The following is a 57,671-nucleotide window of genomic DNA, read 5'->3' as shown; positions in this document are numbered from 1 at the left end:
CCTTCCAATTCGCCAATGACCAACAAGCCCCTGCCACAGCTAACCCCAGTCTCTGGCGCCAGCTTCAGTTAATCTCCCAGGGCGGTCTCTATGAAGTGATACCGCGAATTTACCAGGTGCGCAGTGCGGATCTCTCCAATATCACTTTTATTGAGGGGGATACTGGGGTCATTGTTATGGACCCCTTAATCTCTACGGAAACCGCAAAAGCCGGGTTGGATTTATATCGTGAGCACCGAGGGCATAAACCGATAGTGGCAGTGATTTATACTCACAGCCATGTCGATCATTACGGCGGTGTGCGTGGGGTTGTTAATGAAGAGGAAGTAAAATCTGGCAGGGTGAAAGTGATCGCGCCCAAAGATTTTTTAATTGAGGCGGTCAGTGAAAATGTGTTTGCCGGTAATCATATGGCGCGCCGTGCCAGTTTTATGTATGGCAACCTTATACCCAAAGGCCCAATGGGTACTCTGGGGTCGGGCTTGGGGCTGGAAACGTCCACAGGTACGGTCACTCTGATTGAGCCTACCGATACGATCAGTAAAACTGGTGAAACAAGAAAAATTGATGGCCTCACGTTTGAGTTTTTGATGGCACCGGGCTCCGAGGCCCCAGCAGAAATGCACTTTTATATTCCCGAATTAAAGGCGCTTACTGCTGCGGAGAATGCCACTCACACACTGCACAACCTTTACACCCTGCGCGGCGCCAAGGTGCGCAATGCCCGAGCCTGGTCTCGCTATCTCAATGAGACACTTCAGCGTTGGGGGGGGCAGGCGGAGGTGCTCTTTGCTCCACACCACTGGCCCACCTGGGGGCCGGAGAAGGTCGTCAACCATTTGAAAAAGCAGCGCGACCTGTATAAGTACCTCAATGACCAGACCCTGCGATTGGCCAATCATGGCTATAACATGGTCCAGACTGCCGAGTTAATGCAGCTACCCCCAGAGCTTTCCCAATACTGGGCCAATCGTGGATATTATGGCAGTGTCAATCACGATACCCGAGCGGTCTGGAATTATTACCTTGGGTTCTTCGATGGAAATCCAGCGCGGCTCTATCCAATGCCACCCACGGCGGCGGGAAAAAAATACGTTCAATATATGGGGGGTGCGGCCAATCTCATAAAGCAAGCCATGAAAGATTATGAGGCTGGAGAATACCGCTGGGTGGCGGAGGTGCTGGACAAGCTGGTTTCCGCTGAACCCAACAACCGTGCTGCCCGTGACCTGCTGGCGAATGCGCTGGAACAGATGGGTTACCAACAAGAGAATGGTACATGGAGGAACTTTTTCTTAAGTGGCGCCAGGGAGTTGCGTGATGGCATAGAGCGATTGCCAGTGCCATTAACTGCCAGTGCCGATACCATTCGCAGTATGCCTACGGTGCTTATTTTTGATTATCTGGGAATTCGATTAAATGGGCCCAAGGCCACCGGGAAGCAGATTGCTATTAATATTAGTTTGCCGGACATACAGGAAGCATACTCTCTTGTGCTTGAGAATGCTGTGCTCAACTACGGCCCCCCAATAGAAAAGCCCCAAAGCTTCGTTACTATTAATCGCAATGATCTCAACGATATTATCCTGGGGGTATCCTCTATACAGGAAAAACTGAATGAAGGTGCGGTGAAAATTGATGGGGATGTGGGGCAATTAAAGGTATTGCTTTCCCTTATGGATAAGTTTGATTTTTGGTGGAATCTGGTTACTCCAGAACCTATGAATATAAATACTCCAGCGGAACAACCGTAAACTATTTTTCTCTGGCTGATATTAGAAATTATGGGGTTTCATTTTCGTTGGTAACTATAAGTCGGAATGCTTATGAAAAAGGGCACTTTGGCGGAAATGCTTAAAGGATTTGGCTCTATAGAGGAGGTTGCTGGTGGGTTTGAAATAACAAGTCTGCAATCCCTGCGGGTATGGGCGATGGTGGCACTGGTAATGCTTCATAAAGTATTTGTTCTGCCGTGGCAGGGGAAAAAGAAAAAACGATTGCTTGATGATCTGGATTCGCTTAAAAACCTGACCGTAACTATTTCTCGAGATAAGCTGGATAGGCCAAAGGAGGGGGGCTGTTTTCTCAATAAAAAAGATTTAGATTTTTTGAGAAAAATGGTTGTCTGCCTCCGTTTCAGGTTATTTCTAAAAGTGAGGCAGAGCAACTTAGGGGTGAGCTACTGGACGAGTTTTCATGTGATTTTCATGGGAAAAATTACATGAGCGAAAAAGTTAAAGACATTGCTGAAAGGCATGATCAGTGGTCGATAGAGGTGGCCGGGCTTTATCAGGCATTGAGAATAAAGTCACTAAGAGCACTATTTCGCAGGCCGCAAATAACAGAGCGCCTAGCTAGCTTGTTGGGTGATGAAGTTATGTGTTGGCGGAGCCAAATGTTTCATAAGTTCCCTGGTGCAAGGGGGACGATATGGCATCAAAATGCTACTTTCCGAGAGACAGGGAAGTATGCCAAGTTACAGCCAAGCCAGAAGATGGACCCAGCTGTTATCCAGTTGAACGCCTGGGTGGCGCTTACAGACTGCACGGAGAAAAATGGTTGTTTGCGTATATTGCCGGGGTCAATGGGCGACGCTCGGATGGATTATCTCTATGGTTATGTTCAGGGCAATCAAATCTTTTACTTGTCATTGTTGCCATTTTCTATTTCGCATTTATATGCGTTGCTCAAAATAGCGCTCTATGGAACTATTTTTGTAAAGAGTACACTACTTTTTCGTACAGCAGTTGAGCTGTTAGGTGAGGACTACTTTGATAAGTTTAAAGTTGTTGACCTCCATATGAAGGCTGGTGAATGCCTGATTTTTTCCTCCTTGAATATGCACGCTTCATACCCAAACACCAGTAATGATGATTCACGGTTTTCTGTTGTGGCTCGCTGTACACCAAATCATGTTAGGGTGGCTCCATCAGGAGTTGATGTGTATTCAACGGCAGAAGGGTTAGTTGAATACAAGCTTCCAGACGTACCCAATTTTCAAGTATATGGGACAGATAGTTATGGCTACAATAAAGTAATGGACGACTAAGTTTTCATTCTTGAATTTTGTATAAACCTTCGTTTATTAGCTTCGCTAAGCACCTTGCTACTCCACATAAAACTGGGGCATCGCTTAACGATCCTCTCTTGTTTAATGGGTGGCCATATCTTCTGTTATGACAGTGTTAGCTGTTTCTTTTTCTAAGTTTGCGGAAGCCTTTTTTGATTGAAAGGTAAGATAAGAATCCTTAATAGGCTCCTGTAGTAAAATTTTGCAATCTTGTTCGTAATTATTCAGAAGACGCCACGGGTATTTATTACCCTGGCGGGGAAGTGCATGATTTCCTCTTCTGACATAACCGGAACTCAGGCTACTCATCACAGAGTTGTTTTCAGCGCAGGCCTCGTTATCTTCCGCCAAACAAATCTCATACTGATGTTCATCCATATAATTGATTAAACGGCAGATGTAGCGGGCAGAGATATCTGCTTTTAGGGTCCAGGGGGCATTGGTATACCCAAACACCCAAGACATATTGGGGACACCTTCCAAGAGCACAGCTTTGTAAGTGAGCTTCTCACTGATGGGTACTTTCTTGCCATCAATACTCAGCTGCATACCTCCGAGCACTTGGATATTTAATCCGGTAGCTGTGATAATGATATCCGCATCGATCTGTTGCCCTGATTCCAACTCGATACCCTGTTTGTCAATGGCTTTTATCTCCCCGGTTTCTACTGAGGCTTTGCCTGATTTTATTGCTGCAAAGAAATCATCATCGGGCACTGCGCAAATACGTTGATCCCAGGGGCTGTAGCTCGGTGTGAAGTGACGCATATCAAAGTCGTTGGGTAGGCTTTTGCGAACACCCCGCAGGAACAGTTTGCGCATAAAATGTGGCCAGCGTTTAGAAGCCTTAAAGAGCCAGCGTTGTATTTTTATATTTCGCCAGCGCGCAAAATTAAACACCCAGGATTTTGGTAGGAACTTTAGTAACAGTGCCGAGAGTTTATCAAACGCGGGTACGGAAATAACATAACTTGGAGAGCGCTGTAACATGGTGACATGCTCGGCTTGATCAGCCAGGGCGGGTACCAGGGTAATAGCGGTGGCACCACTGCCAATCACAACAATTTTTTTGTTTTGGTAATCCAGTTTTTCCGGCCAGTGCTGGGGGTGGATGTAGTCACCCTGAAACTGTTCGGCACCAGGAATTTTTGGGAGATATCCCTGGGAATGATCGTAATACCCGGTACATGAGATTAAAAACTTGCAGCTGTAGTAACAGGGCTTGCCGCTCTGAGTATTGCTTCCCTGCAGAATCCATAGTTCTTTTTGGCTATCCCAGTTGGCGCTGTGGAGGTCGACATTAAAGTGAATATCTCTACTAACTGCATACTCGTTTGCAGTATCAATGAGATATTGGCGGATAGAGGGTCCATCAGCCAGTACTTTCAGTCCCGGCCATGGGCGGAAATCGAAGCCAAAAGTGAACATATCTGAATCCGAACGAATACCTGGGTAGCGGAATAAATCCCAGGTGCCTCCGATTTGAGAGCGACGCTCTAGGATGGCAATTTTCTTGGAGGGGCATTCGCGGCGCAGGTGGCAGGCGGCTCCGATACCGGAAAGCCCGGCTCCAATAATTAGCACATCAAAGTGAAGTGGTTGCAAAATCATCATCCTTTTTGTGTCTTTAGACGCAATAGACTGCGTAGATGTGAAGCTTTTTTATTGCTACATTGCGACAAAAAATTATCTTGAGGCGTCAGCTGGCGCCCTGGAGGAGCAATGGGTAGTTTGATACGAGCCAGTGTGCTTACGGGGTATAGCGAACTGGCATCGGAGCTTGGAGGAGATGCCCGTACATTTCTTACGGAATTTAGTCTTCCTGAGGATATTGTCATATCGGATAGCCGCTTGCTGTCACACTTGGATGTAGCGCGCTTGCTGGAGCTAACCGCCGAGCGGTTACAGTGCGCTGACTTTGCCCTTCGTCTGGCAGTAAGACAGGGTGTCGATCGATTGGGGGGGATTGCGGTGATAGCCTGCAACTCCACGTCGGCCAGAGAGGCGATTCTGGCGGTGGCTAGGTTTATGTCATTGCACAGCCCCGCTATTCACTTGCGGATTGAATCGGTCCCTGGTGGTACTTTAGAGCGCCTGGTATTCGATCAACTCGATCCGGCTTTATCGTGCTTTCACCAGGTCCATGAGCAAACCTTGGGGAATGCGCTGGTGATGTTGCAAATGCTGATGGGCGCGAATGTGGCACCGCAGCGAGTCCTGTTGCCACATGCCGCTCTGACCGATCCCGCCGATTACTTTGAATACTTTTCCTGCCCGGTGGAATTCCTTTCCGGTTACTGCGCCATGGAGTACCCGGCACAGCAGCTGGATACTCCGCTCGCTTGTGCCGATCCGGTTACCAAACGGTTGGCCATCAATTATTTAGAGCAGCAGTCTGTTTCTTCTGATGCCTCTCTGAGTACACAGGTTAGGGACTTGATGCGGCAATTGCTGCCTACTGGCCAGTATCAGGTGGGGGTGGTCGCGGCCCACTTAAGCCTGCACCCACGTACTCTGCAGAGACGTCTGGCAGGTGAGGGTTTGCGCTTTGATGCCTTGTTGGACCTGGTACGCAGGGAGATGGCTGCGGAGTACTTGGCAAATACCGGGCTGGCTCTGGGACAGATTACCGGGCTGCTGGGATATGCGGAGCAGAGCACTTTTCAGCGCGCTTGTCGGCGGTGGTTTTCGGATACGCCGCGTAACTACCGTCGCCGGCTGGCCCCTGCCGATCAATAGTCTGTGGGCTCAACCTCTCCTGGGCGCCAGGTCTTCTCCAGCCAGGGCCCTAGGGGGCCATAGAGTCGCAATATCACAAAAAAACCCTTACCCGGTACTGTCTCCAGCCAGTTGTGTTCGAAGCCCTTGGGGGCTTGGGGACCAAAGTAGATATCGTAAGAGCCGTCGGAATTTTGTTTGATCCCTTTGCTCTGACTGCTTACCGAGGGGAATTTCTGGCTTGTCTTGAGCTGTGAGCGGGTCTGGCTGTCGTAGATATTAACGGCCCAGAAAGCGTTGACAGGCACCTCCGGCGGTAAGTGCAGTTTGTACTTCTTGGCACCATCGAAGGGCTCCTTATTTTCATCGACAAAGGCGATGGCGTAATCAGAGCCCTTGCCGGGCTCAAGGGCAATCATTGCCGGACTTACCCCAGTGTAGGGGTAGAAATAGCTGACCCGTGCATCGCTATTGATGGTTTTGCCATCGGGGCCATTAAAGAAAATATTCTTGCCGGGAAATGCCATTACCCAGGCGCTGTCGGTGCCGGGGTAGATCTTGATATCGGCAAGGGATTTGTCGGTGCGGGGATACCAGACGATAGAGCGGGCGATGCCATTGCCGATGGCAACGGCATCGGTAAGGATCTTGGTCATGCGTTCATCGGGGCTAAACGCTTTGCCTTTTTCGATACCAATAGAGGCAAACAGGCCGCGGGTTTCCGGGTTCAGCATGCCAATCCATTCGTACTGAATGACTTCATTGAGGTGTTTATAAAATTTGTAGTTGTTGGGATGAATGGTATTGAAGGCCTTGCCCGAAGCGCTAATGAACACCATCGGCGGGGGGGTTCCCTTTCTGGAGAGGGGGTAAATCCTGAGGTGGTCTTTGACACTTTGGGCGGCGGCTTCCAATGGCTGTTCCCCTGGTGAGCGCATAAATACCCATACTCGAAAAGAGCGAGGGTAGACGGGAAAATACCCAAAGGGCAGATTGCCTTTGTAGTCTGGCGGAAGAACCAGATATTTACCGCCGCGCCCTTTATCTGGCCCGGAGCGACCAATGTCCTCCACATAGCGGAACCAGGCATCATTAAATGCTCCCGAAACCCCTGGTGGTGAATGCAGCACAGTGGGGCCATCGCGCTTGAGATCCAGAAAGGCGAGGGTGTAAATCGTCGATGTGTTTCCGGTTAGAAATAGAGATTCAGAATTCATCAGCCGATCAAAGATTAAAACCTCATTGGCGGCTTTAGCTCCCAGCTCACGAGCGCCTTTCATTAATCCGTGCACCGAGGCCCCTTGAATGCCTTTTAAGAAGCTATCTACTGCACGCATATGATCCAGGTAGTCGTAGAGTTTCTCTGCCGTATCGGGATAAGGGGCGCCATCGCGAAACTTGAGCAGCCCAATGCTGCTTTCTACTTTATCTGGTGTACTGATGGATTCTACAGACTCCCTACTCACATCAGCGCTTAGGTTAGGATGCAATAGCGCAATGAGGATTAATGGAGTGAGAAAAATCATCCGCGAGGTTATGTTGGATTTTTGCGGCTGGTGGGTGAGCGGCAATGGCCAACTGTTCAATCTCAATTCCTCTTTGATTTTCTATGACAGCTCATAAGACTGATGCAGTAAAAACTCGGGCTGCAAATCACATAAATCATCTTTATCGTTTACAACTTCTGTAGCGAGATGCATTGACCGGAATGCGGTTCAAAAAACTATCGACGCAAGCACATCCTGGGAAATATTTAGTGACTGATGGTTCAGGTTTTTGCGGCGGCTGGAAGCCAATAAATCGGCTTCTGCTTTGCCTATATTGTTTCCAGTGAAACTATTTGTGCCGCATGAAATTAAAAGCCAAGTGAATCCCGCAAGACTCTTCATGATCAAAACCAAGCTTTGGTCTGATTATATTAGCCGCTACTTCTAAAAGCCTTTTTTGGCTTAATTTTCCACCAATTCTTGTTAAGGATTTGGCCATTAGCCTGACGGAAGTGTCGCCAATAACTCCCCAAAGAGCGCACTGGAATGGCTGTGTTGGTTCTGAGCTCGTGGTGCCTGATGCATTTAATGCCGAGAAGCACAGTAAATAATTTTATTGTTAGATGTTTAATGTAACAAAAGGTCAACAACTTAAAGATATAATGTCAATTTTAAAGATTTAGGTTGTTCATGTGGCTATTGGGAGTGGTGAGATACTTTAGAGATAAGCCTCATTAATAATGGAAATAATTTGCACATTAATAACTGATTTGCGGAATTCAAGGTGTCACTAAAAAATAGTTTCCCTTTGCTGCCCACCAATAAAATTATTTTTCTGCTGAATGTCCTGTTCAATAATAATCAAAAGTCAACATAAAAAAAATTTAGGAAATTATGACTTTCCTGAACTGCATGAGCCGGAATGAAAACTTCATCACAGGATTTCAAGATAATGCTTGTCATTATGGAGAGCTCACTTTATAAAATGATCGTGCCATCTAGGTAGCTCCAGTTTCTTTTTTGGGGGGAAGTCGGGAGCTATAGAATAATTTTTAAAAAAAATATTTGGACTAATGATGTTCTCGCTTGCCGACCTGTTCGATAGGGTTATTAGTGGCTTCTGGAGTGGAAGCCTTGAAAATCTGACTGGGGAAAACTTATCAAATCAATGCTGTGAGAGGGCTCTGTCTCTTTTGCAGTTGGCCGATACTCCGTTGGTCCATGGAGACAGGCTGGTAATCAGAGCGCAAAACGATATTCCTACAGTGGCAACAATGTTGGCGGCCTGGCACCTCGGTTTGGTGGTGGTTCCCGTCAAGGGTGATGCCTCACAATCCGCAGTGAGTGCAATAGCAAGCGACTGCAATGCCAAGGCCATTGTGGAAGGTGAAAATGTTATTTCGCTGGCTACTTATCGACCGCAGCAGCGATTATTTGAACTCAGCACACCTGTCAGGGTGACAGGTGTTGACCTGGCCCTCATTATCTATACCTCGGGAAGTACCGGTAAGCCAAAGGGCATAATGCTCACCCACCAGAATGTGCTTACTTCTCTGGATTCACTCTCGCAGTATCTTCGCTTGGCTGAGACGGATCGCATACTCTGCCTTTCACCATTGTCATTTGATTACGGTTTATACCAGGTGTTGTTTGCCCTCAAAACGGGGTGCTCAACAATTCTTTACGATAAAACGTTCAACCCTCTTCATGCTTTGAAAGTAATATCTGATCAGAAAATTTCAGTGTTACCCATTGTTCCGGCGATGGGGGCTGCCTTGGCGAAACTTTTGACACTGGTAAAACCTGATCTTTCTGTACTTCGCGCTTTAACCAATACTGGTGGGCACCTACCTGAGTATGTCATTCGCACTTGGAAAGAATATTGTCCGGCGCTCGATGTTTTCTCAATGTATGGTCTCACTGAGTGTAAAAGGGCCCTTTATCTGGAACCGGAACTTTGGGAGCAGAAGATGGGGTCTGTGGGTAAGCCTATTCCCGGCCTAGATGCTCGAATTTTTCTGATGAATGCCGGTACCAACGCCTATAGAGAGGCCGAGGCCAATGAAATTGGTGAGCTTTTCGTGCGTGGCTCCGGAGTTATGCAGGCATATTACGATCCCTGTGCTCAAGGGGGGGCACAAATCTTTAATGGTCTGTACCGGGATGATAACTGGCTTGCTACTGGCGATTTATTTAGTCGGGACCAGGAGGGTTTCTATTACTTCAGGGGGCGCTCCAAGGATCTGATCAAGCAAGCAGGTTTTTGCCTTTTCCCCAAAGATTTGGAAGCCGTAATTGATACATGCCCGTTGGTACACCTCAGTGTAGTGCTCGGTTCTTTAGATAAGTTTCAAAATGAGGTTGCGGTTTGTGTAGTTGAACTGCAGGAAAACACGCCTGAAAATCAACAGCAGCTCAAAGTGTGGTTGAAAGAGAATCTGGATGCTGATTACACTCCGAGGGAAGTGCGATTTGTTGAATCAATCGACCTAACAGCAAACGGCAAAATTGATAAGAAAAAACTTGAACAAGAGCTTCAAGCATGAGTTTTCTCAGTTGGAAATACTGAGACTATTTGGTCGGCGGGCAGCGTACTAGCTTATTAATAAATAATATTTTAGACCGGTAAGTCGTAAATACGGCTGAAATATTTGTGCCCTATATAAGAATGAATTTAAATTTATCCTGGTGATATCATGAAAGCTTCATTGGAAAAGCTCGTTGCCCAGCTGAGCCAGCAAAGGCAACACTTTTCAACACCGTGCTATGTCTACTCCCTAAAAGATATTGCCGATAACTACCAAAAACTGAAAGGCCGCCTGGGAACATCTCTCATATATTCCCTAAAGGCGAATAGCTGCCTTGATCTTGTCGTACGTAGTGGTCATGTTTTTGAAGATGGAGTTGAAATTGCCTCTGTGGGGGAGTTGAATCTTCTCCCTCGAGGTGAAAGCCCTCGCTATATCAATAACCCTTCCGCAGATAAAAGTTTCCTCAGAGCGGCAATTGCAAGTAAGTGCACACTGGTGATCGATAATCTATCCCAGTTAGAAATCGTTAAGGAGTTTCAGGGGAAGCGTCCGATTAATCCGCTGATACTTCGTTTGAACCCCAGTACCTTGGATCAATTTGAGAAGGCTCCGGTAACCACGAGAAGAGACCACTTTGGCTTTGGTTGGAGTGATGTTGAAACGGCCTTGGCATTCTGTAAAAAACATGAGTTGAAAGTTGCTGGATTCCATGTGTTCCGAGGATCCTATAATTTCGCAAAGCTCGCTTTTAATACTGCGCAAGCAGCTTTGCAAATAGTTGAGAAATTTGAGAGGGAGCTAGGCTATGCCATTGATTTAGTTAACCTTGGCGGTGGCTTTGATCTGAATTGGGAAAGTATTGATTTTAATTTTGAACAATATAGGGAATTACTTGGTGAATTTCCCTCTCACATAAAAATCGCCCACGAAAGTGGGCGTGCTCTGGTTGCCAGTGCGGGATATTTTGTAACTCAGATTCGCTACGTGAAATCGATAGAAGGGCAGCAGTACGGAATCTGTGATGGCGGCATGGCGCAGAACTTTCTTTTAGCGAAAACGGAAAGTACTTTTAAACGCTTCAGTCAGCCACTGATATTGCGTGGCGATGAAATATTGGAATTTGAGAGCAGTACAGAGAGCTGTTTGCTGGTAGGTACTTCCTGTAACAAGGAAGATGTGATCGGTGAAATAAAAGGCGGGCCTGTACAGCCTGGCGACCTGGCTGTTTTCAGCAATTGCGGAGCCTATAACGCGAGCTATACCGTTGCTCCATTCCTGAGTTTACCTTCTGCTAAATCCTACCTCATGGAGTAACTTATGGAACTGCAATCTATTGCCGGCAGCTTTGTAATCAATCAGCTTTCTTCCGTTTCTCCAGTGCCAGCTTCACTGCAAGGGCTTCTTGAGGAGGCCTGTGTGCGTCTGTTCGATGCTTCAATGATCATTGAAGACCCTCTGACAGAGCCTGCCCCTCTTCGAGAGCCATCGGTCAAGCAGCCACTAGAACAATTTGAACAAACTTTTGTTATTGATCAAATTATTGACAAGGTGCGCGATGAGGGGTTGGCCCACCATTTCCATGAAATGATAGGACTGTTTGGTTCCATCATGATGAGTCTGACGGCGACTGAAGATCAGCTGGCTCAAGTGAATAACTGGGTGGAGCAGGGGATTTTTGGTCACTTCTTGATGACAGACCCCGGTGGCCCAAGCCTGCAGAGCTGGAAGACTGAGATACAGGATGATGATGGTGTTTTGCAGCTTAATATCAATAAAATTCATGGTATAGAGGCACAAAAGCTAGGGTTTGCCATGGTTGTTGCCAAACAGGCAGCAAGGCCATTCCCAGTTACATTGATGCTGCCTCCTGAACTCTGTGCTGAATTGAAGCAGTCATCTGTTGGTGAGCCCTTCCTGGATGGCAAGCTGCAACTGGGGAACTGCCGTGGTCGTGTCTCAGTTACTAAAGAGATGCTGCTTAGCAAAGGTGGTCTAGGGAGTGTTAATCGCTTCCTGACACTTGTGCGTCCCCGTTTTGTGAAGTCTCTGATGCACTTTGTGCTTTGGTTACGAGATCAAGGGGAGGTTGAGTTGTCTGTTGCGGATCAGGAGATTGTCGAGTATCTGATTTATCTCTGTAATGAGCAAACCTCGGCCACCATCTTCTCAATGCATAGTGTGAATAGAGTGCTGGCAACAAAATTTGCCAGTAACGAATTACTTTTGCACTTGGTATCTTCGGGTAAGGTACAAAGCAAAACTCGCCAGCGGGATTTGCTGGCGTTCACCAAGATGGAAGGAAGTTCCTACCGCTGCTTTTTCGAGATTTATAGTAAGGCGAAAGGGCATCGGCTATGAGCTTATACCTGAAGTCAGCGGCATTTACCCCCATAGAAAATATTACTTTTGCAGAGAGTGGAGGCTTGCAAGAAGCCTTCGCACAAATCGGTGAAATTATATCAGAACAGAGTGCTCGTGTAACAGAGGTTATTCCAGAGGAGGTAAGGGCTGAGATTAACCGACACTTTCTTTGTTCAACCATGATTGAGCTACCTTTTACGACTGGGGCCGTTAATACGGACGATTTAAACTCTCTGAAAAATCGACCAAGTATTCCTGTGACCAGTTTTGTGAACACTTATGAGTGTGCATCCTGGGGTTACAGCCTGCGCTATTACTTGCGACAAAATCCAGCTGTACGTTATGTACTAGTCAGTATTCTGGATGCCAATGTGCTGGATTTAAGCTTTTGGCAGAGTAATGAAAATTGGGGCAAGAGCGGCTTTGGTTTATGCACATTGCTCTTGGAAGTCGACTCATTCAGAGTGGAAGATATTACAGCCGGTTGTGCGGTTACCTATAACACAACACCAGAGTTTGCAACAATTATCAGAAAGATGGCCAGTGCTGGGAAGGATCTAACTTTATCTTTGCCATTTTTCCCAGAAAACATACGACAAATATTTACCCGTTTACTCAGTAGTTTCCAGCAGCTTCCCGATCTTCATGAAAGGTGGGGGCACTGTTTTGGTAGTGATCCCTGGTTAAACATTATTAGCCACGGAGTTGAGGGTAGATTCCAAGAGGAAGAGAAGCTATTGGTATGTTCTATTGCTCTCAATGGCTATTACTGTACGGCTGAAGTTAGGGTTGACCAGGGTAGCACTTTTTACTTGGCGGAGGCGGTATGAGTAAAGTGATAGAGCTTTCCAGTAGGTTACTGCGCAATCCCTATCCGCAAACCCCTAAACTCTGCGCAGCCCAGACATTGCCCTTGAAAGGTGAATCCGATTTTCTAGCAATTTCTCAGTTACCGGTGGGTACAACTCCAGTACTTTTAAGCTTTGCTGAGCACTATCAACTCTTGGTTGAGCTATTGGAGTGCTTGGATCAATCTGGGGTTCTGATCGAAACAATCTTGATGAGAATGCAGATGCCTGCTGGTGGAAGAATGCCAAAAGTATTTCTACATGAGCGCGTCTTAATGTTGCAGGATATTCAGGCTGAGGAATATATCTTACAAAGGGAGGGCAAACCGTGTCTGGTTATTGAGGATAACTTGGTACGACACCCTCTGGAAGCAGGCAATAATAGTATTCACATCAGGATATCTGCTACAGAGAACTGTGAGAAATTAGTTTCTTTATACTCTGAAAAATTATTGGAATTAGGTTTTGGTGCCATTGAAAAAATGGCCAGGGAAGGAACCGCATAAAATGTATATAAGAAGCCTCTGGGTTGATCATAAAGGGGAAACAGAGCAACTGTTGAACTCCCTAAACCATTACCTTTCGGGATTGGATTATATCCCAGAGCTTGTATATATCGTTTCAGCCGGCGAGGCTAATGTGTTATTGGAGCGGCCGGTTGTTGAGTTTCTAGTTCAGCTGGAAGAGGCTGGGCATAACATTCAATTTGTAGGTAGTGCATGTACCAGTTTTCATGCTGCGCTTTTAAGTTATTCCAAACGTCATGAAGAAGACGCCCTAGTTATAAATTTAGAGCTGGGTAAAGAGCGGCAGCAGGAATGCCTGGATGCCCTGGGTATAGGAATAAAGCCTGGGCAGGACGGTTTGGATGTGATTACAGGAGTGGCAGTTTCCTGGTTATGTAGGCATTACCAAGAACGGAGTTTATGCCAAATTTCCAGTTGTGATATTTTATCGCAAGCGCCATCACTCAATGGGGCGCCTGAGCTGGTGCAAAACCTCAAGAAATTAATGGCGACTGATCTGGACAATTCCTGCCGTGTAGTGTCCTTTGATATTCAATCTCGCTGGGCGAAAGGATTGCTGAAAGGCTTTTCTCATGAGGATAAAACTCATTGGCTGCCTAGTGTTGAGCTTGATGGGCTTCACTATCTTAGTATTAAGCCTCTTGCGGAGATTGATAAATATTGTTTGAGAGACGAAATTGAAGGTCTCTGGATAATCACTCTTGGTGGCGGTGGTAGGGCTGGTTGCCTCCGGGTACACAGAACCCCACAAGCAAATGGACAGCTGCTTTCCCGTCTGGTGAACACAGAGACCGTTTCTCTTGAAGAGGCTTATCAGGGTTTTAATGCAGCACAAAGTCTCGAAGATGCATACGGCCAGGATCACCTTCCTCATGTTCGCGGCGCCATGATTTATCCCCAGAAAAAATACCGGGGAAGACATAATCAAATATTTCACTGGGTGCTGGGTTCCGGCAGCTGGCGGTCACTCTTGGAAAATCAAGGAGCCAAACATGGGTAGAAATATCTATAAGTCTGATTTGCGGGAATTTAAATTTCTTATTGAAGACCAGTTTCATCAGGCCAAAACACTATTTGAGCACCCACGCTATAGTGATTGCTCTGCTGAAATCGTAGATGATGTTCTGCAGCGTGCGAAAAAATTTGCTACTGAGGTATTGGGACCAGGTTATCAAGAGGCTGATGAACAAAGTTGCCACTTGGTTGATGGCAAGGTACAGCTGCCTTCCTCTTTTCCGGAGATGTGGAGTCGTTTTAAAGAGGAATGGGGAGACTTATCTTCTAGCAGTGGCGGTCAGGTAAGCGATCTTCCGCCCTTTATAATGCAAATGCTGTTAGAAATGTTTATGGGGGCCAACCCCAGCTTTATGACCTATGGTGGTTTTTGTTTGCCATCTTCTACCCTGGTAGAAAAATATGGTTCAGAAATTCAAAAAGCACTATTTAAGGACAAATTGGCTACTTCTGAGTGGACTTCTTGCCTTTGTTTGACTGAGCCACAGGCTGGCAGTGATGTTTCCCTGGTCGATACCAAGGCCGCGCGGCAAGCAGACGGTACCTATTTACTCACCGGTGAAAAGTACCTAATCAGTGCTGGTATGCACGACCTAACAGATAATACCTTGTACTTTGTGATGGGTAGAGGGGAGAAGAGTGGCTCGGGAACCTATGGCTTGTCTTGCTTTATCGTACCCAAATACTGGGTTGAAGAAGATGGCAGCCTAGGAGAGTTTAATCATGTTGAATGTATCTCCCTTGCTGACAAAATGGGTTTTAAAGGTTGTGCCAATACTCACCTTACCTTCGGCAAGAATGGCCAATGCCGTGCATATTTACTAGGTGATCGGGAAAATGTTGGATTATTGCAGTTCTTGACCCTGATGAATCAGGCAAGAATTAGCACAGGGGTTTATGCCCTGGGAATGGCTTCTTCGGCTTACTACAACGCTCTAGCCTATGCCAGTAAACGCATTCAGGGCAAACGTTTTCATGAAAGCTTCAGCGCTAAGGCAAGCAGGGTCAATATTGTTGAGCATGTAGATGTGCAGCGCATGTTACTGGAAATGAAATCCAAGGTTGAGGGCTGCAGGGCCTTGATCGCCAAGCTGACCCTATCTGAAAGCTTACTTAAGACATTCGAGGGGGATGAGGCTAAGAAAACTGAGGTTGCCTATCATCAGGGGCTGGTAAACCTACTGACTCCCGTGGTGAAAGCCTATATCAGTGATCAGGCATGGCGCATTTGTGAACTGGCCATTCAGACCTGTGGTGGCCAGGGTTACCTGAAAGAATTGGGTATTGAGCAGTATGCTCGGGATATCAAGGTACTCGCCATTTGGGAAGGAACTAATTATATCCAGAGCCAGGATCTTATCCGAGATAAGTTAGGGCTGGGCAACTCCAGCAAGCTGTTTCAAATTTATAAGAGTGAGTTTGAATCATTTATTAATAGAGCGGGTGATTTCCCCAATTTCAAAACCGAATTTAGTCGCCTTCAAGAATCCTTCGAGCACTTGGAGACTGTCCTGAAAACCGTACATGTGTGGGTCAGGACCAAAGAGATGTTCAAAATTCCGGCTTACAGTACTCGTATTCTGCACATGATGGGGGACATTACTCTTGCCTGGTTGTTGCTAGAAGCTGCCTGTAGTGCATCCAGTCGCCTGAGTAAAGGAGAGGAGGATAAAGCTTTCTACGAGTCGAAGGTCACTAGCGCTAAATTCTTTATCAGGAATGAATTACCCAGAACCAAGATGGTGATGGACATTATTCAGGATCATGATTCATTTTGTCAGGTTGACTCTCCCGTATGGGATTCTCTTCTCACTGGGGTGGAATCGCTGTGATGAATGCTTTCGATCAAATACAAAAAGAATATGACGTTGTCATCATTGGCGGAGGCTGGGCCGGGTTGACTCTGGCTCGGCAAATTAGACGCGGTGGCCAGGATGTTTCAATTTTGGTTGTAGAAGCCAGTGATAGTTTCCGTGCAAAAGTGGGGGAAGCTACTGTTGAGATGACCGGCCATTACTTTATGAAGCAGTTGGGCTTGGTTAATTATCTTTATAGGAACCACCTTCCGAAAAACGGTTTGCGCTTTTTCTTTGATAAACCTGATCACAGCTTGTCTCTAACCGAAATGAGTGAGCACGGAACTACTAGTATTCCGCCTCATCCAGCTTTCCAGCTGGACAGAGCTCGCTTGGAGGCGGACCTGGTTGAAATGAACCGGGAAGATGGTATTCAAGTTCTGATGGGTGTGAAAGCCAAGGGCCTCAGTATTGAGTCTGAGGATAACCGTCATTCCGTTCAGCTGTCTGTGGCTGATTGCAACACTGAGATTGCAGCCCGCTGGTTAGTGGATTGTAGTGGGCGCAATCGCTTTGCAAAGAAACATAAAAAGTTAACACGCCAAGAGAATGTACCCGAGCACTTCTCTTCCTGGGGACGCTTCAAGAATATCCGGGATATTGACTCCATGGGAGATGAATCTTGGAGAAAACGGGCTTTTGGCCGTTTCTTATCTACCAATCATTTTTCCGGAGATGGCTATTGGGTGTGGTTTATTCCACTGAGTGGTGGCTACACCAGTGTCGGAATTGTCGGTGAAAAGGATAAGTTTGAAAAACCACCCACCAAGCGTGAAAGCTTCCTGGAATTCCTGATGAATTATCAGGCAATTTCAGAATTGTTAGATGGCGCTGAGCTGGTGGATTTTGAAGCTTGGGGGCAGCTTGCCTATCGTGCGGATGAATTTATTTTCCCCGATCGTTGGGCTACCTCTGGTTTTGCCTCTATGTTTCTCGATCCGCTGTTCAGTGGTGGTGGCGATATGATCGCTTTGTTTAATGATCATATCTGTAAATATATCCTGATGGATCTCGCTGAACCTGATAGAGGTAAAGCCCAGAATTTACTGAATCAGGAGCTAGCCATTGCGAATCAGACCGTAAAAGAGTTTTATCAAGGCCTCTATGCTCATGTGGCCAATGTATACCCGGTTATTGATTCTGCTGAGCTCTGCTCACCTCTGTTGGCATATAACACTGCTGCTTATTTTCTGGAAATCGCCTGGGACTATATGTCAGGCAGCTACCTGGATCAGGAGTACTGGCAGCGTAAAAGTTACCTGCGCCGAGGTTATATGGCATTGGAGCTTATATTGCAGAGGCAGTTGATAGATACCGCGAAAGTTCTTAAATCGGAAGGTCGTTATTACCGTAGGAATGATGAAGGATTTTTTGAGTCTGGAGCGGATCATTACAAGTATTTTGTCTACCTGATGGGTACTGCTGGTCGGGATGGTTGGCGCATTGATTTAAGGGTAAAGCTGTGGGTTGAGATATTTCTCAAGGTGATTGAGGCCAAATTGGATTTCCCTGGGCTAGCTAACAAAATGGTAGTTCAGCAAAGTATATTGTTGCCAGATTTATTGGGGAGGCCCAATTTAAGCACTGCCGACAAGGGGTGGTTGCTGGGGAAAATTTCTGAAAAATTCTCAGAAATACTGTCAGATGAAGCGGAGCGCCCTGTTCAAGTTAGAGTCACGGAAGGTTCTTTTCATACGGAAGCACTGGAAATTAAGGATTCTTCGGGAGAGCTAACTATAGATGAACTTGACAAGCTCGCTAAAAAAGCCAAATCGCTCTGGTCTCAAAATCAGGAATACATTGCGATGCCAGGTATGGTACCGGTTTTCTTGGCATTTGCACGTAGCCAACCCGACAGCATTATGGATTCTGTAATTGATCAGAGAAAAGCTATGGGAATGGATCAACAAGCCTCAGAAAGTTCTGTAGTGGAGGCGTTGTGATTCAAGAGTTTTTCAAAGCGCGTGATAGTAAAAATCTGGCATTTCGCTGGCTGCCAGCAGAAGATACAGAGACCGCGCTTATATGTATGCACGGCAGCACTTTTAGCAGTCAGTGGTATTTAATGTTTGGGCGAATGCTACACAAACAAGGAATGACCATCTGCTTACCGGATTGGCGAGGGCATGGGAAAAGTGAGGGGCGTCCTGGAGATCTGGATTATCCGAACCAATTACAAGATGACCTGCAGGATCTGATAGCGCACCTCAAGGAGAGAGGAGTTCGCCGTTTTGTACTCGGTGGGCATAGCGCCGGCTCTCTTGCCTCTCTGAGATACCTCGGAATATATGGTACCAAGGACATCGTGGGTTTTTTTGCTATAGCACCACCGCTAACCCAGGCAGAAGAAACTCGAAAGTATGATATTGCCACTTCAGGACTTGAGTACTTTATCCGCTATTTTCGTAAACGGCGACACAGCAGACCAATGGCGGGCCCAGAGCAGCAAAATTTGCCCAAAATAAATCTTTGGAAATATTGGCTGGCGATGCTTATTCCTGCATTCAGGCGGATGCCTGTTTTAAGCTTCCCTCCAGTAGGTTCAGCTGCTGGTAATCAGGGTAGGGTACTTGATTGTAGCTTCAACTTACTTAGTGCTTACACTATTAAGAGATATACCGATCTATTCGCCAGTATTGATATCCCGTGTCATATCACCGTGGGCCAGTACGATGAAGTAGTCGATGCACATACCTTATATACGGTAATGAATTGGTATATCTCACCTAAAGTAGAATCCTATTTAACTGAGATTCCCAATGCTACCCATATGTCAGCTATCTCAGCTTCGGCTAAACCGATCTCCAGCTGGCTCGATAAGGTGGTAGAGAGGCGATTGGAGGCTGCTTTGTGAAACAAATGGTTTATGAAATTTCTGGGGTAAAGCCTGTAACACTAGCAGTGGGTGCGGAGTTCTCTGTGTTGGACTTATACCCCGATAAATATAAAAAATTATTGAGCACATCAGAGGTTAAGCATAAGGGTGTTATCCAGAGAAGTGATCGTAATTGCTTTCACATTAAAGTTGCAGATTTGTTCAATTTGCCCCTGTATTACTTTACCCTGAATGAGCAACTGTTCATCAGTGCGAAATTGTCCTCATTTTTGGCCGTAGGTGCAGATAAAGTCGATCTGAACTATTTGGTTGAGCTTGAATATTTCGGTTTTCCTACTGAAAGAAAAAGCCTGCTGGAAAATGTCAGAATGATTTTTCCGGGTGATGAGGTGACGATCACAGCTGAGTCATTAATCTGGCTGGATGATACTCTTGCTACAGAACCTAATTTGAAGGCTGCTTTGGTAAAGCCTCAAAGCAGAGGGGAGGCCTTATACAATCTTCTCCCCATGGTGGCTTCACAATTATTTACACCTTTCGATCATGTGTTCTTTGCTCAAGTGTTTGAGCAAGTAGAAGCTTGTGAAGAGCTTTTGTGCGAAATTAGTAAAAATAGCCTGCCGCGAAAATTTGGGTTTAATCGTCAAAGGTCAGATATCTTTAAAGCGGCGCACAAGTCCAGAAAGGTTGAAGGTATTGATCTGAAAAACTATGTTAGAGAGATTAATGATCAGCTTGAATCGAGCTGGGAAGCTTCTGGTAAGGAACAGGATAGGGATGTCTACCTGGCAGAGTATTTGTATCATCCTTTTATTCTTTTTCATCTGAATATTCTGGCTGCAGAGTTAGGTAAGGAGGTCAGGCTTGTCGACGAGAGTAATTTGAAAGAAAAGGGTGGTCTGAATCAAATTTTCTCTTTGGATGATAATCCTATAGTTAATGTTTATGAGTCTTTTCAGAGGGTGTTTTTTTACGGAAACCGATGGCTTTCACGCATCTGGTTTTTTATACCCCCTATGATTAGCGCCAAGATTATTAAGCGGCAACAGAAATACTCTGAAGGTGAGCAGCATGTATGTATATATGCTTTGACCCTAGATTATTTGTTGCGATTCTATCCCTTGAAAGTTGGTAATGTAACTGGAGATTAGGTATGTCTACAGCAGTCGTAGAGAGCAAAGTACAGGAACTCTGTGAGCAGATCGCTCTTATGCTGAATGTTGATTCTGTTGATGCGGATACCCCTATTGCTGAGTTGGGTGTGGATTCACTCAATATTGTTGAAGTGATATTGATTTGTGAACAGCTTTATCCTGGTGTGATGAGCCCAGAAAATCTGGTTTTTGATGAGCACACTACCCTAAAGGAAATGGATACACAGTTGCTCGAAAATTCAGCTGAGATTTAAATCTTTTTTAGGGGGTAGCCCATGTTTAAGAAAATGCTAACAATATTAATAAGTAGTCTTCTGATTGGTAACATTATTGCCTGGTTTTCAGGGGCTGCTCCCATTGACTTCAAAAAGATAGACTATAGCAAAACTGAATTTGAACAATTGGAGTTTCTGACAGCTGAGCTGGATCAGAATCAATCTGACCCTGAATTAATGTTGCAACTTGGGCAGCTGTACAGCTACCACAATGAAATAGATAGAGCGGATAATTTACTGGCAACCGCCTACCAACAAGATCCTGAAAATATGCTGATTAAAGCAGCCTATTTTTCCAATGAAGGTAAGTTGGCTGGTGCCATGTTCGATCCGGCCATGGGGTTGTATAAACTTTATCGTCTGCGTCAAGCGATGAATCAAGTGGATGAAGCGGCGCTACAAGCTAGCTCTGACTTTAATGTGCGACTGGTTCGGCTGCTCACTTTTTCTTTTGTTGGTGAAGTTAGCGGTCACTTTGAAAGAGTGTTTGAAGATGAAGAATGGTTCATAGCTCTGATAGAAAAAGATAATGATGCTTTACCTGGGGAAGTCAAACAACTTGTGTATCTGGCTCTCGCTAATGCCTACAGGATTAAAGGGTTGGATAATAGTAATGAACTTAATATAGCTCTGGATTATTACCAGAAAGCAGAAAGTTTGGCTGAATGTCCTTCTACCATGCTGGATGCCTGTGAGCAGTTGAGTCAAATGGTTATTACTTTGGGCGAAGCCTAATGTTGGTTGAATTGCGCAATGTATCCAAACGCTATGCTATGGGTGATATCTGGGTAGACGCCCTAAAAGATATCACTCTTTCCTTGGGAAAAGGCGAATTTCTCGCTGTGAAGGGGCCTAGCGGTAGTGGTAAGAGTACTTTGCTTAATATTTTGTCGGCTCTTGATCAGTGCGATTCCGGCACTGTTCAGGTTGGCGGTGTCAATATCGGTAAATTGGGAGAGCACAAGCGTTCAAAATTCCGAAACCGGCACATTGGCATTGTATTTCAGTCCTTTAATTTGATACCAGTGCTTACTGCCCTGGAAAATGTGATGTATCCACTGACTCTCAGGGGAGTGAAGGATGCCAAAGCAAGGGCTCTGCAGGCACTGAAAGATGTAGGCCTTGAAAAGCAGGCTGGGCAAAGACCAACCCAGTTATCGGGGGGGCAGATGCAGCGGGTAGCTATAGCCAGGGCGATTGTCACACGGCCTGATATTGTATTAGCAGATGAGCCTACGGCAAATCTGGACTCGAAAACCTCAGAAACGATCATGGCGCTGATACAGAAGTTGAATAGAGAGCAGGGCATAACCTTTGTTATTTCAACACATGACGATTATGTAACTAGCCTGGCATCCAGAGTGATTACTATTTTAGATGGAGAGTTAGTGAGTGATCGCCTTAGTGGTGACGTTCTGGCCAATGGGTATGATAAATCCAGTATTACAAGTTCGGGGGTTGAGGTATGAAAATACTTAGCACACAGGATTTTCTGAAGGTACTTACAGCTTTCTTTTTTCTGTTTGTCAGCCTTCCAAAGGTGATTGCTGAGGAGTACATACCCCCTTCAGAGATCCCCTCTTCTAACCTCGAGAGAGTTCGCCTGGTTGAAGATTTAAATGAAGAATCCACACCAGAACAAAAGAAAATTGCGTATTTGGCCGAATTGGCATTGCTGACTTCCTCAGGGGATACACGAGTTGAACAAGTGGAATCCCTGGAACAAAAAATGACCAAATTGAAGAGCACGCTGAACAATGATCCAGAGTTGAGTGCCGCTCTAGGATCGGCAATTTCCTTTCGATCTAGTTTCTATCTCGATCAATTAGCAAAGCTATCCTTATTTTCAAGGCGGGGAAATCGCATGATGGATAGGGCAGTAAAGCAGGCCCCTTTCAATCTTGGGGCAAGATTGCAGAGGGGCATCAGCTGCGCAAATATGCCGGCCTTCTTGAAACGGGCCCGCTATGCAGTAGAAGACCTGGAGTTAGTTCAACAAAAAATTGGTGGTAAGCACGGTGATGAGTTCCAGGCATTTGTCGACTACTACCTTGCACAGGCCTATGAACGTAATGATCAGGCAGATAAAGCCAGAGAACTCTGGACAAGGTTGACAGCTTCAGAAACCGAGTGGGCGAAAAAATCTCGCCTGGCCCTGGAGAAACTTTAGTTATGACTCTGGGTTGGAAGGTAGCGCTGTTAAATATTCTTAGAAACGGTCGACGCAGTATAATCACCCTTGCGGCGGTTATTTTTGGCTGTACCAGCTTGATTGTGTTCGGTGGTTTTGTTCAGTCCATGTACGATGGCATGCGTGAAAGCATGATTCGCTCGCAGCTAGGGCATATCCAGATTTATGCCGATGGCTACAACCAATATGGTAAAGCCGAGCCAGAAAAGTACCTGATATCCTCTGCCAGCTTAGAGCAGATTACCCAGCTAATTGAAGAGAAGAGCCAGGCTTTGGTTGTTGCACCGCGACTGAATTTTAATGGTCTTCTGAGTGATGGGAAGCAGTCAATTGCAATATCGGGTATTGGTATCGATGCTGAAAAAGAGGTACTACTTTCCTCTGCAATCCATATTGTAGAAGGTGAAGATCTATTTCCTGAGGATGTTGCTGCTGCGCATTTGGGAGAGGGGTTGTTCAACTCCCTGGACGCTCAGGTAGGGGACTACCTAACATTGCTTGCAAGCACCCAGGATGGAGCAATAAATGCGGTAGACATTCAGATAGCCGGTGTGGTGACCACTGGCGTGAAGGAATTGGATGATCGCTTACTCAGAGTCAATTTGCCCCTTGCGCAGGAATTACTTTATACCTCGGATCTAACCCGGCTGGTTGTATTGCTTGAAGAAACTGAACAAACCGATCTGGCTGTAGACGCCTTGCGTAAGGCATTTAAGCAACAGAATCTAGGGCTGGAATTAAGAAGCTGGTGGGACTTGGCGGCTTATTATCATCAGGTTGTTGGCCTATTTAATGGAGTGTTTGGTTTTATCACCGTAATTGTCCTGGTGATTGTAGCTCTAAGCATATCCAATACCATGTTGATGGCTGTGATGGAGCGCACCCGAGAGATCGGGACTATTCGAGCCATGGGCGGGACACCTACGCAGGTAGTTGGCTTAATTCTTTTAGAGTCTGTGTTTTTAGGTATTATCGGTAGCCTCATAGGATTGCTTATCGGAATTCTTGCGGCAAAGGGCATTACTTATGCCGAATGGATGATGCCGCGGCCGCCAGGCAGTACTCAGGATTACCCGATAAGGGTATTTGTGGTTAATGAAATTCTTATCAAAACCTTTGCCTTGGGTTTTTTGGTCTCCTTAATTTCTAGTGTTTATCCAGCAGTAAAGGCTTCCAGAATACCGGTAGTGAATGCGTTGAGATTCACTTGACGGTAATGCAATAGGTTTATAGATGTAGGGTAAAAAGATGAAAAGAAGCCGTTTTATTTTTTTTGTTGGGTTTTTATTCTCCCTAGTCGTGCCAGCAGTGGCTGAGGTAACGGCTGAATCCCTGGTGAATCGATTAGATGAAGTTAGGGGGTATAAGGATCAAGGATTTGTTTTTAATATTACCAATATCAGCTATAAGAAAGATAAAGAACCTCGAACTAATACGCTCAGTGTTAAAGTGTTTAACGATAAGTCTTTGATTCACTTTGAATCTCCCGCTCGTGAAAAGGGGAGGGCCATGTTAAAGGAAGGTAACAATATGTGGCTCTATATTCCCGGAACTCGCCGAGTTATTCGTATTGCACCGTCTCAGCGGCTGATCGGGGAAACCAGTAATGGAGATGTTGTTGGGACTAATTTCTCCAGAGACTATCGTGCAGAAATTATTGGAGAAGAAACCCTCGAAGGGCAGGATTACTGGTTGTTGGAGTTAACTTCAACGGCTTCCGGTGTGGCTTATGCAAAAGTGAAAGTGTGGATGGAAAAGACAGAAGGAAACCAACCCTTTAAGAGTGAATTCTATTCCCGGTCAGATCGCCTACTGAAAACAGCTTTTTACAAAGAATATAAAACCTTTGGCGATGAATTGAAATTACATAAGCTCCTTCTCGTGGATGCCCTGTTGCAGGAAAACTATACCTGGATGAAATTCGATGATTACCGTCTCAAGGAATTGGATCAGGCTATTTTCCAGAAGGCCTCATTGGGTAAACTGAATTAATATAGAAAGACCATGGCGATGCCAAATTTAACCCAGCATAAACTGGCCATAATCTTAAGTGTCTCTGCCTCAGCTGCTTTAGCTAGTGCGCAAGAGTATAAAGATCCTTTCTCTAATGAGCTCTCTGAGAGTTCTAAAACACAAGATCTTTCATCCAGTAATAGGGAAAGTGGTTATTATTGGAATTATGATATTTCGGCTATTGCCTATCAGCAGCAGAATAGCGTGCGGGAAGACCAGTATTTTAACCCTGGAAATCTACAATTTAGTGAAAGAGAATCTTTGCTAGCACTGGATTTCAGTAGTCAGTTTTTATCGGGGCCACAATTTTCTACTTTTACTCGCCTAGCCTTTATTCAAGACTATAAGGTGGATGACGGTGGCGCCTCTTCAGAAGAGTTCAATGCCTACCTATTGGAGGGCTACTTATCTTCGTACACATCTAACCGGAGATTGGGTATTAATATTGGCAGGATCAAACCTCAGTGGAGTAATGGTTACAATTGGTCCCCTGCCAACTTACTCAAGCCTGTCTATGACCGGCCAAATCTGGATACAGATGATCTGACCCAACAACAGGGTTGGGATATGGCGCATCTGGATCTTCGCTACGGTGACTGGAACGCGGGTATCTACATTGCTGAAGTGGAAGATAATCTGGATCGGAAGCTGGACCATCCGTTTGCTGACCACGAGTATCAATATGCATTGGTTCTGAATAGGGAGGGAGATCTGGATACCAGGTTGGTAGTACACCAGTTGGACGGTGGAGAGCTGAATGCGGCCCTGGGTTTGAGTGCATTGGCACGTGATAATATTACTCTACGATTTGAGGGGGCCTGGGAACATCAGCGCGAGCTGCCAGTGGCTAGTGATATCTCCTATGGAGGTCTACAGGATCACGGTTACCTAAAAGCAGTGCTAGGTGCTCAGATGAGCCTTAAAGGCGGCTGGGATATTACGGCAGAATATCTATACAACGAACATGGGTATGAGTCAGAAGAGTGGGACCAGGTTATCGAACAAGTGGATCTTGCCAAGCAAGGTTTACTGTCTGTTCAGGCGCCAGCTGCCTTTAATTTCCTGATTGATAGCTATGAGCTGTTATCGGTGGGGCAGTTGCGCCGGGAGTATTTGTTTTTTATGTGGGGTAACACCCGGATTGAACGGAAGTTTCAGTATCGCCAGAGTATTCAATACAACATTGATGATCAGAGCCAGTATCATAACGTGGAATTAATCCAAAATTGGACAGAGCATTTCAGCACTAGACTTCAGGCCCAAGTGTTTAGTGGCTGTGAGAGCTGTGAGTTTGGCCTAATTCCGAATGAGCACTTGCTCCGCTTAAGTTTTTATTACGATTTTTAGTAATCTACTAATTGTTTAGCTTCAACTAAAACAATAGAAGGCTTTTGGGACTACTGATCGCTTCCAGCAAGGAAGTTTTCATATTTTTTTGCTCTCTCCAGGTTGCCGGATTCCCGATTAATGGAGATTAAAGCCCGGAGGATATCTATTGAGGAAGGGAATTGCTCAAGCCCCTTCTCAAGCGTTGCCAGGGCTTGTGTAGAGTTGCCGGCGGAGTGTAGTGCGATCGCATAGACATATATATAGCGGCTATCAGTCTGTTTAGCCTCAGAGGCTTGTTTGAGATAACCGATAGCCTCTGAGTGGCGTTTCTGTCGTATTAATGATAGCCCTAAGGAGTGTTGTATTGCTGCCTTCCTCTCTGCTTTATCCAGAGCGTTTCGCAGCACTTCTTCTGCACTTTTCTCTTTTCCCTTTATTCGATAAAGGTCTGCCAGATTAATGTATGCAGCTGTGTAATAGGGCGCTTTACTTATAGCTCGATGATAGAATACTTCTGCTTGCTGAGAGTTATCACTCTGTTGATGTAGACCCGCCAAGTTGGATAAGGATTCTGGTCGATCACTGTTAAACAATTCTGAGGTTATATATTCCTGAAGTGCCAGAGAAAATTGCTGGCGAACCTGAGCAGGGTAATTTCCCAGGGGTAAGGTTGCTAGAGCATTGGCGGCCAAAGAGCGGGTGACGCGTTCTCGCTCGTAGAGTAGAGGTATTCCCAAGGCAGGTCGTAATTGCTCCGGTATTCTATCTAATGACTGTGCCAGTGCCAGACTGAGTAGTGGTTCATCGCTTTGTGCTATGGATTGCAATAATTGTACAGAATCGCGGCTGAGGTATTCCGCCAGAAAGGTTATAGCGGTTGCTCTAGCGATTGCTGGCTGTTCTCGGTTTAGGATCAATTTACTTAATTTCTTCTCTGCATCCCATGCTCCTGTAAGGCCTGCGTGTAGAGCCTCGCCAAAGTGGTTTGTCTCTGCTGGGCCAAATCGCTTGCGCAGAACTTCAGCAGCCCACTGATTGCTTTGATTCTTATGGCAATTGATACAGGCATTTGGTGTTTTTAATTGATCTGAAAGGTCTGGACGGGGGATGCGAAAACTGTGATCGCGGCGGCTATCTACCTGCATAAAGTTCTTTGCTGGCATATGACAATTGATACATCGCGATCCGGGGCTGTTTATTGGGTGAAGGTGATGATCGGTTTGAGCGAACTTCTCAGATAGATGGCACTGGGCACAAACCCCGTCGCCACTGCTACGTAACTGTAAACTATGGGGCTCATGACAATTGCTACAGGTGACGCCTGCGCTATACATTTTACTTTGTAAAAAAGAGCCATAGACATAGACCTCTTCGTTAATTTGACCATCCGCATAATAGAGAGGTGGTTGTAGTAGGGCGAGGTTATAATGATCCAAAAATTTACTCCCAGCAGTTGCGCCAGGTGAGAATGTCGCGCGCCTGGAATGGCATTGCGCACAAGTTTGTATTTCTTTGGCGACCTTGGTTGATTTGCTTGAGGCTATGCCAGTTTCAAGGTTCATTTTCCACTGGTTTGTATTTATCCTCTGTAATTCATGAGTAAAGCCAAAATTTTGAAGGCTCTGTTGTTGATTCTGAGCCCATTCAAGATGCTTGGAGGCGGGCCCATGACAGGATTCACAAGCGATATTTATCTCAGACCAACTGGTTTGAAATGTATCGGTTTGAAGATCGTAATTTTTTTGTAGATTAGTAGAGTGGCAATCCGCACACATAAAGTTCCAGTTTTGATTAATACCACTCCAGTGTAGGTAGTCTGTATGTTCGATCTTTTCATTAGGGTATAAATGGAACCAGCGTTGACCACCATCTACTGCTGGGCGGTTATCCCAAGCGATACTGAGCACCTGTAGCCTCCCGCCGGGAAATTGAATCAAGTACTGCTGGAGAGGAGTTACCCCAAAAGTGTATGAAATGGGGAATTTTTCTAGAATACCTTCAGTTCCTTCGGTCTCGACAAAAAAATTTCCTTTGCGCTTGTAAAAGGTTGTAGTTACTCCGCCGTGGTCAAAGGTGGTTCCATCGAAGTTGCCGAGGACAGTGTCTTCACTGGCTGGCATCATGGCTTGCGCGTGATGGGAGTCTTTCCAGGCAGTGCTTTCTTTTTGGTGGCAGTTTTGGCAGGATGCTGAACCGGTATATGTTGCGTGCTCTTTCTCCGAATGATTTATCTGATGGGTAGTGGTTAAGATAGATTCGTTTTCATCAGTTTTACCCATTTCGGATTTTTCATTGTTATGCCCGCCACATCCAGCTAGTGGTAATAGAGCGAGAACAATGAAAATTATGTAAATTTTTCCAGCTATATTTATCATATATTTAGTTTTATTGACTTTTCTGTTGGATTGATCTGGCTTTGACAAGCCAAGATTAGTTCATTGTGTGCCACTTCAAGCAATCCATGTTTACTTGAGTCTCTTAACCTAATGGCTTTCTCTCAAAGAAAATTGACATTTTTTTGCTTGCTGCTTCTGATAAATATTTTTTTTTCCAGCACGGGTGTGAGTGCAGATCTTCCATCATGGAATAATACGTCAACAAAATCTGCCATCGTAAGTTTTGTAAAGAAAGTGACGCAAGAAGGCAGTTTCGACTTTGTTCCTCCAGAGCTACGTATTGCTGTATTCGATAACGATGGCACTTTGTGGGCGGAAAAGCCTGCTTACGTTCAGTTACTTTTTGCGATAGACGAGATTAAGCGATTGGCACCTGAGCACCCGAAGTGGCAGAAGGAGCAACCTTTTGCCTCCATTCTAAAAGAAGATTTTCACAGCTTATTGACCCTTGGCAAAGCGGATAGGTTAAAAATAATCAGTACGACTCAAACAGGTATGACAGATACGGAATTTAATAAGGTTGTAAATTCCTGGCTTACTGTCGCCAAAAATCCCCTTACGGGAAAGCCTTATCGAAATATGGTTTATCAGCCGATGCATGAATTGCTGAAGTACTTGCGTGCAAATGGCTTTAAAACCTATATATCTTCAGGTGGTGGAGTTGATTTTATTAGGGCACTCTCAATGAGCTTCTACGGTATCCCGCCGGAACAAGTTATTGGTAGCCGTTTTAAATTACGGTATGAAGATGATGATGGTCATCCTCAAATCATTACAACGGATAAACTTGACTTCGTGAATGATGGTGTAGGTAAGCCTATTGGCATAAGCCAGGTTATTGGATTCCGCCCAATTTTTGTTGCTGGAAATTCAGACGGTGATTTGCAGATGTTGGAGTGGTCTACTTCTGGTAAAGGGCCTCGTTTTGGCATGTTAGTTCACCATACCGACAGTAAGAGGGAGTGGTCTTATGATAGTGGCTCTAATGTAGGGCACCTGGATAAGGCTTTAAAAGCTGCCAAACTCTATGGGTGGACGGTTGTAGATATGGCAAAAGACTGGGCAGTGGTTTTTCCTCAGTCTAAAATCACCACACCTGAAAAGGAAATATCTGAAACACCGGTTGAGGATGGTGGTTAACATCTATCTTTCATGCCCTTAAAATCATTGCCGCAAAACCTTCTCTAATGAACGCTTTAAACAAGTTTGTCTAATCTTGTTGTATTGCCCTTCCTAAAAAGCGTGAATTTACATCTATTGGCACCAGTAATTTTTAAAAGGGTTTTGTTGTCAATAGAGGTTTGTTTGTCGCTATATGCACTCTCTATAGATGTTAAATGATTTATGAGACCCAATATGTTTTCATCCACTCTGGTATTCCGTCGATTGTTCATGGGTGCAATTGTATTGTGTTTTTTGCAATGGCACGTTATTGCTCAGCCTCAGCCTCAGCCTCAGCCTCAGCCTCAGCCTCAGCCTCAGCCTCAGCCTCAGCCTCAGCCTCAGCCTCAGCCTCAGCCTCAGCCTCAGCCTCAGCCTCAGCCTCAGCCTCAGCCTCAGCCTCAGCCTCAGTTGGAGGGGCAGGGGCAAACTCAAGCCCCACCGGAGCTTCAAGTTCAGGACATCCCGCTTACAAAGCCCAATATCCTGGTAATTTGGGGGGATGATATCGGTATTTGGAATATCAGTTTTAATAGCCGAGGCATGATGGGTTATGCCACGCCCAACATTGATCGATTGGCTGTTGAGGGGCTGTCATTTACCGATTACTACGGCCAGCAATCTTGTACGGCCGGAAGGGCCGCTTTCCTGGCAGGTAATGTGCCAGTGCGTACTGGAATGACCAAAGTAGGGCTCCCAGGAGCCAAGGAAGGCTGGCAAAAGAGTGATGCGACAATTGCCACGGTTATGAAAAGCCTCGGTTATGTTACTGGTCAGTTTGGTAAGAATCACCAGGGTGACCGGAATGAACATCTGCCCACTAACCATGGGTTTGATGAGTTTTTCGGAAATCTCTACCATCTCAATGCTGAAGAAGAGCCAGAGAATCGCGATTACCCCAAAAATCCTGAATTCCGCAAAAAATTTGGCCCACGCGGAGTGATCAAGTCTTATGCGGGTGGCTCCATTGAGGACACAGGCCCGCTCACTAAAAAACGCATGGAGACAATTGATGATGAAACTCTAGCTGCAGCTATTGACTTTATAGAGCGTGCTCATCAGGCCGGAAAGCCTTTCTTTGTCTGGTGGAATGCTACTCGGATGCATTTTCGTACTCATGTGCGAGAGGAGCATAAAAATCTGGCTGGACCGAACAGCAACGAGTATATGGATGGCATGGTAGAGCATGACATCCTGGTGGGAAAATTACTGAGTTTACTCGATCGTCTGAAAATTGCTGACAATACGATTGTATTTTATTCCACCGATAATGGACCACACTTCAATACCTGGCCTGACGCGGCCACAACTCCCTTTCGCAGTGAAAAGAACTCCAACTGGGAGGGGGCTTATCGGGTACCAGCTTTTGTTCGCTGGCCTGGAAAATTCCCAGCTGGCACTACCCTGACGGGTATCGTTTCCCATGAAGACTGGCTGCCAACACTGGCTGCCGCCGGCGGAAACCCTAATATCAAAGAGCAACTAAAGCAGGGGGTAGAATTGAACGGTCGCCGCTACCGCAACTATGTCGACGGTTATAACATGTTGGATTACTTTTCTGGTAAGGCCAAGTTGTCACCACGAAAGGAATTTATATATGTTAATGATGATGGTCAAATAGTCGCTATGCGTTACGAGCCATGGAAAGCCATTTTCTTGGAGAATCGTGGTAAAGGTTTTGAAGTCTGGCGCGAACCTTTTACTGAACTACGTATTCCTTTACTGTTTAATTTACGTCAGGATCCTTTCGAAAAAGCACAACATAGCTCCAATACCTATAATGATTGGTTTATTGATCGTGCATTTGTATTGGTTCCTATGCAGCAGCTCGCTGCCAAGTTCCTGAGCACCATGAAGGAATACCCCCCCAGTCAAGTTCCCGGCTCTTTCAATTTGGAAAAAGTACAAAAACAGCTAGAGGCTGGAGCTTCGGGTAGTAACTGAATTTTCATAGGGCGCTAAATTAGGTCACAGGGCATGAAAAGGTGATGAATTACTCTCTTAATAGAGAAGGAGGGTCGGAAGCTCAGGTCTATAGTAATCGCTTTAAGTCAAGTAAAGCACATAGATGATTTTTCCTGGATGCACTTTGATGCGTAGCAACAAGCTGTTGTAATTAACAACGCTCTGGTTTGATACAAATTGTCATTCAGGTTTAGGGGGGTCAAGTATAGTTGCTGTGGTTTTAAAGGTAACCTAATGATTTTGCCCTTAATCTAAAACAAGGCGTTTCCCCAAAGTTTGAATAGTGTTCAATTCTTAAAGTTAAAAAGTTATTTTAAGTTATCTTTCCCCTTGTTTTCGGTTCTATCGTACCTTATCTGCCTGATCAAAAGTTAAATTAGCTTACTTCCTTTATATGCCTGTATAGTGTCTCAGGTGCCTTATCGGCGTCTCTGTATATGAAATTTACAAATGGAATTTGGTGATATGTATAAATTTATAATATTGATCGCTTCAGCGGCTCTATGGTTGCCCCTACAATCAAAGGGTGCTGATAGTGCTCCACAGCAAGCAAAACTTTTGTTTGAACAGGCCGTTTCCTCAGATACTGTTCCTGGTATTAGCGTGGCCGTTGGCGATACTAACGGCATTCAGTGGGCTAAAGGGTTTGGGTATTCAGATCTTGAGTCTAAAGTTCCTATGACCAAAAAAACAAAACTCCGTATTGGAAGCGTTTCTAAGGTGATTACTGCGGCTGCTTTGATGCGTCTGGTAGAGCAGGGAGTTTTAAATTTGGATTCAGAGGTAAGACTTTTGGTGCCAGACTGGCCTGAAACCCACCCAGCGATAAGCTTGCGCCAGTTAACCAATCACACCGCTGGAATTCGTGACTACATTATTCCGCATGAATTTCTCTCGAATGTACAATACAACAACACTTTAGAAGCTTTGAATATTTTTAAAAATGACCCTTTGCTTTTTGTTCCCGGTTCGGATCAGAGTTATTCTACTTATAATTGGACTCTTCTGAGTGCGGCAATGGAGTCAGCAAAAGGGGAAACCTTTAAGGAGATAGTTAGCACTGAAGTTTTTGAACCTCTAGGATTGAAGAGAACTACCTTTGATGATGCGGCACCAATTATTCCAAGTAGACAGGGCGCTTATTCTTTTTTTACAGGTGTGCTTATAAATTCTCCAGAGGTGAATAGTAGCTATAAGTATGCTGGCGGTGGAATATTATCTACGCCAAAAGATGTGGTGAAATTTGCGCTTTCTCATCTGAAGCCTGGTTTTCTGCAGGAGGAATCCATTTCTGCGCTATTTACTAACTCTAAACTTTCAGATGGAACAGAAACCAATATTGGTATTGGTTGGTTTCTTGGGGGGCAAGATTTCTTAGCTGGATATAACTCGGAAGAGTATGCGGATATAAGGCGTATTCTCCAAGTACACCCTAATTTGCTATACCACACGGGGCTAAGTATAGGAAGTACAAGTGTGTTGATACTTTGTCCTGAACACCAGCGGGCAGTGGCTGTTATAAAGAATGTGGACTTGGAATCCAGTGCGGATCTGGTTGCCCTTGCCCTAAAGACCCTAGATCTCTTTCATAGTAATGAGCAAGTAAAATAGAAGACTCAACTCTCTGCGTGTACCTTAAGCCGGCCTCGTAGTCTCTGGATTGCGAGGTATCCCCGATCCTGAGTTGAAATTAATTGCTGTTCACCCAGTATTGTATTTATATACAGTATTTGATAGGTTTGTAGTAGATGGAGTGCTGACCTGTGGAGAGTTTGAGTTTAAGAATGAATTTTTAGTCATTGCTACTATGCATCTTTTAGCTCTGCAGTTATTGCATCCCATTGAGAGATGGTTCTATCTAATGCCTTTTTGTCTTCTGTAGAGTTGTTTTAAGTTTGATTGATTTTCTAAATTTCACTTAGTACCAATTGGAGGGTTTTATGCCACATGTAACAATTACAACAGTTAAAGAGCTAGTTGATGAGCGTGTGAAGAAGGAGTTGCTGCAAAAAATCAGTGATATTATGGTGGAGGTCGAAGGCGGCGGAGATGAGAGTTTTAGGCAGCATGTGTGGGTTTCTTTAGACTTGGTTGAGGCAGAAAACTGGTCGTTAGGTGGGCAAATCTTAACGAAAGAGATTGCCTTGCAAATCAAAAAGAAAGCAGATTCTAGCAGAGCATTGTAGAGTATTTCCTCCTGATACTTTTATCCTGCGCTTAAAATAAGCTTAATGTGATAAATAGGATGGTACTGTCCACAGCATATTATTAATTTCTGACTGTAGATTATTGGAAATGGGATTGACGAGATGATCAAAGCGATAGATATCGGTATTCCTAATGCCCTCGCTTTCAGGGTATCTGATTCAATTACAGAAAGTGATGTTTCTGAGACTTTGGCTCAAGCAAAGTTGCTTGGTGAGAAGTATAAGAGGATCACTATCTATGAGGAAATTGAGTCATTTAAGGGGCTTGAGTTCTCGGCAGTGCTAGAAAAATTGAAATACTTGGTTAATGTTGGTATTTCTAATATCTCTGCGGCAGCCATTCTGACGGATAAGCAATGGCTACAAAAGATTGTGAAGGCTGAAGATAAGATATTTAGGAATATAGATATCCAGTGCTTCTCTTTGGAACGGCGTGACGAGGCGGTTCAATTTCTCAACCGTTACAGGCCAGAAAAACTCGATTAACTCAGCAAGAGGTAGTTGTGGAATTTTTCTTCGGTTTGGGGCTCAAAGCAAGGAAATTACTACAGGGAAGGAGCTACCCTTAGCTTTAAGGTGAACCCCTTTAGTTGTTCATCCATGCACTTAGCTGTGTATTGGAATACAAGTAACATCAATAATTGATAAAAATGAGGTAGTTATGGTCGTTGAACAAATTCCCGGCTTTGATTTGGTGGGGCTCTGCGCAAGAACAAAGAATGAGAATGAGGCGGATGCCTCTACTGCGCAAATAGCTCCCCTGTGGGAGAAGTTTAGTACCGAGGCAGCTCCCAAGTTTACGGGAGCTCCCCAGATTTATGGGGTTTATACCAACTATGAGTCAGACCATAGCGGGTTGTTTGATATCTATGCTTGCTCAGATCTGCTTTCAACAGATATGTCCGAAGATTTCAAGCCGATACATGTGCAATCGGGTAAGTATCTGGTGTTTTCCGCCCAGGGGGAAATGCCGCAGACGGTTATCGACATATGGGGTGAGATATGGAATTACTTTTCTTCACCGGATTGTCCTCACCAAAGAGCCTACACCACAGACTTTGAACATTACCTGAGCCCAAATGAGATAAGAGTTGCCATTTCAATCAAATAGTGGCCTTGGGGGTTCCTAAGAAGACTGTGCCTACAGGTTTAGGGCCCCTCTATCTTGCTTCGCTTCTACAAAGAGCTTTTGCCGAAAGGCTTTCTGACGGTTGAAAAATGATCGCCTGCTTTACCAAAACTTCAAAACGCCCAGATAGACAGCATGGTCACTATGGACATGTCCTAGCGCCAAAATAGACAGTACTACTATTGCTGTCTCGGTTCGCTTGTGCACTAGGTGCTGGTTGGTGACATCCTATTTCCCACCTCTTCGATACTTTGTCTTTGCAGGTACCAACTCTTCCTCCCTCAAGTTTTCTAACCACATTTTCCTAACTTCCTCTTGAGAATTCCCATGAAACTATGGGGCTAGGAGGGAAATACCGGTGGGCAGCACACTTCTCCTTACAGGCTTCGCAGTTGTTTATTTCTTACTCTCGTTGTTCCTGGAGTCGTTTAGTCTCAGCCCTGTGAGCATCGGTAAAAAGCAAGCTAGCATGATTAAAAGGCACTTATCCTGATCCCAAGGTGCAGAGGGTAGGCCTTGTTAAAGTCCATAACACTAGATAGTCTTTAAGCCCCCTTAGACTGGCGGGTCTGTGCAAATAAGTGGCTCCCTTTGCATTATTCAGTAAGGTTGGAAGCTTTTTGCGCAATATGTCTCGTCTATCACCGCATTGAAAAAGCAGGTTTATGAGCAACAACGAAAAGCGTCCCTTATATATCCCGCATGCTGGCCCCTCTCTACTGGAAATGCCACTGCTAAACAAAGGCAGTGCATTTACCCTAGAGGAAAGGCTTGAGTTTAATCTGGCGGGTCTCTTGCCGACCAATGTAGAGACTATTGAGGAACAGGCTCGACGGGCCTATTACCAGTACCAACAGTGTAAGACTGGCCTGGATAAGCATATCTTTTTGCGTGGTATACAGGACGATAATGAAACGTTGTTCTTTTACCTGATTGAGCATCATATTGATGAAATGCTGCCGATCATCTATACGCCTACCGTTGGGGCGGCCTGTGAGGAATTCTCTAATATTTATCGCAACCATCGAGGTCTGTTTGTTTCCTACCCAGACCGAGAATACATAGATGATATCTTGCGCAGTGCCACTAAGGAAAACGTCAAGGTTATCGTCGTTACCGATGGTGAGCGTATCCTCGGTCTCGGCGACCAGGGTATTGGCGGTATGGGGATTCCCATTGGTAAATTGTCTCTATACACCGCCTGTGGTGGTATCAGCCCAGCTTACACACTTCCGGTCACTTTGGATGTTGGCACCAATAACCGCACTCTGCTCAGTGATCCTATGTATATGGGTTGGCGCCATGAGCGTATCTCTCAAAAGGAGTACGATGAGTTTTTAGAGCAGTTTATCGAGGCGGTGAAGCGTCGCTGGCCCAAGGTTTTGGTGCAGTTTGAAGACTTTGCCCAGACGAATGCCATGCCGTTACTGCAACGCTATAGGGATCAAATCTGCTGTTTCAATGACGATATCCAGGGTACCGCCGCTGTTACCCTGGGCACTATTTTGGCTGCTTGTAAAACCTGGCAGGAGCCCTTAACAGCCCAGCGGGTTTTGATTGTGGGTGCTGGTTCTGCCGGTTGCGGAATTGCTGAGCAGGTGGTGTCCGCCATGGTACAGGCGGGGCTTAGTGATACGGATGCGCGCTCGCGTATTTTTATGTTTGATCGCTATGGATTGGTCACCTCGGATATGAAGGGGCTGCATGACTTCCAGGCGGCGCTGGCTCAGTCACCGGATATCTTCGATGGGGCGCCAGAGTCAGACCTGCAAAGTCTGATCAGTAGGGTGAAACCAAGTATTCTTATTGGCGTATCCGGGCAGGGTGGGTTGTTTAACCAACAAGTAATTGAGGCGTTACAAGCTGGCCATGAGCGCCCACTGGTGATGCCGCTTTCAAACCCCACCTCCCGCGCGGAGGCGACTCCTACGGAAATATATACCTGGACTAAGGGAGAGGCTCTGGTGGCTACCGGTAGTCCTTTTGCTGCCGTGGAAATTGATGGGCGCCACCATCCGGTTGCTCAGTGCAACAATGTGTATATCTTCCCTGGTATCGGTCTTGGGGTGATCGCAGCCAATGCCACGCGGGTTACCGATGGCATGTTGATGGCAGCTTCCAACGCCCTGGCGGAGCAGGCACCAGTGGTGAAGCAGGGGGAGGGCGCACTGCTACCGCACTTGGATGATATTCGTGAGGTGAGCATTGATATCGCCAGAGCTGTAGCTGCCCAGGCACAGCTTGATGGAGTTGCCCCGAAAGTGAGCCACGAGCAGTTAGAGAGGTCTCTCAAGCGCAACTTCTGGCACGCAAACTATCGCAGCTATCGACGCCGTTCCTTCTAATCACCCTTAAAAAATCTATGCCGGGTACTTTTTACCCGGCTTTCTTTCCTTAAGCCAACTGCTCCCCAGAGTAGAAAACTTCCGGCCTGCGCAGAACAAGGTAATCCTCCCATTGAAATCCGTTGCTTAGGAACTCGATCGCCGCCCTTACGCCGGACAGGAACAGGTGTTCGCAGTGTTCTCCTGGCATGGCGAAATCCAACCAGTGGGGATGCTCGCCGTTGGTCATAGGTTCTATAGCGATCTCTTTCACCAGCGTGTGGTATTCCGCATTTAGGCTGGCCCGCACATGGTTGTCGAGCATGTTACGGCAGGTATTGATTAGCCCCATGGCAAAGCGCCCCACCTTGTCAGACTTGGGTTGATAGTGGTCCACTTCCAACTTAATGCCAAAAGTGGGTAGTTTGGGGGTACCGACTGGCTTGTGGAAGATATCAAAGGGGAAGTTGGATACCAGGCCACCATCCACAAACTGAATTTCTTTAGGAAAACCATTTTTAAAGAACAGCCTGGGATCACCAATTCCCTTGATACTGCGCCAGTTCTCGGCCACTGAACTGCATTCATCCAGCTGGGGAATATTCTTCACTGTATAGGGTTTGAAAAAGCCCGGCACAGACATGGAAGCCCGTACGAATTCGGCGGGATTTATCGCATCCGGGTTGCTAAAGTAGAGTGGGGCCTTTGCCGGAAAAACAGCCCGTGTCTCAGTGGTAATATCCGCTGCTACCAGCGCCACTTCTGCAGCGCCCACCTGATGATCTGGTTCTCCCCGATAATGGAGAGTGGGAAACTGGTTGATACGCTGCTTAAGTTGCGCGGTATTGGTAATGCCCAGCTGGCGTAACTCTTCTTGCAACCATTGGCTAAAAGCGTCGCCAGGATTGAGGCCCTTATCTCGCAATAGCTGTTTGCAGGTACGCAGGGAGTCGAATGGGTGTAAGGCCAGGCTACTAAACAGCCCTTTGCCTTTGAGCAGGCGCTGCACCGTTTTACGCGCAAAGCGCTCACCATCTTCAAAGCTGGCAAAGTCCGCCTTAGCCATAATATCCAGTAACTTTGCACTCTTAAGTGAGCTCGGCGTACCGGCAGCGGCTAAAAATAGTGCATTGATGGCACCTGCAGAAGTACCTGCAACCTTGCGAAAGCGAATACCGGCCTTCTCAAGGACGTAGGTGTAGCCCACCAGGGCAATCCCTAGCATGCCACCGCCTTCCATCACCAGGTCGACATACTGGAGGCCGTTAGAGTCCTGCACATCACTAAATGACTTGCCTTCGATCGATGTACGCGAATTTTGCCAAAGGGTATCGGCTTCGGAGATGGCGCTGGTCACCCACGCTGTGTTACTCATATGATTTTTCCCTGAGGTGGCAGTAGGTTCCATACGAAAGTTGAAATGATTATTGGCTAAAAGAATGGGGCAGGGTATCACCCAGAATCAGATTCGCCATAGCATCCAGTTTGTTTTTCGTGCCTTCCCACTTGGGCATCACTAGATCCAGTAAGCGGTAAAATCTCTAAGGCAGTGCTTTTACTAAATGAGGATACAAAGGTGGGCGTGCACGGATACGGTTTTCGTTGCTACGGTGGCCTTCATCGATAGGCGCAATCAGGTCTGCACTGAAGGTGAAGTAATCCGGTGATTCGATTTGAGATCCGGCTGGAAGCACAGCGCCTTGTCCCTTGCCTGTAGTACCATAGTCAAGGGCTTGCCAAAATCTGCGGTATGCCAATGTATGCCACCCACCTTCGCTGCCAAGCTGCGCAATAAGCTCTATTAGCCGTACAGTGCCAAATACCTGCCAGTAACGTACAGCGATCCTACTGTTTTTATCGTTGAGTCGAGTACGGTAGCGGGATCACCTTCAGCAGCTGTTGGAGCGACGGTTAGCTGATCAACAGTAGATCATTGGATCATTGTCACCCAGGACCAGCTCTCTGCAGGCAGTGCTTTGTTCCGTGCTGGGCTGCACACTATGTCAGTTAAGTGGTCTATAGATTTTTGTGAAAGTGGCCAATTTTCACCAGCAAAATGAAAGGTCCACTGGCGCCAGCTCTTGGTGCAGTATTTACGAGAGCACACCCGGCTCAGATTTCTATTGCGGGCTTCGTGACTTCGGAGTGAGACAGAAACTTAATCCTGACTGTATAGTATGGCCAGCGCGGGGATCTTCACTGCGTATTCTTTTCGTAGTTTCGGTACGGCTATGTAATCAATTCCACGATAATAGATATCTCCAAAAGGAAATCTGTTTCTTATTGAGATAAAATTTTTTCTGGGCTGTTGAGAAACTGAGAAAGCGCTATTGCCAGTCCGCTACTAACGAGCTTGTGTTATAGGTGATATAGGTTAGAGGCCTGTGAGGTTGCAGGCTTGTTTAAAGTAGTGGGCAAGTTGTTGTTTCTACTATCCAGTGGTTTTGGGGCTGGGTAGACTTTGGTGTGAGTGACTGTGCGTAGTTTCCGAGTACTAATGTCACGGCTAGAGCATTAAACTTGTTATTAATGCGCCACACCCTAAAAATGCGAGAGGTTCACTTTTTGGGTTGGGCTGCCAAATAGCTAGTGAATAATTAATATTATCCACTAGCTGAAATTACTGACTACTAAATTGATACACCCATATTGTCTTTAGTGCCGACACAATATCCAAATATTTCGTGGAAATAGAGGCTTTTACATTCAAAGTTGGATGCGATATGGAAAGTGTCATTTGGGAATTTAGGATCGTAGAGTCCCAGGTTGCTTTCGGTTCCCACACAGTAGATATCACCTCTTGGGTCACCGGGCCTAAAGGCAATCCAGTCCAGTTTCCAGCCGCCCAGATCACCCTGATCATCCCACTTGTTGTCAATGGGGTTCCATTTGCCTACGTTACCTTTTTCACCAACACACCACATTTCTCCGGAGTTATCGAAGGCAATCATTTTTAGGTCCCAGGGCTTTTCAATGTCCGGTTCCTCCCATGCTCCAGTGGTGGTATTCCACTTGGCAAGATTACCTTTAGTTCCAACGCTCCACATTGCATTTGACTTGTCAAATGCAATCATTTTGGAATCCCAGGATTGGTTGTACTCTTTTTTGTCAACGAGGCCAAAAGTTCTTGAATTCCACTTTCCGATGTTATTCGAAGTTCCCACACACCACAGGTTATCTTCTCTATCAAAAGTGACCATATTTAAGTGCCACGTTGAGAGGAATCCTCTGTCTTTAAAGTTCATTTCCATGATTAATCTCCTTTGGGTTTTTGGATCGGGGCTTTCTAGTGCTTCGGGGTACCAAAATCTGAAGACTTAAAGTGAATTCATTGAATAATTAATAAACCAGCTGGAGCCTTGGTAACATTTTTGTTGGCAGTTTTCAGGAAAAAGTATGCGTAGCCTTTTGAAAGGATAAGTTTTTTATTTACGCTTAGTACTTTCCAGTAAAGACTTACCATGTGCCGGCTTATTTATTTTCTATTCGCCGGGTACGGTCTATTCAATGGCGGCTATTGCTGCAAAAAGTGAGATTGAGGCCTTGTGGCTGGTTATATTTCTGTCCACTAAAGGGCAGAACTGAAGGGTAGAATTGGCCACTCGGCTTGATAAAAACCTCCTAATCAGTTGTTTCAAACGATCTTAAAGCAAAGGTCTGTAATTTAATATCCTCTCCCGCTAAAAGGGCGGGGATTCCTACAGGTGGTTGGTGCCATCTTGGAAATGGTCTTCCAATAGAAGAAAAGTTAGAAAAATAAAATAATTGCGGGATCCCTAGATGTCGGGGATGGTGATTCAGCTGCCGGATGGCGTCAAGGGCATTTATACCCTTCTATCCTGAGCGTGATGCAGCGGCTTAGGCTGTGGGAGTCACTACCGGATAACTCGTGTTGGCGACAGACTCTCCTTGATTGTTTTCTGCGCTGCTGTGGTGGGCCTTCGGTATGGCTGGGGTAGCTAATCTATAGAGAGTCCTGTTCGCGGAAGGACTGTTGAGGCGCTAATGACGCCAGAGCAGTGGCTGGGGCTTGTTAGCAGGGAGAGGAGGTCAAATATGATTCGGCTTAGTGCATGTATCTTGGCGAGCCTGGTTCTGGGATTATGTGGGAGTTTGAGCCTGGCCGAGACGGAGCAAAATAAAGGAAGGTATCTCGGGGCCTTTAATGACCCGGTGGCTTATTGCCGAGTCGTGGTCAATGCCGATAGCCCGGAAGAACCCTATATAGGCCCGGCAAAACCGCAGGTAGTGTTATCGGGTATTTACCAGGCGGCTGGTATTTCTGCCGGTGCTCCGAGGGATTGGGTTGCGGGGGGTACTTTTTGGCGTTGTATGCATGGCGGAGTCTATGCGTGTTTTGTCGGCGCCAATCTTCCCTGTGAAGAAAAGGCGGACACTTCGAAGGAGCCAAGTGAGGCAATTGCCGCTTACTGTAAGAGCAACCCTGCGTCGGAATCTATACCAGCCGTTGTAACTGGGCGGGTGACTATCTATGCATGGCACTGTGAGAATGGCGTTCCAGAAATTACCGGCCAGGCGCTACAGGTTGATGAGCGGGGTTATATTGCTAATTATTGGTATCGGATGGATCGATCAGGATAAAGAGTAATTTTCGCGAAAGTGGTTTGCCTTATGGTAATGGAGGGCTTCTGCTACTGAGGTGTAAAAACATAACGCCGCAGTGAAATGCGAGCAAACTATTTTGGGTTTAGCGCACTTGGGGTTAGCGTACTTAGTGTTAGTGCCGGAAAGGCCCTAGGGGAGGGGGTTACTCCCCCGCTGCTTTTGTGGCCTCTAAAATCTGCAAATTTTCCCCTTTAGGCCTGCTCGTTATCCAGTTTTTTCGCGAGCTTGTGCCCTTCATCAGAGTCCCCAAGTTTCCAGTAGCTGGAAATGTAAATATGGGTTTTGGGGATTTTTTTATCCTGCTTAAAAAATTTTCGTAACTGACGCATGCTATTAAATTCGCAGGCGGCCCAAATGGCGGCTTGGCCTGGAAGTCAGGGCAGTGCCTGAATCTTAGGAAGCAGTAGTTCGCCGGTGGGGAAGGAATTTACCACCCAGTGCAGTTGCAGGTTTTTTGGACGTTTCAGTGGCTGAACATCTGATTCGCTTGAAACTTCTATCACAGCATATCCGCTGGCCTCATCAGGTAGTTGGCCCAGGTTAACACTGATGGCGGGTAGTGCGGTCATATCGCCAGCGAGTAAAAACCAGTCGGCCTCGGGGTTGACCAGCTTCTTGGGGCCTGGTCCTCCTATCAAAATAGAGTCTCCGGGTTGTGCATTGGCCGCCCAATTTGAGGCTGGCCCTTCATGTTCATGCAAAGCGAAGTCGATATCGATTTCTGTCTGCCGTTGGTGCCTGATGGTATAGCTTCTCATCAGTGGGCGTTCACCTTCACCCTGGGGGAAAATCAGTTTTATATAGGCGCTTTCCTGGTCGCAGGGGAAGGATTCCAACTCTTCGCCACCCAGAGTGATACGTAACATGTGTTCTGAGACTTTGGTGGAGCGCAAAACGACCAGCTCTCGTGTGCGTTTTTCAGCCATAGTATTGAGGCTCCTTAATCTGAAGTAGGATGTTCGGTCAGGTTCTCGATCATAACGCTGGCGATATGGGCAAACGCCTTGAGTTCTTTTTCGCTCAGGTTGTGAGTCATTACAGCGATAACCTCTGTTTCCAGGTTATGCACTTTTTCAAGAATCTTTTTTCCTGATGCTGTGGGAGCAAGGAACTGACTGCGACGGTCATTAGGGTTGTCTGTTTTTTTGATAAGTTTGGATTGAACCAATTCATTAAGAACCCGTGTAATCTGGGCCTTGTCTTGATTCATTCGCAGTGCAATTGACCGTGCGGTACTCTGCGGATACTTGCAAATTCCCTTGAGCACGCGTATATGATTTACCGGAAGGTCAATTCTTTGCTCCTGAATACTGATCCGCAGCTGCTTTTTGTAAGCGTGGATTAGCTGGTGCAGGGTTTCGTTGACTGAGTAGCTCACAGGGTTGTCGCGTTAACTTGATTGATATTGTCAACTTTATTTTAGGTGGTTGATTGTGTCAACTAAATCGAAGGGTATTGTTTTGGGGCGAAAGAAGCTTTTCGGCAGGGGAGAAATTAGGGGTGAGCTTTGCAAAAACTTTTGCCTTTGGGCGCAGAGTATTGAAAACTAAAAAGCCGACTAAAGGGGAGGGGGAGCCCCTCCCCAAGAGCGAAAGGAGTCGCGCTTACCAGGTTAAGCTGATATCGGTTCCATCAAACTTTACGTCTGAGTCATACACATATTTCAATGTGCCCTTCCAGAAGGAGCCGTGCCACTCCCAGTCGGCATCGTAGCTGACCTCATTGAGCACCTTTTGACTAAAGGCTTCAAAGCTGCCATAGCGCTCCTCGCTACCCATAATCACTACCCAGGTTTGTTCGTTCCAGTCGCAGCTAACGGTGTTGGAGTCGCCGTTGCCGCAGGGATAGCGCACGGCGATATAGCCGTCGTCTTCCTTGCCGAATTTCCAGTTACCGCTGCGCTTCTCCTGCTCGAAACCTTCAGGCCACTGCAATGCTACGTTGGAGCCGCCGGAATGGAACAGTTCGATTGCCGGATAGGGGTTGTATTGGATTACGGCAACATTGTTCACCTGCTTAATCTTGGGGTGGTGATCGTTTTGCATGGTGCTGTTGCCATCGCCAACCTTCGCCCAGACCGATTGGGTGCCGGTAGTGGCGATCCAGGGTGTTTGCTGATAGCCCTGGCGACCACCCCAGTAATTCTGAATGGAGTGCATCATCACACCGCCATCCTTATACATGGAAAAGTTAGCGCCAGAGAGCACGGAGCTGCGGCTGAATACCGCTCCGGCCTTGGCGGCAGCAGGGGCGGCAGCTTCTGAAAGCCCCAGGAACTGGTCGAAGGCCTTCAGTCCTTCATAGCCTTCAAGTTGATATTTACTGACGAACCAAGCGGTATCGGCAGCTACATCCGGGTGGAAATAAGCCCCCTGACTCCAATAGAAAGGCACGCGCTCTTCGCGGGGGAAGTCAGCATAAATATCGTTTTTGGCATCGCCGAGAGAGTGGCCTACCGAGTAATTCATATTCAGGTCTTTACCGAAATACTTGAAGATGTCATCGGTAATTTCCAAGCCAGAGGTGGCCAGCATTACACCTGCGGGGCTCGGTGTTCTCACTGATTCCTTACCGAGACCCGTTAGCAGGTAAATGATGCGGTTGATGTTGCCACCGGAACCGTTCCTGCGGTAGCCATCATTACTGCGGCCTGCGGCTGAGAAAAGGATGCCCTGGTCGTTGGTGACCAGCAGTATGTCCTGCAGCAAGCGTTGCGCAGCGCCCGTAGCCAGCTCGCGAATTTCTGCATCTTCAGAAAAATCGACGAGGTTAAGTAGCGCAGATAAGGTGTAGGGGTAATAGACCGGGGAGTAAAATTCATAGAAACCATACTGGTTTTTTACTTCCAGGTAGCGCTTTAAGCGCTTGTAAGTTCTGTCGTCTTCAAATGCACCGTACTTTTCCTGTAGAAGATACTGGGCAGATGTGTACATGATCATATGGTTTTCAGAGGCGAAGACGTGATCCCCAGTGCCGCCTTCCTTAAACCAGAAATGGTATCCGTCCAAAGCAGCAAAGAGTTCATCTTTAATTTCTGGGCGGAAAAATAGGATACGGATGAGTCTGGTAAGGGTGAAGTCTGAATTCTTCTTGCCGCCATTACGCAGGACATCCAAATTCTTATTCAGCGCCTCCCAATTGAGCTCATCGCCGGTGTATGCCTGTAAGACGACAGCGGTATCATTAGTGGAAGAAACGCCCTCTTCAATATATTGCAGCTGCCTATCTTGATAGGCGCTCTCATCAAAAGACTGCGCATTGACACTGGCTGAATGTATCGCCAATCCTAAAAAAATCGGGTACAGCATTCCTACTACTGGTACTTTCATCAGTACTTGTTCCTATTTTGATTTTGATTTCTGGTGTTAAACACCATAAATGTACCACTTGTGTATTACAGGAATTTATTGGATTAAACGATAGGTATTTTCTCTCGCTGAAGGTTGCCGATTCGATCAGCTGGGTCCCTTGGTTCTCACTTTTAAAATATATTTTTACTCAGGTTTCTTTTGGGGCTGATTGTTTATTTTTTATGTCTTAACAATGAATTTTAGTGCTTGTTAATTGGTACGGTTTGGTATTAAAAATAAGTTTGCTATTTGCTTGGGGGTAGATGGTCTATTACAGGTTGGTGGGTTTTGTAATCTTTTGAGGACTGTGCAGGAGGGTGCGAATAAAAGGCGTTGAACGATTGCTACTTTTTGCTGCCGTAAAAATTTGTGGTAGTGGTGTTAGTCTGTTGATAAGGAGCTTGGCTTGGACGTCTCTAATTTATTCAGGCGTGAAATCTTGGCGCGGATTTAAGTTTGCTACTTTAAAGTCAGCGTTTAAGGTTTAGGATTCTACAGGTTCTGGGGCAAAAAATGAAAAAACTACTAATTTTCTTTGCGGCCGGCTGTTTGGGTGCTGTGGCAAATAGCGTTGTGGTCTGGTTGTTTGGGGATTTTGGAATAACCCCATCTCTCGGTGTATCTATCACCCCTACATTATCTGCTGAATGGCTATATCCCAGAGTGGTATGGGGTGGCATTTGGGGTCTGTTTTTTATTCTTCCTTTCCTACCATCAAAGCTGTTGTTGAAAGGAAGCATCTTGAGCCTACTCCCCACGGCGTTCCAGCTTTTTGTGGTTTTTCCTGTGATGGCCGGTAAAGGTATGGCAGGGCTTGAGCTGGGGGCGCTTACCCCAATTTTTGTAGTATTTTTTAATTGGATCTGGGGGATTGTTACCGCGCTCACCATAAAGTGGGCTGAGTAATTCTACTTGTTTCCTTTTTTGATCAGTTTACATTAACAGGATTCTCTTGGCGGCTTTCAAGCCCCGGCTGGTCGTTGTTGAGGGCCCCTCCAGCCAGTGATCAATAATGCGGTAAGCAAGTTCGTGTCTTTGCGGGCCGCTTCTACTCTCAGTTAATTCCCCCAGAACCCAGTGATTGTGTGCTATCCAGGTATCCCGAGCGATAGATCGAATTTGTGAGTCGGCCTCACAGAATAGGGGCAGCGCCGTACTGAGATTGCTGGGTTGTTGTAAGGTCTCCCTGCTAATAGGTGGTTGCCCTTGGGCTTTCCACCAGTCTCGGGCGCCTTCGGGGTCGTGTCCAAAACGTTGTTTGAAAGATTGGGTGAATGGGCTGAGGAAGGGCCAGTTGCCCCCTTTTATTATTCGCTCAACGATTTCTCTGGTGGTTGCCCGGTCGCCAAAATTCTCCGGATCGTAGAGCACACGGTCTTTAGCTGCGGCATGTATTGGGCTGGTGGCATCGGCGGTAATCTGGGTATTTGCCGGCAGGGCAGCTGCGGCAATCGGCAGCAGTGATGGAGCACCGAGTCCCAGGCAGTGAAATCTTTGCAAGGGTATGTTGTGATCCTGGTAGCCATCTGTAATGCCTTTAAGCACTTGTGCCAAGCGCACATAACGGCGTGGTACAGGCCTATCCAGTTTGAAAGAGGCTCGGTTGAGCACAAAGAAGTCTGTCGCATTTAAATCCCCGCAAATACTGGCCAGTCCTATGGCAGCTGAATGCACCCCGCTTTGTGCGGCCAGCCGACCGGCGTCCCGGCCGGTGTTGTAATCCATTGCGCTCAGTACTGCATAAACAGTCAAGCCTTGGCTTAGTGGGTGTTCAGCGATTTTTTCCCATAGTCTCAGGCTCTGACGATTGCGCGCGGCGATACGCTCTGGTCGCCAGCCGGTAATTTCCCGCTCCAGGTCCAAAGCCACCAGGCAGGTAGTGGCGAAGTCCTCCTGAGCGATCAGGTGGGTGGGATGCATTAACAGCTGGCGCTGCAGCAGGAGACTGGTATCAATGCTATTTGAACGCTCATTACAGTTGGCAAGTACTCTCTCCGCCAGTGTATCTGCCAATATGCGCAAATCTTTTGGGACTTCATTACCGCGGGGCAGTTGACCCAGTTGACGGCGCAGAGCTTTTACCCGCAGGGTCACTTGTCGGGCTTCTTCAGAGAACTGCGAGATGACCGCATCAATCAGTTGTTTGGTGCCGTTATCGGCAAACAGGGGCAACCCTCTACGGCGTACTTCTGCCGCCATTTGCAGGTTGGGATTGGTAATCCGGTGGGCAGATAGCAGGTAGCCTTCGGCGGTAATCATATGGTTGGCAAAGGCATCCAGTGTCTGCCGGCGTAAATTGGCGATAAATCGCATGGTGGTCATTTGCCAGCAAAAGTCTCCTCAAATCAGCGCGTGGGAGCAGGCTTTGTATTCATCGAGTAGTGCGTGGGCTACTTCCAACTCAATTTCGAGCTCCAGGGCTATCTGTTCGAACAGGTCCCAGGCAGCGAGCACGTCTGGGTGAGTTTCAATGCACTCGGAGACTGCGTGATCCATTGGCTCTATGGGAAAATCCATTTCATCCTTTTGATGTAAGTTGGGCAGGCTGGGTATCGCTGTCTCCAGGCATTCGCTGCGCACTGCCTCTTTGGCGGCGTGCCACTCCGCTTTTGCCAGCTGTGCCATCGCCAGAAGTACATCTAATTCCGCAATCTGGTCGTGGACTCTGTCCAGTTCTGTCATGCATCCATCATCTGGTGGCATAGTAGCCCTCCTAAGGACGAATTAGGGGCGTAAATAGTAGCTCTCCGGCCCCCAAGGTGGCCTCAGAGTGCTCATCAACTTGGTGGGCACCTAGAGACCAGTAGAGATTGGCGTTGCTACGCCAGGGCTGGAACCAACGGTTGGCGAGCCTTATAAAGCTCACTTCGAAGCTGGACTTACCAATCTCGGCCAGGGCCAGGGAATCGACCTCAACGGCGGGTTTACCATCGAACAGGCTTGAGTGATGTCTATAAGTGCCACTGAGTCTGCAGAAAGCGCCTGGACAAATACCGGCATGTGGTAGGTGAGCAAAGCGCACCACGGCATTTGCCTCGGCATTACTGGAGGGATCTTTCAATATCAGTTGGCTTAATAGCATGCCGCCCTCCTGAGGTGGGGAGGTGATCTCTTCGACAAAGCCCCTGATTTCAACAAACTCTCCCTCTGGACTGGCTTCTAGCTTCGACAGTTCTATATTTTTACCGTTGGGAAGCGTTGTCGAAAAAGGCATGGTGTAGATATTTTTCTGAAGGTTTTTGATCTCTCTATCGGAATTAAGTCCCTCGCAACCAAGCGCAAGTCGATAACAGGCAGCCTGGCTAGCGATGGCGATGCGGGTGAGAAAGTGCGCATCCACCGCGAGATCGCCAAGCCTCTCCGCCAGGCCGCCACTACCACGTCGCAATATTTCGGTAATTGTGTTGTGTATTACAGCTTGAGCGCTTGCGAACTGGGGGAGTTTGCTCTCAATATCTCCGGCCAGAAACAAGCACGCCTGTTTGATCTCCACTGATTTTCCAAGAAGTAGGGCGCTGTAAATACGCTTGTGGCCACTTTTAAGTAGGTTGGAAAATACTTTTATAATCGTTTTAATGGAATGTATATTGCGCTTGGAAAAGTCGGTACTAGCTGCTTCAGTATCTAGAGCAATATTGAATTGAGCATGTGTTAGCGCGAGTAGCCCTCGACTTAGGCACATGATGACAGCATCAGCGGCACTGTTTAATCTCAGGGCCATTGAAGATGTATTTTCTGGAAAATAAGCCTTTAACAAGTCTATATTTTTTATCTCCCCATTAGCTAATCTGGCCATGGATTCCTGCAGGTTAATTCTCTCGTCCAGGCCTGCAATTTTTTTGCGTAAACGCGTGAGAGTCTGTTCTGAGAGCTTATTACCAGCTAATTCTTCTGCTTTAACGAGAATCTTATTTAACCGATCTTCGGGGTCCATGCTGCGAATTCGCCGCTCAAGGTTTTCAGCCCATTGGTTTCGACTCTCGCCAATAGCAATGCCACGCAGCACAAACAGAAACTCTAAACCCATACGGTGATGCAGAGTGTGCAATTGGTTGGTGCTTTCTAAGAGGCCTTGAAGATTGCGGTACTCACCATAGCCCAACCCTATGCAGAGTCGTGCCTGTTGGTCTAGTTCTTTCCATGAGTGAGATAATATCGGCTGTTGAAGAGTCAGGGCCTCGCGAAAGAGTTTCAATAATTCAGTAGGCTGTTTGTTAAAGGCAGGGAGTAAATCAAACCGGGCACGCTTTAAAGCATTTTTGAGTGGGTAGGGGCTTTCATTGGCCATTGGCATCGGTGTCTCCTGGATGCGATGGGTGGCTCAATATTTACTATTGGCGGAATTGCAACCTTTTCTATTTGGCATGTTATTAAGCATAGTAAATTGTTGAGCGGATATACTTTCGGCGGCTTATTTGCTTTGATGCTTACTTGGGGTTGGGGCTTATATAAAGATAGGTCGGTCTGATTAAGTTTAAAATTTTAGGTTTTCAGGGGGTATTTTAAACACCCTTTAATTCAACGATTTTATTGGGTTGAAAAATGGGTGCGGTATTTATAGTTCTATAGGTCTGAGCATATGAGCTTTCCGTCAGGCATACTGTTGAGAAATCTATCCCTTATTTCAATTTTCACTGGTTATTGAGGTGCTCATTGCGCTGGGTTTGGCGCTCTTTATTTGAGATGTGAATATAAATATATTTCTATTTCCGATTCATTATAAGGGGTGGCATATTGGTTACAGTTAAAGCTTGCTATATTGGGCTGCGCCTAAATCAAGGTGTTTCTTGGAGATCTCAGGTTTCATCTTAAATATTCATTAAGAGAGAAATAAATATGTCACAGGTAAGTGATGACGTAGATTTGGTGGCGGAGAAAAGTTCCAGTCCAGTGGTGGTGAAACTTTCATTAGCAAAAGCTTTCAAGCATAGTGCTCAATCTATTCGCGAAACTCAGAATACGTACAAGCAGAATGTAGTTGCAATAAACACTCTGGTGACTAGCGTTTTGTCCTCAAGCTTGCCTACCTTAAATCAAAATCCGCCGGATTGGAGTGAGTTTGTAGCGGCCTATACACAGGCCAATACCGACGCGCTTGATTGGGTAAATAATGTACTGGCCAGGCTTCTGGATGTGCCCAGTGAGGTGCAAAGTTACAACGGTATTATCAGTCAGTTGTTGCAGGATGCTTTAACCCAGGCGAATACACTCAATAGTGACCCAGGTAATACATCGGCTCTTAATATATTGAAGAACGACCTGGATTCAATCACCTCTCAGCTGGGTATTGTTTCGACCTTTATCAGTGGCGCAGTTAAGGCAATTCAAGGGTTTCAGGATAAATTGCCTGATATGGCGACTCAATTGCAGTCAATTGCCGATAAGTCTGTTCAGGATGCGCAGGCTGATGAACAACAAATTGCTGATTTAAAGAAAGATATCAAGAATCTTCAGGCAGATATCAAATCACTGACAGCAAGCATTGTTGCTCTTGGTATTGCGGATGCTACCGCTATTTCTTTGGGTACTGTCGCTTCTATAGTAGCCTTCCCTGAAGGCCTGTTGACCTGGTTTGTTATGGGGCCAGTAGCTGCAGTGGCAAGTACCTTTATTGCTTTGGATGCCGCCAAAATTGTTGCAGATCAAAAGAGCATCCAGGATAAGCAAGCAAAAATGGATCTGGTAACTGCAGATGTATCAACTCTTCAGATGTTGTCGCAAAGCTTTGGGCAGCTCGCTGAGGAGACCCAGCAGGTTGAAGATAATTTGCAGGCTGTATTGCAAGAGTGGCAAACTCTTGAAAGTGATGTATCTGGCGCCATTAGTGATATTCAGACAGCCATTTCTGACGAGGAGGGCGCTAATTTCTCGGCCGTAATCAATGACCTCAATGATGCGATCACTGAATGGGATGATGCCTATTCCCAGGCGGGCAGCTTGTATCTTGAGCTTAATGTGAATGATGCAGACCTGACAATTGGTATGAGCTCAGATCAAGTTCAGTCTGCTTTTGCCAGTGGCAAAGCGGTTGGAGTAATTCAGTACTACAACAGCCTCTAGAAATAGATAACTCACTATTGATTCAAAGGCTTATTTCGAGGGAAATAAGCCTTTTTTATTTATCAATTAAAAAATCTATCTATTTTTCCTGCTGTTATGCTTAGAGTTATGAGGAGTTGGCTTCTACTCTTCGTAGCGGATTTCAATAATAAAATAAGTCTGCCATTTCTCCCCCTGGCGAATCTCTATCTCATCGTCGAGTCTGCGCCCAAGTAGTGAGCGAGCTACGGGAGAATCCATAGAGATCAAGCCGGCTTTTACGTCAAACTCATCTGGCCCGACGATTCTATAGCTTATAACTACACCTTCTTCATCTTCCAATGTGACCCAAGCACCGAAGAAGACTTTTTCCCGGTCTTCAGGCACCTGATCTACTACGGTGATCTCCTCCAGGCGTTTGGTCAAAAAACGCACACGGCTGTCTATTTCACGCAGGCGCTTTTTACCGTAGATATAGTCGGCATTTTCCGAGCGATCGCCCAGTTTAGCGGCATCACTTACCGCCTGGGTGACTCTTGGGCGCTCCTCCTCCCATAGATGCTTAACTTCGGCGCGCATACGTTGCGCGCCCTCCGCAGTGATATAGCGGGAGCCGCGCGGGCGCGGCGGTCTCCATCTTCCCATGGTTTTACTGGCTTCCTCTCAAGGTCTGGGATGATTGATTACAGATTTTCAATGGTAATTCCGGGGCCGGCTTCAGCCAGGGGAAAATTGAAAATACGGCTGTAAAATTCCAGCTCTCCCTCCAGGGCCATTTTGATGCTGTCTCCACCACGGAAGCCGTGCCCTTCATTGGCAAAGGTGATATGGGAAACCGGAATACCGCGCTCTTTCAGGGCTCTCACCATAGTTTCCGCCTGGTTTGGTGGTACTACCTTGTCTTCCAAACCTTGGAAGAAAATCACCGGACAACTCAGTTGCTCCACATGATGAATAGGAGAGCGTTGCTGATAGATTGCTTCGGCGGATGGCCAGGGGCCGACTAATTTGTCCAGGTAGCGGGATTCAAACTTGTGAGTGTCTTTAGCGAGACTGCTCAATTCACCGATTCCATAATGACTGGCCCCGGCTTTGAAAGTGTTGTGAAAAGTTAGTGCTGCTAACACGGTATAACCGCCTGCGCTGCCACCTTTGATCAGCAGCCGCTCTGGATCGGCCAAACCCTGATTGACCAGGTATTCGGCGCCTGCACAGACATCTTCCACATCATAGATGCCCCACTTATCGGTAAGGCGGTCACGGTACTCGCGGCCATAACCGGTGCTACCGGAATAATTCACATCCAGAATGGCGAAGCCGCGGCTGGTCCAGTACTGTACTTTCAAATTGAGGCCGGCAGAGGTGGCTCCAGTGGGGCCGCCATGGCTAAAAACAATAAGCGGAGGTTTTTCGCCCTCTGGTGCCTTAAAGTCCGGGTTGTGCGGGGGGTAGTAAAAACCGTGTACCTCTCGCTCATCGACATTGAAAGTAATGGCCTGGGCGCTGGAGAAGAGTTCGGCAGGCAGTGAGCGTTTGTTACTGCTGGCGATTGTCTCAAGGGCCTCACTTGCCAGATCAAAAGAGATTATTGCAGGGAAGCTGTCTCTTGCGGCGGCAATCATAATCGCTTTGCCATTTTCACAGCGCAGGCTCTCGATATCACAGTAGGGCTGCTGGATCAGCTGGTGTTCACCAGTAAGGGTATTTACGCTGGCCAAATACCAAAGGCCATTCTCGGTGTAAGTACAGAGAATTTCCTCAGTACTGATAAAGCCATAAGTGGACATTCCAAACACCCACTGCGGTGTGGCGAATTCAGCCTCTTTTTTCCAAAGCGGGGTATCTTGTCCCAGCTTGTATAAATTCCACCAGTTATTGCGGTCGGAGACATAGTAAAGCTGCCCCAATGGCGACCACTGGGGTTGGAATATGGATTCATTATCTCCGCCGGCCACTTGAGTGATCTCAATGGCCTCTCCTTGCTCACTCAGAGTGGCCAGGCACAGTTCGGTGCCATCCCAAGGCAGGTTAGGGTGATGCCAGCGCAAGAAGCTCAACTGGTCTCCGCTGGTGTTCAAGGTTGGGTTTGAGTAGAAGTCTGCGCCTTCAACCAAAACCCTTGGGGGGGTAGTCAGCGGAGACTGTAGGTCGATGGCGATAATTCGTGCACGTGCTTCCTGTCCCTTAGCGTGGCCACTGTCGTCTTCTTCAATACAAATCAGACGATTTCTTTTTGTGTCGAGGTGTAGGTCCGCATAGCGGGATTCACTTTCTGGAGTAATAGCCTCAGGCAGGTCGCTGCCGATCTCCATCCGGTAAATACGCTGATCTTCCGCAAGTACAAAGTACAGGGTGTCGCCGTGGACAAGGTAGCTACCACCGCCATATTCGTGCGCCTTGGAACGAATACTCAGTGGGGTGGGGGTGAGATCGCGCCGGCCATTTTGCGGGCAATACTGCACCAGAACATTACGCCCCTTTTCTGAAGGACGCGACTCTAACCAGTAGTAACGCCCATCCACCAAGCTGGCTTCTGCCAGGCGAACACTGCCTTCAACCAATAATTCTGCGTTGATTGCAGATTTCCAGCTGCCATAAGGGGTGGAGTTTGTTATGGAGTGATCACTCATCGGATACCGGTTTCCTAAATTAGATTTTTTTGCATTCTGCCGGGCCTGTTTTAGCGATACAAGGTGCCTTTTTACGGGTTAAAGCCTGTGTTAGTCTTTGGTGACCAAGCAAGCGCTTGGTGGCGGGGTTTGATACCTCCTTCATTAACCCCAAAGTATGGATGCGGCTCAGGGTATTTCGCGCACGGATGAGGCGCAGGTACTGAGAGCATGGCAATCAGCGGAATTCAGCAAAGCCTAGTGTGCCGAACCTAAAGCGGCCCAAATAAAGATAATTCAGGAGAGCCTGCGATGTCCGATGAAGTGGTAATCACCTGCGCCCTAACCGGGGTGCTCACCAATCCGCAACAACACCCGGTTCCGGTAACGCCGGAACAAATGGCAAACTCAGCCCGCGAAGCCTTTGATGCCGGGGCTTCGGTAATGCATGTACATTTTCGGGCTCAAGAGCCGGGCAAGGGGCATCTTCCAAGCTGGGAACCGCAAGTGGCGTTGGAAATTGCCGATGCAATCCGGGCTAAGTGCCCCGGAGTTATTTTAAATTTTTCCACCGGCACTATCGGTCGGGACCAGCGCGGACCTCTCGAGTGTGTGCGCGCAGGTAAGCCGGAAATCGCCGCCTGCAATGCGGGCAGCTTGAATTACTTAAAAGCCCGTTCCAACGGCACCTGGGCCTGGCCGCCGATGGTGTTCGATAATCCGGTGGACAAGGTGGAAGAACTGCTGGCGGTATGTCGTGAAACGGGTACCAGGCCTGAGTTTGAGTGCTTTGATGTAGGTATTGTCCGCTCCGTTGGTATGTATGCCGATGTGGGTATGGTCGATAAGCCCAACTATAACCTGGTGATGGGGGTGGCTTCTGGTATGCCAGCGGATCCCGAGCTGTTGGAGTTGCTGCCTAAATATATGCGTACAGATAGCTTGTGGCAGAGTACTGTGATTGGGCGTGAGGAAATCTGGCCGGTGCACCGCAAGACCGCGGAGCTTGGCGGCCATTTACGCTCTGGAGTAGAGGACACTTTCTATTTGCCTGGTGGCGAGCGTACCTCTGGCAATGGCCAGTTGATTGAGGCTTTGGCCGTGATCGCAGAAGAGAGTGGTCGTAAGGTGGTGTCTCCAGAGCGGGCGCGGGAAATCTTCTGCTAATTCTTTTCAGTGCATAGACCAGTGGGCCCTCAGTGTCACTGGTCTATCTCTCAGAGCCCACCTTCTGTCGATTTTTCCCCATTTTATGCCTGCTCTATCTTGCTTGGGCGCCAAGAGCCGAGAATTCCTTTTCGCCTCCCTTTCCAGCTGGTCTGGATTTTTTAAGCGCCGTAGAACCGAGTGACTCTTACTTTTCCTGCAAAAGGTCCGCTTGGTTACCTACCCGTTAGCACTGTAGCGGCTGCTAGTCTTTAGTGGGGATAGCCGTTTCCAGCGGTTGATCTATGCATAAATATAGGCTGTGCCAGGGAGCGGTGGATGCAAGAGTTGTTGGACCGAATAATCAAGGCGATTGATTGGGCCAACCGGCTTTTGTGGGGGGGGATTGAAGGGCAGTGGTGGCTCGGTGTCCTGATTATCGCTTTGCTGCCTATTGGCCTTTACTTTTCCATTCGCAGTCGCTTTATTCAATTCCGCCACTTTGGTCATATGGCGATGGTAATGGTGCGCGGTATTCATAAGGATCATCCGGGCTCAATTTCCGCGTTTCAGGCGTTTGCCACCAGTGCCGCAGCACGGATTGGCACCGGTAGTTTGGCGGGTGTTGCCGTGGCAATTACTGCTGGGGGTCCTGGGTCGGTTTTTTGGATGTGGATGGTGGCTTGGCTCGGTATGGCCACCAGCATGGTCGAAAATACCCTCGCGCAAGTTTATAAAGAGAAAGGTGAGCAACCTGGGACCTTCCGTGGAGGACCGGCTTACTACATCAAAAAAGGCCTAGGCCCTAACTGGAAGTGGCTTTCAGTAAGTTTTTCCATCTTCTTACTGATGTGCTACGGCTTTGTCTTCAACTCCATTCAATCGAATGCTATGGCCACGGCCCTAAACGACGCCTGGGAAATCAACCCCATGCTGGTCGGGATTGTGGTAGCTGTGATTGCGGGCATTATTGTGTTTGGTGGTATCCGCTCTATCGCGCGCTTTGCCGGAGTGGTAGTGCCTTTTATGGCTATCGCCTATTTAACAGTGGCGTTTATGGTTTTGCTGATGAACCTGGGGGAGTTGCCCAAGATTCTGGGTACGATATTAAGGAATGCTTTTGGACTGGAACAGGCTGGCGCAGGAGCACTGGGGGCGGTAGTTTCCAATGGAATAAAGCGTGGGTTATTTGCTAATGAGGCAGGGCTTGGCTCTTCACCGAATGTGGGTGCAGCAGCGGATGTTAAGCATCCACTGGTGCAGGGCTATGTGCAAATGGCTTCCGTTTTTCTGGATACCATTGTTATCTGTACCTGTACCGCGGCAATTATTTTAGTTGCTGATGTGTATATGGTGGGCAATGTGGAGGGAGTTAAATTAGCTCAGGATTCTCTGTCTAGCGTGGTGGGTTCCTGGGGAAGTGGTTTCGTGGCGTTTGCACTGCTGTTTTTTGCCTTTACTTCGATTATTGGTAATTACTATTACGGTGAAACCAATATTTTTTATCTTTACCATACTCCCACTTCTATATTTTGTTATCGGATAATTTTTTTAATTTTTATCCTGTTTGGTGCCTGGGTTTCCTACAGTGGAAGTACTGAGAATTTTACCTTACTCTGGCGCATGGCAGATGTGGCGATGGGATTTATGGCCTCTACCAACATATTGGCTATTACCTTGCTCTCCGGTGTCGCTTTCAAAGTGCTGGGAGACTATGAAGCACAGCTTAGTCAAGGAATTAAGGAGCCGGTGTTTGATGCGAGAAAATACGATATTAAAGGGATAGATCACACAGTATGGGATCGGAATTGAGCTCGCTGCCCACTGAGTTGTGAGTACTGGCTTTGTGGGCAAATTGAATAAAAAGTTGTATTAGAGAGTAGGCTTTTGAATTGCCAAATAAAAAATAAAGCCAATTTGCACCATGGCCAAAAGAGCCGCAATGATGCGTGTAGGTTGAGGCATGGATTGGCGCAGTGCGAAGAATCCGGCAATCACATAACCGAATACCAGTGCAACCTTTACTGCAAGCCAATGGAAGACAGCCGGATTCCAGCTGCCGATCACAACCAGCGCTACAGCTGCAGATAACAGCAGGGTATCATTGGCATGGGGCATCCAGCGAAGGAAGGTTTTTCTCCAGTGAGGCTTTCCTGTGAACTCCAACCCCATTCTCAACAGAAAAAGAGAAAGGCTAAGTACTGCGGCTGTGATATGGGTATGCTTAATCAGTGTGTAGGTAAACATCTATAAAGCTAAAGGGTTGTTTCAAATTAAATTTCTTAGTCATGGTGTAAAAGTCACCAAGTTTGCTAAGAGTGCAACTAGAGCCGCTGCTGATAATAGCGGCTCATCGCGATTCTGTACATCAAAAAGATAGAAGGGTACTTTTCTACGTAAGTAATTGAACCCTATCCATATTCAATATTTATCAGTTAGTGGTGAAGGGGCAAGCGGCTCCATGTTGACATTTGGATAAGTTGCTGGTGATTTGCACTCCGGTGATGTT

General features: G+C 46.6%; 48 protein-coding genes and 1 pseudogene (1 of these 49 only partly in view). 33 read left to right on the top strand and 16 right to left on the bottom strand.

From position 1 onward, the window contains the following. From ACJJIO_RS01165 to ACJJIO_RS01155, 3 genes are all read left to right on the top strand, one after another. Positions 1–1,754, top strand: partial view of an alkyl/aryl-sulfatase gene (locus tag ACJJIO_RS01165; RefSeq protein ID WP_444909885.1) — the 3' portion only. The gene continues 259 nt to the left of window position 1, outside the view; the window shows 1,754 of its 2,013 coding nt (coding positions 260–2,013); the start codon falls outside the window, past its left edge; the stop codon is at positions 1,752–1,754. A 72-nt stretch (positions 1,755–1,826) separates the two neighbouring features. Continuing rightward, on the top strand, positions 1,827–2,225 hold the full coding sequence (locus tag ACJJIO_RS01160) for a hypothetical protein (protein WP_444909884.1): 399 nt from the start codon (positions 1,827–1,829) through the stop codon (positions 2,223–2,225). Beyond that, the gene (locus tag ACJJIO_RS01155; protein WP_444910962.1) at positions 2,126–3,049 is read left to right on the top strand and encodes a phytanoyl-CoA dioxygenase family protein; all 924 of its coding nucleotides are present in this window, start codon (positions 2,126–2,128) and stop codon (positions 3,047–3,049) included. The genes ACJJIO_RS01160 and ACJJIO_RS01155 overlap by 100 nt, the downstream gene beginning before the upstream one ends. 102 nt (positions 3,050–3,151) lie before the next feature. Here the strand turns inward: ACJJIO_RS01155 and ACJJIO_RS01150 are convergent, their stop codons facing one another. Continuing rightward, complete coding sequence (locus tag ACJJIO_RS01150; protein WP_444910961.1) at positions 3,152–4,681, bottom strand: flavin-containing monooxygenase; 1,530 nt, start codon at positions 4,679–4,681, stop codon at positions 3,152–3,154. A 111-nt stretch (positions 4,682–4,792) separates the two neighbouring features. Between ACJJIO_RS01150 and ACJJIO_RS01145 the strand changes: the two genes are divergently transcribed. Beyond that, positions 4,793–5,809, top strand: a complete 1,017-nt coding sequence (locus tag ACJJIO_RS01145; protein ID WP_444909883.1) for an AraC family transcriptional regulator — start codon at positions 4,793–4,795, stop codon at positions 5,807–5,809. Here ACJJIO_RS01145 and ACJJIO_RS01140 read toward each other — a convergent pair. After that, a complete protein-coding gene (locus ACJJIO_RS01140) occupies positions 5,803–7,374 on the bottom strand; it encodes a DUF1254 domain-containing protein (RefSeq protein ID WP_444890624.1) in 1,572 nt (523 codons plus the stop codon). The genes ACJJIO_RS01145 and ACJJIO_RS01140 overlap by 7 nt on opposite strands. Positions 7,375–8,348: 974 nt before the next feature. On the opposite strand from ACJJIO_RS01140, the gene ACJJIO_RS01135 reads away from it, so the two are divergent. The 17 genes from ACJJIO_RS01135 (at position 8,349) to ACJJIO_RS01055 (ending at position 26,228) form a co-directional block, all read left to right on the top strand. Beyond that, positions 8,349–9,821: a class I adenylate-forming enzyme family protein gene (locus tag ACJJIO_RS01135; protein WP_444909882.1), complete on the top strand. Its 1,473-nt coding sequence runs from the start codon at positions 8,349–8,351 to the stop codon at positions 9,819–9,821. A gap of 150 nt (positions 9,822–9,971) precedes the next feature. Further along, the gene (locus ACJJIO_RS01130; protein ID WP_444888732.1) at positions 9,972–11,120 is read left to right on the top strand and encodes a type III PLP-dependent enzyme domain-containing protein; all 1,149 of its coding nucleotides are present in this window, start codon (positions 9,972–9,974) and stop codon (positions 11,118–11,120) included. A 3-nt stretch (positions 11,121–11,123) separates the two neighbouring features. After that, positions 11,124–12,164, top strand: coding sequence for a hypothetical protein (locus tag ACJJIO_RS01125; protein ID WP_444909881.1), 1,041 nt, complete (start codon positions 11,124–11,126; stop codon positions 12,162–12,164). Then, entirely contained in the window at positions 12,161–12,997 is an 837-nt protein-coding gene (locus tag ACJJIO_RS01120; protein ID WP_444885280.1) for a hypothetical protein, read from the top strand. Before ACJJIO_RS01125 ends, ACJJIO_RS01120 begins: the two co-directional genes overlap by 4 nt. After that, positions 12,994–13,521: a hypothetical protein gene (locus ACJJIO_RS01115; protein ID WP_444909880.1), complete on the top strand. Its 528-nt coding sequence runs from the start codon at positions 12,994–12,996 to the stop codon at positions 13,519–13,521. Before ACJJIO_RS01120 ends, ACJJIO_RS01115 begins: the two co-directional genes overlap by 4 nt. After that, positions 13,481–14,542 (top strand): hypothetical protein, encoded by a 1,062-nt coding sequence (locus ACJJIO_RS01110; protein WP_444909879.1) that lies wholly within the window; start codon positions 13,481–13,483, stop codon positions 14,540–14,542. The genes ACJJIO_RS01115 and ACJJIO_RS01110 overlap by 41 nt, the downstream gene beginning before the upstream one ends. Beyond that, positions 14,535–16,388: an acyl-CoA dehydrogenase family protein gene (locus ACJJIO_RS01105; protein ID WP_444909878.1), complete on the top strand. Its 1,854-nt coding sequence runs from the start codon at positions 14,535–14,537 to the stop codon at positions 16,386–16,388. The genes ACJJIO_RS01110 and ACJJIO_RS01105 overlap by 8 nt, the downstream gene beginning before the upstream one ends. Next, positions 16,388–18,355: an NAD(P)/FAD-dependent oxidoreductase gene (locus ACJJIO_RS01100; protein ID WP_444909877.1), complete on the top strand. Its 1,968-nt coding sequence runs from the start codon at positions 16,388–16,390 to the stop codon at positions 18,353–18,355. Before ACJJIO_RS01105 ends, ACJJIO_RS01100 begins: the two co-directional genes overlap by 1 nt. Further along, positions 18,352–19,266 carry an alpha/beta fold hydrolase gene (locus ACJJIO_RS01095; RefSeq protein ID WP_444909876.1) on the top strand — a complete coding sequence of 305 codons (915 nt, stop codon included), beginning with the start codon at positions 18,352–18,354 and terminating at the stop codon, positions 19,264–19,266. The genes ACJJIO_RS01100 and ACJJIO_RS01095 overlap by 4 nt, the downstream gene beginning before the upstream one ends. Further along, entirely contained in the window at positions 19,263–20,399 is a 1,137-nt protein-coding gene (locus ACJJIO_RS01090; protein WP_444909875.1) for a hypothetical protein, read from the top strand. The genes ACJJIO_RS01095 and ACJJIO_RS01090 overlap by 4 nt, the downstream gene beginning before the upstream one ends. A 2-nt stretch (positions 20,400–20,401) precedes the next feature. Then, the gene (locus ACJJIO_RS01085; protein WP_252085543.1) at positions 20,402–20,656 is read left to right on the top strand and encodes an acyl carrier protein; all 255 of its coding nucleotides are present in this window, start codon (positions 20,402–20,404) and stop codon (positions 20,654–20,656) included. Between the two features lie 21 nt (positions 20,657–20,677). Beyond that, positions 20,678–21,412 (top strand): tetratricopeptide repeat protein, encoded by a 735-nt coding sequence (locus ACJJIO_RS01080; protein WP_444909874.1) that lies wholly within the window; start codon positions 20,678–20,680, stop codon positions 21,410–21,412. Continuing rightward, positions 21,412–22,146 carry an ABC transporter ATP-binding protein gene (locus ACJJIO_RS01075; RefSeq protein ID WP_444888740.1) on the top strand — a complete coding sequence of 245 codons (735 nt, stop codon included), beginning with the start codon at positions 21,412–21,414 and terminating at the stop codon, positions 22,144–22,146. Before ACJJIO_RS01080 ends, ACJJIO_RS01075 begins: the two co-directional genes overlap by 1 nt. Continuing rightward, positions 22,143–22,847, top strand: coding sequence for a hypothetical protein (locus ACJJIO_RS01070; protein WP_444909873.1), 705 nt, complete (start codon positions 22,143–22,145; stop codon positions 22,845–22,847). The genes ACJJIO_RS01075 and ACJJIO_RS01070 overlap by 4 nt, the downstream gene beginning before the upstream one ends. 2 nt (positions 22,848–22,849) lie before the next feature. Then, positions 22,850–24,079, top strand: coding sequence for an ABC transporter permease (locus ACJJIO_RS01065; RefSeq protein ID WP_444909872.1), 1,230 nt, complete (start codon positions 22,850–22,852; stop codon positions 24,077–24,079). Positions 24,080–24,116: 37 nt separating this feature from the next. Next, positions 24,117–24,860: an outer membrane lipoprotein-sorting protein gene (locus tag ACJJIO_RS01060; RefSeq protein ID WP_444898443.1), complete on the top strand. Its 744-nt coding sequence runs from the start codon at positions 24,117–24,119 to the stop codon at positions 24,858–24,860. An 18-nt stretch (positions 24,861–24,878) separates the two neighbouring features. Then, the gene (locus tag ACJJIO_RS01055; protein WP_444909871.1) at positions 24,879–26,228 is read left to right on the top strand and encodes a hypothetical protein; all 1,350 of its coding nucleotides are present in this window, start codon (positions 24,879–24,881) and stop codon (positions 26,226–26,228) included. 50 nt (positions 26,229–26,278) lie between these two features. On the opposite strand, the gene ACJJIO_RS01050 is transcribed toward ACJJIO_RS01055, so the two are convergent. Then, positions 26,279–28,489 carry a tetratricopeptide repeat protein gene (locus ACJJIO_RS01050; RefSeq protein ID WP_444909870.1) on the bottom strand — a complete coding sequence of 737 codons (2,211 nt, stop codon included), beginning with the start codon at positions 28,487–28,489 and terminating at the stop codon, positions 26,279–26,281. A gap of 207 nt (positions 28,490–28,696) precedes the next feature. Between ACJJIO_RS01050 and ACJJIO_RS01045 the strand changes: the two genes are divergently transcribed. Beyond that, positions 28,697–29,746 (top strand): HAD family hydrolase, encoded by a 1,050-nt coding sequence (locus ACJJIO_RS01045; RefSeq protein ID WP_444909869.1) that lies wholly within the window; start codon positions 28,697–28,699, stop codon positions 29,744–29,746. A 289-nt stretch (positions 29,747–30,035) separates the two neighbouring features. Here ACJJIO_RS01045 and ACJJIO_RS01040 read toward each other — a convergent pair whose 3' ends face one another. Continuing rightward, positions 30,036–30,209 (bottom strand): hypothetical protein, encoded by a 174-nt coding sequence (locus tag ACJJIO_RS01040; protein ID WP_444909868.1) that lies wholly within the window; start codon positions 30,207–30,209, stop codon positions 30,036–30,038. Positions 30,210–30,229: 20 nt separating this feature from the next. Here ACJJIO_RS01040 and ACJJIO_RS01035 point away from each other — a divergent pair, with 20 nt between their 5' ends. The 6 genes from ACJJIO_RS01035 (at position 30,230) to ACJJIO_RS01010 (ending at position 37,413) form a co-directional block, all read left to right on the top strand. Beyond that, entirely contained in the window at positions 30,230–31,711 is a 1,482-nt protein-coding gene (locus tag ACJJIO_RS01035; RefSeq protein WP_444910960.1) for an arylsulfatase, read from the top strand. 471 nt (positions 31,712–32,182) lie between these two features. Further along, complete coding sequence (locus ACJJIO_RS01030) at positions 32,183–33,343, top strand: serine hydrolase domain-containing protein (RefSeq protein WP_444909867.1); 1,161 nt, start codon at positions 32,183–32,185, stop codon at positions 33,341–33,343. A gap of 329 nt (positions 33,344–33,672) precedes the next feature. After that, positions 33,673–33,918 (top strand): tautomerase family protein, encoded by a 246-nt coding sequence (locus ACJJIO_RS01025; RefSeq protein WP_444909866.1) that lies wholly within the window; start codon positions 33,673–33,675, stop codon positions 33,916–33,918. Between the two features lie 123 nt (positions 33,919–34,041). Further along, entirely contained in the window at positions 34,042–34,425 is a 384-nt protein-coding gene (locus tag ACJJIO_RS01020) for a SpoIIAA family protein (RefSeq protein WP_444909865.1), read from the top strand. A gap of 175 nt (positions 34,426–34,600) precedes the next feature. Further along, complete coding sequence (locus ACJJIO_RS01015) at positions 34,601–35,050, top strand: GyrI-like domain-containing protein (protein WP_444885264.1); 450 nt, start codon at positions 34,601–34,603, stop codon at positions 35,048–35,050. Positions 35,051–35,733: 683 nt separating this feature from the next. Then, entirely contained in the window at positions 35,734–37,413 is a 1,680-nt protein-coding gene (locus tag ACJJIO_RS01010) for an NAD-dependent malic enzyme (protein ID WP_444898436.1), read from the top strand. 49 nt (positions 37,414–37,462) lie between these two features. Here the strand turns inward: ACJJIO_RS01010 and ACJJIO_RS01005 are convergent, their stop codons facing one another. The 3 genes from ACJJIO_RS01005 to ACJJIO_RS00995 all read right to left on the bottom strand — a co-directional run bounded on the left by ACJJIO_RS01005 (position 37,463) and on the right by ACJJIO_RS00995 (position 40,643). Then, a complete protein-coding gene (locus tag ACJJIO_RS01005; protein ID WP_444909864.1) occupies positions 37,463–38,767 on the bottom strand; it encodes a patatin-like phospholipase family protein in 1,305 nt (434 codons plus the stop codon). A gap of 166 nt (positions 38,768–38,933) precedes the next feature. After that, positions 38,934–39,149 (bottom strand): hypothetical protein, encoded by a 216-nt coding sequence (locus ACJJIO_RS01000; protein WP_444888756.1) that lies wholly within the window; start codon positions 39,147–39,149, stop codon positions 38,934–38,936. Positions 39,150–40,022: 873 nt separating this feature from the next. Continuing rightward, positions 40,023–40,643: an NHL repeat-containing protein gene (locus tag ACJJIO_RS00995; protein WP_444885261.1), complete on the bottom strand. Its 621-nt coding sequence runs from the start codon at positions 40,641–40,643 to the stop codon at positions 40,023–40,025. Between the two features lie 805 nt (positions 40,644–41,448). Here ACJJIO_RS00995 and ACJJIO_RS00990 point away from each other — a divergent pair. After that, entirely contained in the window at positions 41,449–41,994 is a 546-nt protein-coding gene (locus tag ACJJIO_RS00990; protein ID WP_444909863.1) for a hypothetical protein, read from the top strand. Between the two features lie 215 nt (positions 41,995–42,209). Here the strand turns inward: ACJJIO_RS00990 and ACJJIO_RS00985 are convergent. The 3 genes and pseudogenes from ACJJIO_RS00985 to ACJJIO_RS00975 all read right to left on the bottom strand — a co-directional run bounded on the left by ACJJIO_RS00985 (position 42,210) and on the right by ACJJIO_RS00975 (position 45,347). After that, positions 42,210–42,944: pseudogene (locus ACJJIO_RS00985) on the bottom strand (siderophore-interacting protein). 14 nt (positions 42,945–42,958) lie between these two features. Beyond that, entirely contained in the window at positions 42,959–43,396 is a 438-nt protein-coding gene (locus ACJJIO_RS00980; RefSeq protein WP_444909862.1) for a MarR family winged helix-turn-helix transcriptional regulator, read from the bottom strand. Positions 43,397–43,622: 226 nt separating this feature from the next. Further along, positions 43,623–45,347, bottom strand: a complete 1,725-nt coding sequence (locus tag ACJJIO_RS00975) for a hypothetical protein (RefSeq protein WP_444904512.1) — start codon at positions 45,345–45,347, stop codon at positions 43,623–43,625. A gap of 534 nt (positions 45,348–45,881) precedes the next feature. On the opposite strand from ACJJIO_RS00975, the gene ACJJIO_RS00970 reads away from it, so the two are divergent. Then, positions 45,882–46,274 carry a hypothetical protein gene (locus ACJJIO_RS00970; protein WP_444888761.1) on the top strand — a complete coding sequence of 131 codons (393 nt, stop codon included), beginning with the start codon at positions 45,882–45,884 and terminating at the stop codon, positions 46,272–46,274. Between the two features lie 27 nt (positions 46,275–46,301). On the opposite strand, the gene ACJJIO_RS00965 is transcribed toward ACJJIO_RS00970, so the two are convergent. The 3 genes from ACJJIO_RS00965 to ACJJIO_RS00955 are packed head-to-tail and all read right to left on the bottom strand — an operon-like array spanning position 46,302 to position 49,662. Beyond that, positions 46,302–47,690, bottom strand: a complete 1,389-nt coding sequence (locus tag ACJJIO_RS00965) for a hypothetical protein (protein WP_444909861.1) — start codon at positions 47,688–47,690, stop codon at positions 46,302–46,304. A gap of 18 nt (positions 47,691–47,708) precedes the next feature. Continuing rightward, positions 47,709–48,071, bottom strand: a complete 363-nt coding sequence (locus ACJJIO_RS00960; protein ID WP_444888763.1) for a hypothetical protein — start codon at positions 48,069–48,071, stop codon at positions 47,709–47,711. A 10-nt stretch (positions 48,072–48,081) separates the two neighbouring features. Further along, positions 48,082–49,662: a hypothetical protein gene (locus ACJJIO_RS00955; protein ID WP_444909860.1), complete on the bottom strand. Its 1,581-nt coding sequence runs from the start codon at positions 49,660–49,662 to the stop codon at positions 48,082–48,084. Positions 49,663–50,204: 542 nt separating this feature from the next. On the opposite strand from ACJJIO_RS00955, the gene ACJJIO_RS00950 reads away from it, so the two are divergent. After that, positions 50,205–51,428 carry an enterotoxin (HBL) gene (locus tag ACJJIO_RS00950; RefSeq protein ID WP_444909859.1) on the top strand — a complete coding sequence of 408 codons (1,224 nt, stop codon included), beginning with the start codon at positions 50,205–50,207 and terminating at the stop codon, positions 51,426–51,428. Between the two features lie 123 nt (positions 51,429–51,551). Here ACJJIO_RS00950 and greB read toward each other — a convergent pair whose 3' ends face one another. Together greB and ACJJIO_RS00940 are read right to left on the bottom strand one after the other, a co-directional pair. Further along, on the bottom strand, positions 51,552–52,052 hold the full coding sequence (greB, locus tag ACJJIO_RS00945) for a transcription elongation factor GreB (RefSeq protein ID WP_444909858.1): 501 nt from the start codon (positions 52,050–52,052) through the stop codon (positions 51,552–51,554). A 38-nt stretch (positions 52,053–52,090) separates the two neighbouring features. Continuing rightward, the gene (locus ACJJIO_RS00940; protein WP_444909857.1) at positions 52,091–54,037 is read right to left on the bottom strand and encodes a S9 family peptidase; all 1,947 of its coding nucleotides are present in this window, start codon (positions 54,035–54,037) and stop codon (positions 52,091–52,093) included. Positions 54,038–54,328: 291 nt separating this feature from the next. Between ACJJIO_RS00940 and ACJJIO_RS00935 the strand changes: the two genes are divergently transcribed. Together ACJJIO_RS00935 and ACJJIO_RS00930 are read left to right on the top strand one after the other, a co-directional pair. Further along, entirely contained in the window at positions 54,329–55,183 is an 855-nt protein-coding gene (locus ACJJIO_RS00935; RefSeq protein ID WP_252085571.1) for a beta-keto acid cleavage family enzyme, read from the top strand. A gap of 318 nt (positions 55,184–55,501) precedes the next feature. After that, a complete protein-coding gene (locus ACJJIO_RS00930; RefSeq protein WP_444909856.1) occupies positions 55,502–56,974 on the top strand; it encodes an alanine/glycine:cation symporter family protein in 1,473 nt (490 codons plus the stop codon). A gap of 60 nt (positions 56,975–57,034) precedes the next feature. Here ACJJIO_RS00930 and ACJJIO_RS00925 read toward each other — a convergent pair whose 3' ends face one another. Further along, positions 57,035–57,409 carry a SirB2 family protein gene (locus ACJJIO_RS00925; protein WP_444898425.1) on the bottom strand — a complete coding sequence of 125 codons (375 nt, stop codon included), beginning with the start codon at positions 57,407–57,409 and terminating at the stop codon, positions 57,035–57,037. Positions 57,410–57,671: the final 262 nt, after the last annotated feature.

It is taken from the genome of Microbulbifer mixtoriginis (SeqCode), from assembly GCF_052467235.1.
The sequence above is the reverse complement of the archived record's forward strand: the minus strand, read 5'-3'. Positions and strand labels throughout refer to the sequence as shown.

Coding starts and splice junctions, on each gene's coding strand:
- ACJJIO_RS01160 (WP_444909884.1), top strand. CDS start 1,827: ATGAAAAAGGGCACTTTGGCGGAAATGCTTAAAGGATTTGGCTCTATA.
- ACJJIO_RS01150 (WP_444910961.1), bottom strand. CDS start 4,681: ATGATTTTGCAACCACTTCACTTTGATGTGCTAATTATTGGAGCCGGG.
- ACJJIO_RS01145 (WP_444909883.1), top strand. CDS start 4,793: ATGGGTAGTTTGATACGAGCCAGTGTGCTTACGGGGTATAGCGAACTG.
- ACJJIO_RS01135 (WP_444909882.1), top strand. CDS start 8,349: ATGATGTTCTCGCTTGCCGACCTGTTCGATAGGGTTATTAGTGGCTTC.
- ACJJIO_RS01130 (WP_444888732.1), top strand. CDS start 9,972: ATGAAAGCTTCATTGGAAAAGCTCGTTGCCCAGCTGAGCCAGCAAAGG.
- ACJJIO_RS01125 (WP_444909881.1), top strand. CDS start 11,124: ATGGAACTGCAATCTATTGCCGGCAGCTTTGTAATCAATCAGCTTTCT.
- ACJJIO_RS01120 (WP_444885280.1), top strand. CDS start 12,161: ATGAGCTTATACCTGAAGTCAGCGGCATTTACCCCCATAGAAAATATT.
- ACJJIO_RS01115 (WP_444909880.1), top strand. CDS start 12,994: ATGAGTAAAGTGATAGAGCTTTCCAGTAGGTTACTGCGCAATCCCTAT.
- ACJJIO_RS01105 (WP_444909878.1), top strand. CDS start 14,535: ATGGGTAGAAATATCTATAAGTCTGATTTGCGGGAATTTAAATTTCTT.
- ACJJIO_RS01100 (WP_444909877.1), top strand. CDS start 16,388: ATGAATGCTTTCGATCAAATACAAAAAGAATATGACGTTGTCATCATT.
- ACJJIO_RS01085 (WP_252085543.1), top strand. CDS start 20,402: ATGTCTACAGCAGTCGTAGAGAGCAAAGTACAGGAACTCTGTGAGCAG.
- ACJJIO_RS01080 (WP_444909874.1), top strand. CDS start 20,678: ATGTTTAAGAAAATGCTAACAATATTAATAAGTAGTCTTCTGATTGGT.
- ACJJIO_RS01075 (WP_444888740.1), top strand. CDS start 21,412: ATGTTGGTTGAATTGCGCAATGTATCCAAACGCTATGCTATGGGTGAT.
- ACJJIO_RS01070 (WP_444909873.1), top strand. CDS start 22,143: ATGAAAATACTTAGCACACAGGATTTTCTGAAGGTACTTACAGCTTTC.
- ACJJIO_RS01065 (WP_444909872.1), top strand. CDS start 22,850: ATGACTCTGGGTTGGAAGGTAGCGCTGTTAAATATTCTTAGAAACGGT.
- ACJJIO_RS01060 (WP_444898443.1), top strand. CDS start 24,117: ATGAAAAGAAGCCGTTTTATTTTTTTTGTTGGGTTTTTATTCTCCCTA.
- ACJJIO_RS01055 (WP_444909871.1), top strand. CDS start 24,879: ATGCCAAATTTAACCCAGCATAAACTGGCCATAATCTTAAGTGTCTCT.
- ACJJIO_RS01050 (WP_444909870.1), bottom strand. CDS start 28,489: ATGGGTAAAACTGATGAAAACGAATCTATCTTAACCACTACCCATCAG.
- ACJJIO_RS01045 (WP_444909869.1), top strand. CDS start 28,697: ATGGCTTTCTCTCAAAGAAAATTGACATTTTTTTGCTTGCTGCTTCTG.
- ACJJIO_RS01030 (WP_444909867.1), top strand. CDS start 32,183: ATGGAATTTGGTGATATGTATAAATTTATAATATTGATCGCTTCAGCG.
- ACJJIO_RS01025 (WP_444909866.1), top strand. CDS start 33,673: ATGCCACATGTAACAATTACAACAGTTAAAGAGCTAGTTGATGAGCGT.
- ACJJIO_RS01020 (WP_444909865.1), top strand. CDS start 34,042: ATGATCAAAGCGATAGATATCGGTATTCCTAATGCCCTCGCTTTCAGG.
- ACJJIO_RS01015 (WP_444885264.1), top strand. CDS start 34,601: ATGGTCGTTGAACAAATTCCCGGCTTTGATTTGGTGGGGCTCTGCGCA.
- ACJJIO_RS01010 (WP_444898436.1), top strand. CDS start 35,734: ATGAGCAACAACGAAAAGCGTCCCTTATATATCCCGCATGCTGGCCCC.
- ACJJIO_RS01005 (WP_444909864.1), bottom strand. CDS start 38,767: ATGAGTAACACAGCGTGGGTGACCAGCGCCATCTCCGAAGCCGATACC.
- ACJJIO_RS00995 (WP_444885261.1), bottom strand. CDS start 40,643: ATGGAAATGAACTTTAAAGACAGAGGATTCCTCTCAACGTGGCACTTA.
- ACJJIO_RS00990 (WP_444909863.1), top strand. CDS start 41,449: ATGATTCGGCTTAGTGCATGTATCTTGGCGAGCCTGGTTCTGGGATTA.
- ACJJIO_RS00975 (WP_444904512.1), bottom strand. CDS start 45,347: ATGAAAGTACCAGTAGTAGGAATGCTGTACCCGATTTTTTTAGGATTG.
- ACJJIO_RS00970 (WP_444888761.1), top strand. CDS start 45,882: ATGAAAAAACTACTAATTTTCTTTGCGGCCGGCTGTTTGGGTGCTGTG.
- ACJJIO_RS00965 (WP_444909861.1), bottom strand. CDS start 47,690: ATGACCACCATGCGATTTATCGCCAATTTACGCCGGCAGACACTGGAT.
- ACJJIO_RS00960 (WP_444888763.1), bottom strand. CDS start 48,071: ATGCCACCAGATGATGGATGCATGACAGAACTGGACAGAGTCCACGAC.
- ACJJIO_RS00955 (WP_444909860.1), bottom strand. CDS start 49,662: ATGCCAATGGCCAATGAAAGCCCCTACCCACTCAAAAATGCTTTAAAG.
- ACJJIO_RS00950 (WP_444909859.1), top strand. CDS start 50,205: ATGTCACAGGTAAGTGATGACGTAGATTTGGTGGCGGAGAAAAGTTCC.
- greB (WP_444909858.1), bottom strand. CDS start 52,052: ATGGGAAGATGGAGACCGCCGCGCCCGCGCGGCTCCCGCTATATCACT.
- ACJJIO_RS00940 (WP_444909857.1), bottom strand. CDS start 54,037: ATGAGTGATCACTCCATAACAAACTCCACCCCTTATGGCAGCTGGAAA.
- ACJJIO_RS00935 (WP_252085571.1), top strand. CDS start 54,329: ATGTCCGATGAAGTGGTAATCACCTGCGCCCTAACCGGGGTGCTCACC.
- ACJJIO_RS00930 (WP_444909856.1), top strand. CDS start 55,502: ATGCAAGAGTTGTTGGACCGAATAATCAAGGCGATTGATTGGGCCAAC.
- ACJJIO_RS00925 (WP_444898425.1), bottom strand. CDS start 57,409: ATGTTTACCTACACACTGATTAAGCATACCCATATCACAGCCGCAGTA.